This is a genomic window from Haloarchaeobius iranensis, from assembly GCF_900103505.1.
Taxonomy (GTDB): Archaea; Halobacteriota; Halobacteria; order Halobacteriales; family Natrialbaceae; genus Haloarchaeobius; species Haloarchaeobius iranensis.
On sequence record NZ_FNIA01000026.1, the window covers coordinates 1 to 40,443 of the forward strand.

General features: G+C 65.3%; 46 protein-coding genes, 1 tRNA gene and 3 pseudogenes. 35 read left to right on the forward strand and 15 right to left on the reverse strand.

Annotation, left to right across the window (positions count from 1 at the left end; translation table 11 throughout):
• Nucleotides 1-299, forward strand: a pseudogene (locus BLT27_RS16280) (IS6 family transposase); the annotation flags it as partial.
• Between the two features lie 46 nt (nt 300-345).
• On the opposite strand, the gene BLT27_RS16285 reads toward BLT27_RS16280, so the two are convergent.
• The 7 genes from BLT27_RS16285 to BLT27_RS16315 form a co-directional block, all read right to left on the reverse strand.
• On the reverse strand, nt 346-843 hold the full coding sequence (locus BLT27_RS16285) for a double winged helix-containing putative transcriptional regulator (protein ID WP_089735806.1): 498 nt from the start codon (nt 841-843) through the stop codon (nt 346-348).
• On the reverse strand, nt 840-1,772 hold the full coding sequence (gene mch / locus BLT27_RS16290; RefSeq protein WP_089735809.1) for a methenyltetrahydromethanopterin cyclohydrolase: 933 nt from the start codon (nt 1,770-1,772) through the stop codon (nt 840-842). The genes BLT27_RS16285 and mch overlap by 4 nt, the downstream gene beginning before the upstream one ends.
• Nucleotides 1,773-1,805: 33 nt before the next feature.
• Nucleotides 1,806-2,120 (reverse strand): MTH1187 family thiamine-binding protein, encoded by a 315-nt coding sequence (locus BLT27_RS16295; RefSeq protein WP_089735811.1) that lies wholly within the window; start codon nt 2,118-2,120, stop codon nt 1,806-1,808.
• On the reverse strand, nt 2,117-2,569 hold the full coding sequence (locus tag BLT27_RS16300; protein WP_089735814.1) for a universal stress protein: 453 nt from the start codon (nt 2,567-2,569) through the stop codon (nt 2,117-2,119). The genes BLT27_RS16295 and BLT27_RS16300 overlap by 4 nt, the downstream gene beginning before the upstream one ends.
• A 60-nt stretch (nt 2,570-2,629) precedes the next feature.
• Entirely contained in the window at nt 2,630-2,884 is a 255-nt protein-coding gene (locus tag BLT27_RS16305; RefSeq protein ID WP_089735816.1) for a hypothetical protein, read from the reverse strand.
• 37 nt (nt 2,885-2,921) lie between these two features.
• Entirely contained in the window at nt 2,922-3,461 is a 540-nt protein-coding gene (locus BLT27_RS16310; RefSeq protein WP_089735818.1) for a hypothetical protein, read from the reverse strand.
• Nucleotides 3,462-3,976: 515 nt separating this feature from the next.
• Nucleotides 3,977-4,047 (reverse strand) — tRNA-Gly (locus tag BLT27_RS16315).
• 285 nt (nt 4,048-4,332) lie between these two features.
• Between BLT27_RS16315 and BLT27_RS16320 the strand changes: the two genes are divergently transcribed.
• The 25 genes and pseudogenes from BLT27_RS16320 (at nt 4,333) to secY (ending at nt 18,780) form a co-directional block, all read left to right on the forward strand.
• On the forward strand, nt 4,333-5,187 hold the full coding sequence (locus BLT27_RS16320) for a putative RNA uridine N3 methyltransferase (RefSeq protein WP_089735820.1): 855 nt from the start codon (nt 4,333-4,335) through the stop codon (nt 5,185-5,187).
• A 4-nt stretch (nt 5,188-5,191) separates the two neighbouring features.
• Nucleotides 5,192-6,211, forward strand: coding sequence for a 50S ribosomal protein L3 (locus BLT27_RS16325; RefSeq protein WP_089735822.1), 1,020 nt, complete (start codon nt 5,192-5,194; stop codon nt 6,209-6,211).
• Between the two features lie 3 nt (nt 6,212-6,214).
• A complete protein-coding gene (rpl4p, locus tag BLT27_RS16330; RefSeq protein WP_089735824.1) occupies nt 6,215-6,967 on the forward strand; it encodes a 50S ribosomal protein L4 in 753 nt (250 codons plus the stop codon).
• Complete coding sequence (locus tag BLT27_RS16335; protein ID WP_089735825.1) at nt 6,964-7,218, forward strand: 50S ribosomal protein L23; 255 nt, start codon at nt 6,964-6,966, stop codon at nt 7,216-7,218. Before rpl4p ends, BLT27_RS16335 begins: the two co-directional genes overlap by 4 nt.
• 3 nt (nt 7,219-7,221) lie before the next feature.
• Nucleotides 7,222-7,944, forward strand: coding sequence for a 50S ribosomal protein L2 (locus tag BLT27_RS16340; protein ID WP_089735827.1), 723 nt, complete (start codon nt 7,222-7,224; stop codon nt 7,942-7,944).
• Nucleotides 7,941-8,366: a 30S ribosomal protein S19 gene (locus BLT27_RS16345; RefSeq protein WP_089735829.1), complete on the forward strand. Its 426-nt coding sequence runs from the start codon at nt 7,941-7,943 to the stop codon at nt 8,364-8,366. The genes BLT27_RS16340 and BLT27_RS16345 overlap by 4 nt, the downstream gene beginning before the upstream one ends.
• A gap of 10 nt (nt 8,367-8,376) precedes the next feature.
• Entirely contained in the window at nt 8,377-8,838 is a 462-nt protein-coding gene (locus tag BLT27_RS16350) for a 50S ribosomal protein L22 (protein ID WP_089735830.1), read from the forward strand.
• Nucleotides 8,838-9,758 (forward strand): 30S ribosomal protein S3, encoded by a 921-nt coding sequence (locus BLT27_RS16355; RefSeq protein ID WP_089735832.1) that lies wholly within the window; start codon nt 8,838-8,840, stop codon nt 9,756-9,758. The genes BLT27_RS16350 and BLT27_RS16355 overlap by 1 nt, the downstream gene beginning before the upstream one ends.
• 3 nt (nt 9,759-9,761) lie before the next feature.
• On the forward strand, nt 9,762-9,977 hold the full coding sequence (gene rpmC, locus BLT27_RS16360) for a 50S ribosomal protein L29 (RefSeq protein WP_089735834.1): 216 nt from the start codon (nt 9,762-9,764) through the stop codon (nt 9,975-9,977).
• A complete protein-coding gene (locus tag BLT27_RS16365; RefSeq protein WP_089735836.1) occupies nt 9,977-10,354 on the forward strand; it encodes a ribonuclease P protein component 1 in 378 nt (125 codons plus the stop codon). Before rpmC ends, BLT27_RS16365 begins: the two co-directional genes overlap by 1 nt.
• Nucleotides 10,345-10,671 (forward strand): annotated as a pseudogene (locus tag BLT27_RS16370) (30S ribosomal protein S17); the annotation flags it as partial. The gene BLT27_RS16365 and the pseudogene BLT27_RS16370, both read left to right, overlap by 10 nt.
• A gap of 23 nt (nt 10,672-10,694) precedes the next feature.
• A complete protein-coding gene (locus tag BLT27_RS16375) occupies nt 10,695-11,093 on the forward strand; it encodes a 50S ribosomal protein L14 (protein ID WP_089735840.1) in 399 nt (132 codons plus the stop codon).
• Nucleotides 11,090-11,446 carry a 50S ribosomal protein L24 gene (rplX, locus tag BLT27_RS16380; RefSeq protein WP_089735842.1) on the forward strand — a complete coding sequence of 119 codons (357 nt, stop codon included), beginning with the start codon at nt 11,090-11,092 and terminating at the stop codon, nt 11,444-11,446. The genes BLT27_RS16375 and rplX overlap by 4 nt, the downstream gene beginning before the upstream one ends.
• The gene (locus tag BLT27_RS16385) at nt 11,443-12,144 is read left to right on the forward strand and encodes a 30S ribosomal protein S4e (RefSeq protein ID WP_089735844.1); all 702 of its coding nucleotides are present in this window, start codon (nt 11,443-11,445) and stop codon (nt 12,142-12,144) included. Before rplX ends, BLT27_RS16385 begins: the two co-directional genes overlap by 4 nt.
• Nucleotides 12,144-12,662, forward strand: coding sequence for a 50S ribosomal protein L5 (locus BLT27_RS16390; protein WP_089735846.1), 519 nt, complete (start codon nt 12,144-12,146; stop codon nt 12,660-12,662). Before BLT27_RS16385 ends, BLT27_RS16390 begins: the two co-directional genes overlap by 1 nt.
• Nucleotides 12,659-12,835: a 30S ribosomal protein S14 gene (locus BLT27_RS16395; protein ID WP_089735848.1), complete on the forward strand. Its 177-nt coding sequence runs from the start codon at nt 12,659-12,661 to the stop codon at nt 12,833-12,835. Before BLT27_RS16390 ends, BLT27_RS16395 begins: the two co-directional genes overlap by 4 nt.
• A 2-nt stretch (nt 12,836-12,837) precedes the next feature.
• Nucleotides 12,838-13,230 (forward strand): 30S ribosomal protein S8, encoded by a 393-nt coding sequence (locus tag BLT27_RS16400; RefSeq protein ID WP_089735850.1) that lies wholly within the window; start codon nt 12,838-12,840, stop codon nt 13,228-13,230.
• Nucleotides 13,231-13,234: 4 nt separating this feature from the next.
• On the forward strand, nt 13,235-13,768 hold the full coding sequence (locus BLT27_RS16405; protein ID WP_089735852.1) for a 50S ribosomal protein L6: 534 nt from the start codon (nt 13,235-13,237) through the stop codon (nt 13,766-13,768).
• Nucleotides 13,769-13,771: 3 nt separating this feature from the next.
• On the forward strand, nt 13,772-14,473 hold the full coding sequence (locus BLT27_RS16410) for a 50S ribosomal protein L32e (RefSeq protein WP_089735854.1): 702 nt from the start codon (nt 13,772-13,774) through the stop codon (nt 14,471-14,473).
• Nucleotides 14,466-14,915: a 50S ribosomal protein L19e gene (locus tag BLT27_RS16415; RefSeq protein ID WP_089735856.1), complete on the forward strand. Its 450-nt coding sequence runs from the start codon at nt 14,466-14,468 to the stop codon at nt 14,913-14,915. Before BLT27_RS16410 ends, BLT27_RS16415 begins: the two co-directional genes overlap by 8 nt.
• Nucleotides 14,915-15,466, forward strand: a complete 552-nt coding sequence (locus tag BLT27_RS16420) for a 50S ribosomal protein L18 (protein WP_089735857.1) — start codon at nt 14,915-14,917, stop codon at nt 15,464-15,466. The genes BLT27_RS16415 and BLT27_RS16420 overlap by 1 nt, the downstream gene beginning before the upstream one ends.
• 1 nt (nt 15,467) lies before the next feature.
• The gene (locus tag BLT27_RS16425) at nt 15,468-16,112 is read left to right on the forward strand and encodes a 30S ribosomal protein S5 (RefSeq protein WP_089735859.1); all 645 of its coding nucleotides are present in this window, start codon (nt 15,468-15,470) and stop codon (nt 16,110-16,112) included.
• Entirely contained in the window at nt 16,112-16,576 is a 465-nt protein-coding gene (rpmD, locus tag BLT27_RS16430; protein ID WP_089735861.1) for a 50S ribosomal protein L30, read from the forward strand. The genes BLT27_RS16425 and rpmD overlap by 1 nt, the downstream gene beginning before the upstream one ends.
• Nucleotides 16,577-16,578: 2 nt before the next feature.
• Entirely contained in the window at nt 16,579-17,064 is a 486-nt protein-coding gene (locus BLT27_RS16435) for an uL15m family ribosomal protein (RefSeq protein ID WP_089735863.1), read from the forward strand.
• A gap of 228 nt (nt 17,065-17,292) precedes the next feature.
• Nucleotides 17,293-18,780: a preprotein translocase subunit SecY gene (gene secY / locus BLT27_RS16440; RefSeq protein WP_089735865.1), complete on the forward strand. Its 1,488-nt coding sequence runs from the start codon at nt 17,293-17,295 to the stop codon at nt 18,778-18,780.
• Between the two features lie 59 nt (nt 18,781-18,839).
• Here secY and BLT27_RS16445 read toward each other — a convergent pair whose 3' ends face one another.
• The 3 genes from BLT27_RS16445 to BLT27_RS16455 form a co-directional block, all read right to left on the reverse strand.
• Complete coding sequence (locus tag BLT27_RS16445) at nt 18,840-19,556, reverse strand: hypothetical protein (RefSeq protein ID WP_139172373.1); 717 nt, start codon at nt 19,554-19,556, stop codon at nt 18,840-18,842.
• 136 nt (nt 19,557-19,692) lie between these two features.
• Nucleotides 19,693-20,559, reverse strand: coding sequence for an alpha/beta fold hydrolase (locus tag BLT27_RS16450; protein ID WP_175526497.1), 867 nt, complete (start codon nt 20,557-20,559; stop codon nt 19,693-19,695).
• A 99-nt stretch (nt 20,560-20,658) separates the two neighbouring features.
• The gene (locus tag BLT27_RS16455; RefSeq protein ID WP_089735870.1) at nt 20,659-21,171 is read right to left on the reverse strand and encodes a metal-dependent hydrolase; all 513 of its coding nucleotides are present in this window, start codon (nt 21,169-21,171) and stop codon (nt 20,659-20,661) included.
• 286 nt (nt 21,172-21,457) lie between these two features.
• On the opposite strand from BLT27_RS16455, the gene BLT27_RS16460 reads away from it, so the two are divergent.
• From BLT27_RS16460 to BLT27_RS16480, 5 genes are all read left to right on the forward strand, one after another.
• On the forward strand, nt 21,458-21,733 hold the full coding sequence (locus tag BLT27_RS16460) for a DUF8044 family membrane protein (RefSeq protein ID WP_089735872.1): 276 nt from the start codon (nt 21,458-21,460) through the stop codon (nt 21,731-21,733).
• Nucleotides 21,734-22,786, forward strand: coding sequence for a DUF4350 domain-containing protein (locus tag BLT27_RS16465; RefSeq protein WP_089735874.1), 1,053 nt, complete (start codon nt 21,734-21,736; stop codon nt 22,784-22,786).
• The gene (locus BLT27_RS16470; protein WP_089735876.1) at nt 22,783-23,757 is read left to right on the forward strand and encodes an AAA family ATPase; all 975 of its coding nucleotides are present in this window, start codon (nt 22,783-22,785) and stop codon (nt 23,755-23,757) included. Before BLT27_RS16465 ends, BLT27_RS16470 begins: the two co-directional genes overlap by 4 nt.
• A 123-nt stretch (nt 23,758-23,880) precedes the next feature.
• Entirely contained in the window at nt 23,881-26,676 is a 2,796-nt protein-coding gene (locus tag BLT27_RS16475; protein ID WP_175526498.1) for an FtsX-like permease family protein, read from the forward strand.
• The gene (locus tag BLT27_RS16480; RefSeq protein WP_139172374.1) at nt 26,673-28,319 is read left to right on the forward strand and encodes a hypothetical protein; all 1,647 of its coding nucleotides are present in this window, start codon (nt 26,673-26,675) and stop codon (nt 28,317-28,319) included. The genes BLT27_RS16475 and BLT27_RS16480 overlap by 4 nt, the downstream gene beginning before the upstream one ends.
• Before the next feature lie 65 nt (nt 28,320-28,384).
• Here BLT27_RS16480 and BLT27_RS16485 read toward each other — a convergent pair whose 3' ends face one another.
• Nucleotides 28,385-29,608, reverse strand: coding sequence for a glycosyltransferase family 2 protein (locus tag BLT27_RS16485; RefSeq protein WP_089735882.1), 1,224 nt, complete (start codon nt 29,606-29,608; stop codon nt 28,385-28,387).
• A 425-nt stretch (nt 29,609-30,033) separates the two neighbouring features.
• The gene (locus BLT27_RS19315; protein WP_139172375.1) at nt 30,034-30,489 is read right to left on the reverse strand and encodes a hypothetical protein; all 456 of its coding nucleotides are present in this window, start codon (nt 30,487-30,489) and stop codon (nt 30,034-30,036) included.
• 144 nt (nt 30,490-30,633) lie between these two features.
• Between BLT27_RS19315 and BLT27_RS16490 the strand changes: the two genes are divergently transcribed.
• A complete protein-coding gene (locus tag BLT27_RS16490) occupies nt 30,634-31,131 on the forward strand; it encodes a hypothetical protein (protein ID WP_089735883.1) in 498 nt (165 codons plus the stop codon).
• Nucleotides 31,132-31,229: 98 nt separating this feature from the next.
• Here BLT27_RS16490 and BLT27_RS16495 read toward each other — a convergent pair whose 3' ends face one another.
• A complete protein-coding gene (locus BLT27_RS16495) occupies nt 31,230-32,345 on the reverse strand; it encodes a DUF1616 domain-containing protein (RefSeq protein WP_089735885.1) in 1,116 nt (371 codons plus the stop codon).
• A gap of 67 nt (nt 32,346-32,412) precedes the next feature.
• Nucleotides 32,413-34,554, reverse strand: a complete 2,142-nt coding sequence (locus BLT27_RS16500; RefSeq protein ID WP_175526499.1) for a DUF4129 domain-containing protein — start codon at nt 34,552-34,554, stop codon at nt 32,413-32,415.
• A gap of 134 nt (nt 34,555-34,688) precedes the next feature.
• On the opposite strand from BLT27_RS16500, the gene BLT27_RS16505 reads away from it, so the two are divergent.
• From BLT27_RS16505 to BLT27_RS16515, 3 genes are read left to right on the forward strand one after another with little or no spacing between them, the layout of a single operon-like run.
• On the forward strand, nt 34,689-36,107 hold the full coding sequence (locus BLT27_RS16505) for a DUF58 domain-containing protein (RefSeq protein ID WP_175526500.1): 1,419 nt from the start codon (nt 34,689-34,691) through the stop codon (nt 36,105-36,107).
• Nucleotides 36,104-36,544 carry a DUF8163 family membrane protein gene (locus BLT27_RS16510; protein ID WP_139172376.1) on the forward strand — a complete coding sequence of 147 codons (441 nt, stop codon included), beginning with the start codon at nt 36,104-36,106 and terminating at the stop codon, nt 36,542-36,544. Before BLT27_RS16505 ends, BLT27_RS16510 begins: the two co-directional genes overlap by 4 nt.
• Nucleotides 36,541-37,356 (forward strand): DUF7982 domain-containing protein, encoded by an 816-nt coding sequence (locus tag BLT27_RS16515; protein WP_089735893.1) that lies wholly within the window; start codon nt 36,541-36,543, stop codon nt 37,354-37,356. Before BLT27_RS16510 ends, BLT27_RS16515 begins: the two co-directional genes overlap by 4 nt.
• Nucleotides 37,357-38,526: 1,170 nt before the next feature.
• On the opposite strand, the pseudogene BLT27_RS16520 reads toward BLT27_RS16515, so the two are convergent.
• Nucleotides 38,527-40,443: pseudogene (locus BLT27_RS16520) on the reverse strand (hypothetical protein); the annotation flags it as partial.

The following is a 40,443-nucleotide window of genomic DNA, read 5'->3' on the forward strand; positions in this document are numbered from 1 at the left end:
TTGAACCGACACGGACGAACGTGCTCGCGCACGCGTTCTTCTCGGAGTTACGCGAGAAACACGACGTCGATGACGCCGTGTTTCTCGTCGACGGTGCGACGCCGCTGAAAGACGCTTGCAACCGTCACGGGCTCGATTTCCGCTACGAGAAACACGGAAATCGCAACAGCGTCGAACGTGTCTTTCGAGAGGTAAAACGCAGAACTAACGCTTTCTCGAACTGTTTCAGTCACGCCGAAGCTGAAACTGCTGACGAGTGGCTCAAATCATTCGCCTTCGCATGGAATCAGCTAATCTGAACGCGACCGAACTGGACGCGAACGTGCCCTCGGACCCGCCGTCGACTCAGCTGTCGGCGGCGGACACGTAGCCGTCGTCGACGCGGTCGGCCAGCCCGAGGCGGACCAGCCAGTCGAGTTCGTGCCCGACCGTCTCGGTCCAGACGTCGGTCCAGGTGGTCGGGTTCTTGTGGCGCTCCCACTCCGGGATGGCGTCGCGCACGCGCTCGAAGGTCGCTTCGGCGCTGAGCGGTTCGTCCGTGTCGCGGAGCGCATCGAGGACCGCGTCGACGCCGAAGACGCCGTCGCGGAACGCCTCACGGAGGAACTCGGGGTCGGGGTCGCGCCGGACGCGGCTGTAGCCGGACGGCCCGCGCTCGACGAGGCCCAGCCCGCGGAGGAACGTGAGCCAGGTGGCGGCCTCGTCGCGGGAGACCAGGTCGGTGCGTTCGAGGATGCGGGCACAGCAGTCGTCCTGGCTGTCGGGGACCAGCGGGACCGCACGCTGTGCGTCCGCGACGAACGCGAGGTCGTCGGGCGCGGCCGGGACGTGTTTGACCTTCACAGTCCGAACGATTCCGCCAGTACCGCCTCGTCCGTCTCGCCGTACACCGCGGTCGAGCCACCGACCACGTCGACGGTGACCTGCGCCGGCGCGAACACGCTCTCGTCGACCTCGTAGAAGTCCCAGCCGGCGTCGTCGAACACCTGCTCGAACGGCTCGCCGTACTCCTCACGCGCGGAGGACGGGATCTCGTCGAAGCGGTCGAACTCCTCGCGGACGGTGAGGTGGACCTGCCCGCCGTAGGCCAGCGCGTCGTTCGTCCGGGCCATGGCGGCCTCCTCCGAGCCGGCGATGGGAGCGACGGGTGCGGTGCCGGACGCCGAGACCACGTCCCGCGGGTCGTAGCCGAGCTCGGAGAGGCGGAACACCGCGAGCTCCGCGGCCCGGGCCGCGATGCTGACGCTGCCGGCGAGGCTGGCGGTTCGGAACCCCACGAGGAAGACGGAGGAGGGGTTCGTCTCGGTCATGTCGGCGACGTGCTCGGCGACGGCCTCGCCCGGGAGCGCGTCGGACTCGACGGTCAACACCGTCAGGTCGAAGGCGTCGTGGTAGCCGATCTTCCGGAACACGTCCTCGGTACCGACGAGTGCTCGGGCCGGGCCGCTACCCAGGCCCTCGAAGTCCTCGACGCCGACCTCCCAGCCGGCCTTCTGGGAGCACAGCAGCGCGAGGTCCGGGTGGTCGGTGGCGAGGTCGACGTACCGCAGCGGCGCGCCGGCGACCTCGTCCATGCGTGTCTGGACGGTCGCCATCCCCGCCGTCTGTATCTCGGTGAGCAGCGTGCCGGCCTCGATACCGCCGTCGAAGTCGACGCCGAAGTCGAGCACCGTCGCCTCGTTCTCCAGTTCGTACGCGCCGACGTCGAGTACCTCCGCGAAGTCGATGGCCTCGTCCACGAGCTCGATGGCCATCCGGTTGAGACTCTCCATGCTCGGCCGTTGTGCGCCTCCGCGTAAATGGTTTCAGTTCTCGCCGGAGCGCGCCTCGCGGCCGAGATGTTCCTCGACGGCGTCGACCTTCGCGTCGGCCGTCGTCTCGACCGCGCGCTTGTCGTCGATCTTGAGGAACGTCGAGACGCGGTCGCCGTCGACCGCCTCGTGGGCCGCCTGGGCGGCGGCGAAGACGGTCGCGGCGTCGTCGGCCTCGATGGTCGTCCCCATTGGCGTCGTCTCGTAGGAGACGTCGAACTCGTCGAGCGCCGCGACGGCCTCCGCCACCGCCGCGGCCATGCTCCCCTCGACGACGGGCGCGACCGAGAGGAAGGCGACGGTCGTCATTCCTCGTCGGTGAGGTGGACGGTGACCATACCGTCGAAGTTCAGCAGGATGCGCTGGGTGAGGTCACCGAACAGCGCCTTCCCGCTGGGCGAACGCCGTCGGCCCGCGATGAACAGGTGGTCGCACTCGTGGTCGTCGGCGATATCGAGGATCGTCTCCTCCTCGTGGCCCACCGCGGCGATGACGTCGTAGTCCACGTCGACGTCCGAGAGGGCGCGGCGACCGACCTCCGCGGCGAGCCGCTTCGCCTCGGTCTCGGCCTCGTCGAGCGAGTAGCCACCCGTCTTGCTCTCCAGTCGCGATGACATCCGCTCGTCGTACTCCTCGTCGGGCATCACGTGGAGCAGACGTAGCTCCGCCCCCGTTCCGGCTGCAACCTCGCCTGCTTCGTGTACGAGTTCGCGAGTCGTCGCCGATCTGTTCCGGATGACTACGAGTATTCGTTCCATGACTGACCTGTTCAGGTGGAGTTTAAAAATGATTGTCGGTGTCAGTCGACCACACCCACGTCAGTGGTACGCACGCTCCTCGTCGGATTCGAGGAGTCGGCGGAGGAGCCACTCCGCGCCCAGGCCGACGAGCATCACGGCGGACGCGACGAGGAGGTAGTAGACGACCAGCTCGACGACCACGGCGGCGGGGAGGATGACCAGCCCCAGCAGGAACGTCAGCGTCGCCAGCGCCGTCAGCGGGAGCACCAGCCAGTGCATGAGCACCGAGCGCTGTGCGAAGTCCCAGGCCGACGACAGTCCGGCTCGTGTCATAATTAATATTACATTTCTAGTGATAAAAGACTTGCCCTCAGAGCCGTCGCTCGACTGCACGGTACGTCGCCGCGAACGTCGTCGGGCCGCGGATGACCTCGCCCGCCAGCTGGAACGCGTTCAGCGTCACGTCCGTCTCAGCGCCGTCGAGGACGACCGCCCAGGTGCCGCCCTCCGGCTTCGTCCACTCGCCGTCGTGTGCCGACAGCAGCGTCTCGCCGAAGTAGCTCCCCAGTGCCAGCACCGTCGCCGTGTCGGCGTCGCTCGTCGCCGCGAGGTCGTCCGCGGCGGCGAGGGAGTCCAGCGAGCCGTCGAGGTCGGGATGTGCACCCGAAAGCGTCGCCGCCTGCTCGGCGAACGCCGCCGTCGGGTCCGGCGCCGGCTCGTCGTCGGTATCGGTGGCCTGCTGCCCGGGGGCCCCGGTGGTCGTTGCTCCCGTCTCGGTCGTCGCCCGTGACCCCGTCTCCTGCGGCCCCGCACTGGTCCTGTCCGGCCCCGCGTCGCTCGTGGCTTTCCCGTCCAGTGTTCCCGTTCCGCCACGGTCGAACAGGCCCGAGAGTCGCTCGATGAAACCCATCACTTTGATTCGACGGTTCGAGAGGTAAAAACTTGGGCCGCAGAGTGAATGTGGAACCGGCTGGTAGCGGCGCAGTATCGCGATTCGTTGGGTATCTGTGATGTCCGGGGACGTGTGGCTCCCGGTGCCGAACCGACCATGCAGCCGGGTTCTTCGGCCCCGGCAGTCTCGGTGTTGGGGCCCCCTTCGGGTGGAGTCACCTTCGGCCGGTGCCTGCATCGGCACGCGGTGCTCGTCGGGTGCGGCGGCGAGAGAACTGCGCTGGACGGGAGTCGGGTCACGGTCGCGCCACCCCGTTTCGCTCCCCGACTCGAATCCCACGGCGATTTCAGCGCGACCAGACTCGTCGCTTCGCTCCTCGTCGTCGGTCACACAGAAATGCGCTGGCCGGGATTTGAACCCTGCCAGACGCGCTCGCTCACTTCGTTCGCTGTGCGCGACTGGCAGGGTTCAAATCAGGGCGATTTTGGCATTTTGGCCGACTCGCTGCGCTCGTTGCCGTGAAATTACAAAAATGCGCTGGCTGGGATTTGAACCCAGGTTGTGACCATGGCAAGGTCACGTGATACCACTACACTACCAGCGCCCGTTCGCATTCTCAACAACTGCGGGAATAAATAAAAGGCTTCCGAATCGGTCGCCCTACGGCAGATAGAAACACACGACGGAGCCGGGACGTTTTATATTACTCTACCGCCTGCACGCGTATGGTAAAGTCCATACTGTCGGCGGCCGGGCGTCGTGTCAACGCGAAACACCCATCTTCGGGCGTGTGGAGCCGTCACAACCGAGAAAACAATCCGGCACCCTTTTATCCGATACCGGAATAACATCGGCACAGTCTAGTGACGAGGCGTCGAAGCGTCACGGCATGACAGTCAGCGTACTCGTGCCGTCGTCCCTCGTCCGGGAAGCCGAGGACAAACGCGAGGCTACTCGCAAACTCGGTTACGTCGCCCGCGCGGCGACGGTGTTCCGGACAGATCGCCTCGTCGTCTTCGACGACGAAGACGGCGAACGCAGATGGGGCGGCGGGTTCGTAAGCACGGTACTCGCCTACGCGGCAACGCCCCCGTACCTCCGAAAGGAAGCGTGGGGGCAGCGAGGCGAACTGGAGTACGCGGGCGTCCTGCCGCCGCTCCGCGCCACGTCACAGACCGGCTCCGAATCGAACGGTTCGGGGTCGTTAAGACAGGGAATCGTGACCGAGGTCGGACCTGACAGGCGCGTACGGGTCAATTGCGGCTTGCAACACCCGATCTCCCTCGTGACGCCCCCAGAAATGGGCGCACTCACGGAGGGGGAGCGCGTGACCGTCAGGGTCTCTTCGCGACGTCCGGTCCGTGCGAGACTGGTCGACGACCCCCTCCCGGGGCTGTCAGTCGAACGCATGGACCTGCAGGCGGCGCTCGGCCGTGAGGACGCCGGGTTCCGTATCGCGACCTCGCGCCACGGTGAATCGCTCACCGTGGGGCGACTCGCGAGCCTGGCCGGACGTGTCGAGGCCGATGGGGCGACCATCGCCTTCGGCGCGCCCGAGAGAGGGCTGCCTGCGATACTCGGATTCCCCGAGGCCGATGTACCGGCCGGCGGGGACGAGGACGCCACCGAACCCATCGGCGGGTTCGACCTTTGGCTCAACTCGATTCCGAACCAGGGCAGTGAGGTCGTTCGCACCGAAGAAGCGGTGTTCGCGACGCTCGGACTGCTCACGCTCACAGAGTGATACGATGCCACAACCAAGCAGACCACGCAAAGGTTCGCTCGGGTTCGGCCCGCGGAAGCGCGCCTCTTCGGAGGTTCCGCGCTTCTCGAGCTGGCCGGACGACGACGGACAGCCGACGCTGCAGGGATTCGCCGGCTACAAGGCCGGTATGACACACGTGGTGATGATCAACGACGAGTCCAACTCCCCCCGCGAAGGGATGGAGGAGACCGTCCCAGTCACCATCGTGGAGACACCGCCCATGCGGGCGGTTGCCCTGCGAGCGTACGAGGACACGCCGTACGGAAAGCGTCCGCTCACGGAGGTCTGGACCGACGAGTTCCACGACGAACTCGACCGCGTCCTGGACCTGCCGGAGGACGCAGACGACAACACCGACGAGCTCCACGAGGCGCTCGAAGCCGGTGACGTCGACGAGGTCCGGGCCATCACGCACACGGTCCCCTCCGACGTCTCCGGTGTGCCGAAGAAGAAGCCCGACGTGATGGAGACCCGCATCGGCGGGAGCTCCATCCAGGAACGGGTCGACTTCGGCCTCGAACTCGTCGAGGACGGCGGCGTCCACGAGATGAACGACACCTTCCGCGCCGGTGAGTACACCGACGTCTCCGGCGTCACGAAGGGCAAGGGCACCCAGGGCCCCGTCAAGCGCTGGGGCGTCCAGAAACGAAAGGGCAAACACGCCCGCCAGGGATGGCGCCGACGCATCGGTAACCTCGGCCCGTGGAACCCGAGCCGCGTTCGCTCGACGGTTCCCCAGCAGGGTCAGACCGGGTACCACCAGCGCACGGAGCTGAACAAGCGCCTCATCGACATCGGCGACGCGGAGGATGTCGACGACGTGAACGTCGACGGCGGCTTCGTCAACTACGGCGAGGTCAGCGGTCCGTTCACGCTCGTGAAGGGTTCGCTCCCGGGTCCGGACCAGCGTCTGCTGCGCTTCCGCCCGGCCATCCGACCGAACGACCAGCCGCGCCTCGACCCCGAGGTGCGGTTCGTCTCCACAGCATCGAACCAGGGATAAACCATGCAGGCAACCATCTACGACCTGGACGGCGAGGAGACAGGCACGCTCGACCTGCCGGAGGTCTTCGAGAGCCGGTACCGACCGGACCTCATCCGACGTGCCGTCAGCGCCGCCCAGGCCAACCGGAAGCAGGAGTACGGTGCCGACGAGTACGCCGGCATGCGTACCTCCGCTGAATCGTTCGGCTCCGGCCGCGGCATGGCACACGTGCCGCGGTCGAACGGCCAGGGTGCCCGCGTTCCCCAGGCGGTCGGGGGTCGCAAGGCACACCCGCCGAAGGCCGAGAAGAAGCAGGGCGAGGACGTCAACACCAAGGAGCGCAAGCAGGCGTTCCGCAGTGCGCTGGCCGCGACCGTCGACGCAGAGCGCGTCGCCGAGCGCGGACACGCGTTCGACGATGACCTCGCGCTGCCCGTCGTCGTCGCCGACGACTTCGAGGACCTGCTGAAGACTCAGGAGGTCGTCAGCTTCCTCGAGGGCATCGGCGCCCACGACGACGTCGAGCGCGCCGACGAGGGGCGCTCCATCCGTGCTGGCCGTGGGAAGACCCGTGGCCGCAAGTACAAGCAGCCGAAGTCGCTGCTCTTCGTCACCTCCAGCGAGGCCGGCCCGTCGAAGGCCGCACGTAACCTCGCCGGTGTCGACGTGGCGACCGCGTCGAACGTCAACGTCGAGGACCTCGCGCCCGGCGCGCACCCGGGCCGACTGACCGTGTTCACCGAGTCCGCCGTCGCAGAGGTGGCCGACCGATGAGCTCGATCATCAAGTTCCCCCTCGTGACGGAGAAGGCGATGAACGACATGGACTTCGAGAACAAGCTCCAGTTCGTCGTCACGATGGACGCGACCAAGCCGCAGATCCGCGACGCCGTCGAGTCGCAGTTCGATGTCGGCGTCGAGAAGGTCAACACGCAGAACACGATGAACGGCAACAAGAAGGCAGTCGTCCGCCTCTCCGAGGATGACGACGCCCAGGAAGTCGCCTCGCGAATCGGGGTGTTCTGACACATGGGACGCAGAATCCAGGGTCAGCGCCGTGGCCGCGGTGGGCCGACGTTCCGTGCCCCCAGCCACCGATACAAGGCTGACCTCAAGCACAAGCAGACGGAGGACTCGGACGTCGTCAGCGGCACCATCGTCGACATCGAGCACGACCCCGCCCGGTCCGCACCGGTCGTGGCGGTCGAGTTCGAGGACGGCGACCGACGCCTCGTGCTCGCGCCCGAGGGCGTCACCGTCGGCGACGAACTGCAGGTCGGTGTCTCCGCCGAGATCGCACCCGGCAACACGCTCCCGCTCGCCGAGATCCCCGAGGGGGTCCCGGTGTGCAACATCGAGCGCCAGCCCGGTGACGGCGGCAAGTTCGCCCGTGCGTCGGGCACCAGCGCCGACCTCGTCACCCACGACCGGAAAGCGACGGTCGTCCAGCTGCCCAGCGGCGAGATGAAGCGCCTCGACCCGCAGTGCCGCGCCACCATCGGCGTGGTCGCTGGCGGTGGGCGCACGGAGAAGCCGTTCGTGAAGGCAGGCAACAAGTACCACAAGATGAAAGCGCGCGGCACCAAGTGGCCGAACGTCCGCGGCGTGGCGATGAACGCCGTCGACCACCCGTTCGGTGGCGGTGGCCGCCAGCATCCCGGCCGACCGAAGTCCGTCTCGCGGGACGCACCGCCGGGACGGAAGGTCGGTGACATCGCCTCCCGGAAGACCGGTCGAGGTGGCAAAGAATGAGTTCCGAGTACCGAACCGGCCGTGAGGGTGAGGAGTTCACCTACCGCGGTCACACGCTCGACGAGTTGCAGGAGATGAGCATCGACGAAGTCGCGGAACTGCTCCCCGCTCGCCAGCGGCGAAGTATCGAGCGCGGCCTCTCCGTGGAGAAGGAGAAACTCCTCGAGAAGGCTCGCGACAAGACCGAGGAGGAGACGGCCAACGACCCGATCCGGACGCACCTGCGCGACGTGCCGGTGCTCCCGGAGTTCGTCGGCCTGACGTTCGCCGTCTACACCGGCCAGGCGTTCGAGCGCGTCAAGGTAGAACCCGAGATGATTGGGCACTACCTCGGCGAGTTCCAGCTCACACGCTCGTCCGTCACGCACGGACAGGCCGGCATCGGCGCGACCCGCTCCTCGAAGTTCGTGCCACTGAAGTGAGGTGAACAGAATGGGAATCAACTACAGCGTCGACGCGGACCCGGACACGACGGCCAAGGCCATGCTCCGGGAGCGTCACATGAGCCACAAGCACAGCAAGGCCGTCGCTCGCGCCATCAAAGGCAAGACCGTCGGCGAGGCCCGAGAGTATCTCGAGGCCGTCGTCGAGGGCGAGCGTTCGGTCCCGTTCAAGCAGCACAACAGCGGCGTCGGTCACCGCAGCGACATCGACGGCTGGGACGCGGGTCGCTACCCGGAGAAGGTCTCCAAGGCCTTCATCGACCTGCTCGGTAACGTCGTGAACAACGCGGACCAGCAGGGCTTCGACGGCGAGACGATGGAGATCGTCCACGTCGCCGCCCACAAGGTCGGCGAGTCGCCCGGCCGAAAGCCCCGCGCGATGGGGCGTGCCTCGGCGTGGAACACGCCGCAGGTCGACGTCGAACTCATCGTCGAGGAGGTCGAGAACTAATGGCAGACGAACACCAGTTCATCGAAGACGGACTGCAGAAGTCCCAGATTGACGAGTTCTTCGCCGAAGAGCTCGGTCGCGCGGGCTACGGCGGCATGGAGGTCGCCAAGACCCCGATGGGCACACAGATCGTGCTCAAGGCCGAGAAGCCCGGAATGGTCATCGGCAAGGGCGGCGAGAACATCCGGAAGGTCACCACCACGCTCGAGGAGCGCTTCGACCTGGACGACCCGCAGATCGACGTGCAGGAGGTCGACGAACCCGACCTCAACGCACGCATCGTCGCGGACCGTCTCGCGAACGCCCTCGAACGCGGCTGGTACTTCCGCAAGGCAGGCCACACCACCCTCGAGCGCATCATGGACGCCGGCGCACTCGGTGCCGAGATCGTCCTCTCGGGGAAGGTCACTGGCGCTCGCTCGCGCGTCGAGAAGTTCAACGACGGCTACATCAAGCACAACGGCGAGCCCGCCGAGACCATCGTCGACGAGGGTCAGGGCGTCGCCGTGATGAAGCTCGGTACCATCGGCGTGACGGTGAAGATCATCCCGCCGGAGGCCGAGCTGCCGGACGACTTCGAGATCTACGACGACGCGGACGTCGAGGAGCTCGCACCGGAGGCCGTCGAGGCCAACGAGTCCGTCGAGGAGCTGCTCGAGGAGCCCGAGGAGGGCGAGCTCGAGGAGCTGCAGGCCGAGGCCGCCGAGGCCGAGGCGGAGGACGAGGACAGCGAGGTCGAGGAGGAAGTCGTCGAGGAGGTCGTCGAAGAGACGCCCGACGAGTTCGACGACGAGGAGGTCGAGGTTCCCAGCGACGACGACGTCGCCGAGGAGCTCGACGAGCTCGACGAGGCTGTCGAGGAAGAGGCCGCCGCGATGGTCGAGGAGATGGACGCCGCGGACGACGAGGAGGAGGAGTAACCGATGGCGATCCTTCGACCCAGCGAGATCCGCGACCTCACCGCGCGTGAGCGCGAGGAAGAGCTCGACGAACTCGAGACGGAACTGCTGAACGCGAAGGCCGTGCAGGCCGCCGGTGGCGCCCCGGAGAACCCGGGCCGCATCGGCGAGCTCCGCAAGACCATCGCGCGCATCAAGACGATTCAGCAGGAAGAAGGCGACTTCGAGGACGACGAATAATGGCGCTGACACCCGAGACACTCCCCAGGCACGAACTCAACGGCCACTGGGTGACCGTGGTCGACGCGACGAACCCCGACCTCGTCGGGATAGCCGGGCGTGTCGTCGTCGAGACGACGAACACGCTCCACGTCGACCCGGCACCGGCCGGTTCGGCCGAGGGAGACACTCGGGTGCGCCAGGTGCCCAAACGCGGTACGACGTTCGAGTTTCGGCTCACAGATGAAACCGCCGACCCCGCGAAGGGGTCGGGGACCGCTTCCGAACCGGACCACCCTACCGGCGAGGACGCGGCCCACGTTACGGTGGATGGAGCCAGACTGCTCTCACGACCCGCACTGCGCACCGAAACGACAGGTGATTCGAAATGGCGATAGGACTTGACGTAACCAAACCTCCGGAACCTGAAGACCCGGAGACATACGACTACGAGAAGTGTCCGTTCTACGGTGACCTCTCCGTTCGAGGGCAGACCCTCGAAGGCGAGGTCGTCTCGACGGACATGGAGAAGACCGTGGTCGTCGAGCGGGAGTACGACGTTCACGTACCGAAATACGACCGGTACATGAAGCGTCGGTCGCGCGTTCCGGCACACGTGCCGGGCGTGCTCGAGCCCGAAGTCGGCGATACGGTCCGAATAGCAGAGTGCCGACCACTGTCGAAGACGAAATCGCACGTGGTCGTCGAGATAACCGATTCCGAAGGAGGTGACGCCTGATGGAGGCTCTGAAGGCCGACGTCACGCAGGGCCTCGAGAAGGGGTCGCTGATTCACTGTTCCGACAACAGCGGTGCCCGGCAGCTGAAGATCATCTCGGTCTCCGGCTACCACGGCACCAAGAATCGGCACCCCAAAGCTGGCATCGGCGACAAGGTGACCGTCTCGGTGACCAAGGGGACGCCCGAAGAGCGTCGCCAGGTCAAGGAGGCAGTCATCATCCGCCAGCGCAAGCCCATCCGCCGTCCCGACGGCACGCGCGTGAAGTTCGAGGACAACGCGGCCGTCCTCGTCAACGAGAACGAGGAACCGCAGGGCTCGGAGATCAAGGGCCCCATCGCGCGTGAGGTCGCAGAGCGCTTCGGAAGCGTCGCATCCACGGCTACGATGATAGTATGACACGACAACCACGCAAACAGCGCAACCAGACCGAGCACGCGCCCCTGCACCAGAAGGGCAAGCAGCTCAACGCGACGCTGTCGGCGGACCTCCGCGAGGAGTACGACAAGCGTCGTGCCCGCATCAACGCGGGCGACACGGTCGAGGTCATGCGCGGCGACTTCGCGGGCGAAGAGGGCGAGGTCCTCAACGTCGACGTGAAGGCCGGCACGATCTCGGTGGAGGAGGTCACGCTCGAGACCGCCGACGGCGAGGAAGTGCCGCGGCGGCTGGAGCCGTCGAACGTCCGTCTCACGGAGCTGGACCTCGAGGACGAGGTGCGGGAAGCACGTCTGGAAGGTGATGACGAATGACCAAGCACCAGAAGCGACTCTCCGTTCCGAACTCCTGGCCGGTCGAGCGAAAGACGAACACGTTCACGGTGAAGGCCGACTCCGGCCCGCACGGCGAGGCCGGCGTTCCGCTGGTCATCCTCCTGCGGGACGTGCTCGGCTACGTCGACTCGAAGAAGGAGGCCCGCTACGCGCTCAACCAGGACACCGTCCTGGTCAACGGCGTCGCGGTCTCCGACGAACAGCGCCCCATCGGCATGTTCGACATCGTCGCGTTCACCGAGCGTGACGAGTACTACCGCGTCTTCCCCGACGAGGGTGGTCGGCTCTCGCTGACCCCCATCGACGAGGCCGACGCGGGCTCGAAGCTGGGCAAGATCGTCGGCAAGCGCCAGGTCACTGGCGGCGAGACGCAGCTCACGCTGCACGACGGTCAGACCCTCCAGCTCGAGGACGCAGCCGACTACGGCGGGAACGACTCGCTCGTCGTCTCCAACGAGGGGACCGAGATCGTCGCGCACTTCCCGTACGAGGAGGGCGCGCTCGTCACGGCCGTCGCCGGCAGCCACGCCGGCGAGGTCGGCGAGATCGAGGACATCGACGTCACGCCTGGGTCGGGCTCGAACACGGTCACCGTCACGCAGGACGACGGCCAGTTCGAGACCATCGAGGAGTACGTCGTCGTCATCGACGAGAACTTCGTCGGAGGTGACGACTGATGTCGGAAGCCGAGTTCCACGAGATGCGTGAGCCCACCATCGAGAAGGTCGTCGTCCACATGGGCGTCGGCGAGGGTGGCCGCGAGCTCGCGAACGCGGAGGACATCATCGAGGCGGTCACGGGTCAGGAGTCCGTCCGGACCAAGGCCAAGTCGACGATGCCGGACTTCGGCATCCGTCAGGGCGACCCCATCGGCACGAAGGTCACACTTCGCGGCGAGGACGCCCACGAGTTCCTCGAGACAGCACTGGCGCTCGCCGACGTCGCCGAGAGCCAGTTCGACGAGACCGGCAACTTCAGCTTCGGCATCGAGGAGCACACGGACTTCCCGTCCCAGGAGTACGACCCGAACGTCGGGATCTTCGGGCTGGACGTCACGGTCAACCTCGTCCGGCCGGGCTACCGCGTCACCAAGCGCGACAAGCGGTCCCAGCAGATCCCGTCGAAACACCGCCTCGACGCGGAGGACGCAGTGACCTTCGTCGAGGCCAACTTCGACGTCGAGGTGACACGATGAGCGAAAGCGAAGAACGAGACACCGGCGAGCACGCCGCAAAGCGAACCGGTCAGATGGAGGAGTGCCAGCGCTGTGGCCGCAAGCAGGGCCTCGTAGGCAAGTACGATATCTGGCTGTGTCGGCAGTGCTTCCGAGAGATTGCCCGCGACATGGGCTTCAACAAGTACCGATAACAATGACAGGTAACGACCCATTCAGCAACGCGCTCTCCGGCATCGACAACGCCGAGGGCGTCGGGCATCTCACGCACACGGTATCGCCCGCCTCGAACGAGATCGGGAGCGTGCTCGAGGTCTTCTACGACCGCGGGTACATCGACGGCTTCGAGTTCGTCGACGACGGCAAGTCCGGTCACTTCGAGGTCGAACTGAAAGGTGCGATAAACGAATGCGGCCCCGTCAAACCGCGCTACTCCGTCGCGTCCGACGAGTTCGAGACGTGGGAGAAGCGGTTCCTGCCGGCACGCGACTACGGTGCGCTCATCGTGACGACCAGCCAGGGCGTCATGAGCCACTACGAGGCGCGCGAGCAGGGAGTCGGTGGCCAGGTTATCGCATACGTGTACTAAGACAATGCGAGTAGAACTGGACATTCCGGACGACGTAACAGCCGAGATGGACCATCTCGACCTCACGGTCGAGGGTCCGAACGGGTCGGTCACACGCCGACTCTGGTTCCCCGACATCACCGTGAGCGTCGAGGGCGACCAGGTCGTCGTCGAGTCCGACGCATCCGACGCGAAGACGAACGCAACCGTCGGCACCTTCGAGAGTCACATCACCAACATGTTCCACGGTGTGACCGACGGATGGGAGTACGAGATGGAGGTCTTCTACTCCCACTTCCCGATGAAGGTGCAGGCCGACGGCGGCGAAGTCGTCATCGAGAACTTCCTCGGCGAGAAGGCACCGCGACGAACGAACATCCACGGCGACACCGACGTGCAGGTCGACGGCGAGGAGCTGACCCTCTCCGGCCCTGACAAGGAAGCCGTCGGACAGACCGCCGCCGACATCGAGCAGTTGACCCGCGTCAGCGGGAAGGACACTCGCGTGTTCCAGGACGGCGTCTACATCACGAAGAAACCCGCCAAGGGAGGTGCCTAACGCATGGCAGACGACCCACAGGAACTCGAAGACATCAGCGGTGTCGGCGAGTCCAAGGCCGAGGCGCTCCGCGCCGCCGGCTACGAGACCGTCGAGGACGTGAAGGCCGCGTCGCAGTCCGATCTCTCGGACGTCGAGGGCATCGGCAACGCGCTCGCCGCCCGTATCAAGGCCGACGTCGGTGACCTCGAAGTCAGCGAGGACACCGAGGCCGAGATCGAGGGCGACGAGGAGGACGAGGCCGAGGAGGACGTGGAGACCGAACTCCAGCCCCGCGGCCTCGCCGACAAGACGCCCGAGCTCTCCGACGAGCACCAGCGGCTGCTCGACCAGCGACGGACGGTCGGCAAGCCCGCCTTCAGGCGGCAGGACTACCACAAGAAGAAGCGCACGCCAGAGGCGTGGCGGCGCCCCACCGGCGGCCTCTCGAAGCAGCGACGCGGTGTCAAGGGCAAGGGCCCGAAGGTCGAGGCCGGCTTCCGGACCCCGAAGGCGGTGCGCGGCAAGCACCCCTCGGGCTTCGAGGAGGTCTACGTGCACAACGTGGACGACCTCGAGGGTGTCGACGGCGACACGGAAGCGGTCCGCATCGCCTCCAAGGTCGGCGCTCGCAAGCGCGAGCGCATCGAGGAGCGTGCGGAGGAGAACGGCATTCGCGTGCTGAACCCGACCTACGTCGAAGTCGAGGTGGATTCGGATGACTGATCTGTCCGCCCAGAAGCGACTGGCCGCAGACGTCCTCGACGTCGGGCAGAACCGCGTCTGGTTCGACCCGGACGCGCAGTCCGACATCTCGGAGGCGATCACCCGAGAGGACATCCGCGAGCTGGTCGACGACGGAACGATTCGCGCGGAGGAGAAGCGCGGCAACTCCAAGGGTCGCTCCCGCGAGCGGAAGGCCAAGCGCGCCTACGGCCACCAGAAGGGCCCGGGCAAGCGCCGCGGCAAGAAGGGGGGGCGGTCCGACCCGAAGAAGGACTGGCAGAACCGCATCAGAGCGCAGCGAAAGAAGCTCCACGAACTCCGTGCTGAGGGCGAGATCGACCGCACCCAGTACCGCGAGCTCTACAACAAGGCCCGCGGTGGCGAGTTCCGGAGCGTCCAGTACCTGCTGAACTACATCGAAAACAACTACGGTGACCAATAATGGCGACAGGACCACGATATAAGGTTCCGATGCGTCGTCGCCGCGAGGTCCGGACGGACTACCATCAGAGGTTGCGCCTGCTGAAATCCGGCAAGCCACGGCTCGTCGCTCGAAAGAGCAACAAGCACGCCACGGCGCAGCTGATAGTCCCCGGTACCCAGGGCGACGAGACACTCGCGAGTGCGACCTCGGAGGACCTGGCGGACTTCGGCTGGGAGGCGCCCACGGGCAACCTGCCCGCGGCGTACCTGACCGGACTCCTCGCAGGCAAGCGCGCACTCGACGCAGGCGTCGAGGAAGCGGTACTCGACATCGGCCTCAACACGGCGACACCCGGTTCGAAGGTGTTCGCGGTGCAGGAGGGCGCTATCGACGCCGGCCTCGACATCCCGCACAACGACGACGTACTGGCCGAGTGGCCACGGAACCGCGGCGAGCACATCGCCGAGTACGCTGAGCAACTCGACGAGCCGCTCTACAGCGGTGACTTCGACGCAACAGACCTTCCCGAGCACTTCGACGAAGTGCGCGAGACCCTGATGGAGCGATAACATGAGCGGCAACAACTACAACGACGGCTGGGAACCCGTCACACGGCTCGGTAAGAAGGTACAGGAGGGCGAGATCGACACGATGGAAGCCGCCCTCAACTCCGGGCTCCCGCTGAAGGAGCCGGAGGTAACTGACCAGCTCCTGCCGGGGCTGGAGGACGAGGTGCTGGACATCAACATGGTCCAGCGGATGACCGACTCCGGTCGGCGGGTGAAGTTCCGCTGTGTCGTCGCCATCGGCAACCGCGACGGCTACGTCGGCTACGCCGAGGGGCGTGACGACCAGGTCGGGGCCGCCATCCAGAAGGCGATCGGCATCGCCAAGCTGAACATCATCGACGTGCCCCGTGGCTCGGGCTCCTGGGAGGACCGGAGCACGAAGCCGCACTCGCTGACCCACCGCACGTCGGGCAAGGCCGGCTCGGTCGAGGTCGAACTCATCCCCGCCCCGCTCGGGCTGGGGCTCGCGGCGTCCGACACCGTCCGCAAGGTGCTGGAGCTCGCGGGCATCGAGGACGCCTGGACCAAGAGCTACGGCAACACGCGCACCACGGTCAACTTCGCGAAGGCGACGTTCAACGCGCTGGAGAACGCCTCGCAGTCCCGTCGCGCGCGCCTCCAGTCCGCAGAGGAGGTGGCCGAGTGATGCAGGCCGTCATCCAGGTTCGCGGCGAGGTCGACATGTCCGGCGACATCCAGGATACGCTGGAGATGCTCAACCTGCACCGCGTGAATCACGCCACGCTGGTCCCGGAGACGGAGAGCTACCGTGGCATGCTCACGAAGGTCAACGACTACGTCGCGATGGGCGAGCCCAGCCAGGAGAGCCTGGCGACCGTGCTCGCAACGCGTGGCGAGGTCGAGGCCACCGGCGAGGCACTCACGGACGAGTGGGTCGCCGAGGAGACGGAGTACGGCAGCATCGACGAGCTCGCCGAGGCGCTGCTGGCCGAGGAGACGACCCTCAAAGCCGAGGGTGTCTCGCCGGTCCTGCGCCTGCACCCCCCGCGGAAGGGCCACGACGGCATCAAGCACCCGACGAAGGAGGGTGGCGAGCTCGGCAAGCACACGACCGAGGAGGTCGACAAGCTCCTCGAGGCAATGCGATAACAATGACGAGCAAGAAACGACGCCAGCGCGGCTCTCGCACGCACGGCGGCGGCACCCACAAGAACCGGCGTGGGGCCGGCCACCGTGGCGGCCGCGGCCGTGCTGGCCGCGACAAGCACGAGTTCCACAACTACGAACCGCTCGGCAAGCACGGCTTCAAGCGCCCGCAGGACGTCCAGGACGACGTCGTCGAGATCAACGTCCAGAAGCTCGACGAGGACGCGGTCCTCTACGCGGCAGAGGACCTCGCCGAGCAGGACGGGGACACGTACGTCATCGACGCCCGCGACGTGGTCGACGATGGCTACGACGCCGACGTGGTGAAGGTGCTGGGCGGCGGCCAGGTCCGCAACGAGCTGGCCGTCACCGCCGACGCCTTCAGCGCGAGCGCCCGCGGCCTCATCGAGGAGGCCGGTGGCGAGGCCGTCCTCTCCGAGCGCGCAGAGAGCGCCGAGGAGGACGACGCCGACGACGCGGCCGAGGAGTAACCCGTCGACGCCGTCCGACGCTTTCTTTCGCGTACTCGAACGACGAGTGGCATCGCTGTCGGTGGACTGCCCGCCGTCGTTCGGTGCCGGTCCCGGAGCGCAGTTCGGTCCAACCGGCGGCTTCGCGAATCACGAGTTCTCGCGGCCGCTAGCGCCAGGTGAAATCCTGTCACGCCGACGCCTGCAAAGCGAAGTACATACAAGCATCCACCCGGTTTGTCCCGGTATATGGGTTGGAAAGAAGCCGCCGAACCGGTCCTTACCAGGATGCCATCGGTCCAACGACCGGATGGTCACGTCCCGTTCAAGCGGAAGCTGGGCTGGACCGGCGGCATACTGGTGCTGTACTTCTTCCTCACGACGATCACTGTCTACGGAACACAGCCTGTGGGAACCGGCGGAGGCGACGCGTTCGGACAGTTCCGGTCGATTCTGGCCGGTGCGAACCGTTCGATACTGCACCTCGGCATCGGGCCGATAGTCACCGCGAGCATCGTCCTGCAGCTGCTCGGCGGCGCGAACCTCCTCGGGCTCGACACGGACGACCCCCGTGACCAGATCCTCTACCAGGGCCTCCAGAAGGTGCTGGTGCTGGTGATGACGGTACTCACCGCCGTCCCCATGGTGTTCCTCTCGTCGGGTATCCTCCCGATCGCACCTGGTGCCCAGGAGACCCTGGCTGGCTTCGTCGGCGTCGGTAACGGCTCGATGGCCACCCGGTGGCTCATCTTCGCCCAGATATTCATCGGCGGCGTCCTCATCCTGTTCATGGACGAGATCGTGAGCAAGTGGGGCGTCGGCTCCGGTATCGGGCTGTTCATCATCGCGGGTGTGAGCCAGCGACTCGTCACCGGTTTCATCGCCGTGTTCCGCGACTGGTTCGGCATCGTGACCGGCAGCACGGGCGTCAACGTGTTCACGCAGGCCGGGTTCCAGGACCTGCTGTTCAACCAGGGCCACATCATCGCCCTGATTACCACGCTCCTCATCTTCGCCATCGTCGTCTACGCGGAGAGCGTGCGCGTGGAGATACCCCTGAGCCACGCACGGGTCAAGGGCGCGCGGGGTCGCTTCCCGGTGAAGCTCATCTACGCGAGCGTCCTGCCGATGATCCTCGTCCGCGCGCTGCAGGCGAACATCCAGTTCCTCGGCCGTGGGCTCAGCAGCCTCGGGAGCGCTCCCGCCTGGCTCGTCGAGTACAACGGCAGCGGGCAGGCCATTGGTGGCCTGTTCTACTATCTTGCTCCAGTCCAGCGTCCCAGTGACTGGATCTGGTGGGGCGACCAGACAGGGACAGCAGCTACTGTCGCCGCACAAGAGGGCGTCATCCACGTCATCCTCCGTGTCGGGGTCGACCTCACCTTCATGATCGCCGGCGGTGCCATCTTCGCCATCTTCTGGGTGGAGACGACCGACATGGGCCCGAAGTCGACCGCGAAACAGATCCAGAACTCCGGGATGCAGATCCCCGGCTTCCGCCAGAACGTCGGCGTCATCGAGAAGGTCATGGAGCGCTACATCCCGCAGGTGACCGTCATCGGTGGCGCGCTCGTCGGCCTGCTCGCCGTCATGGCGAACATGCTCGGTACCGTCGGGAGCGTCACCGGCACGGGCCTGCTGCTCACGGTCTCCATCACGTACAAGCTGTACGAGGAGATCGCCGAGGAGCAGCTCATGGAGATGCACCCGATGATGCGCCAGATGTTCGGCAACTAGGCGGCTCCGTCACTTCGATTCGTCATCTCTCGTGTTGACCGCTCTCGTCCAGCGCCAGCTCAGTCGCCGAACGAGCGCGCGAGCCGGAACAGCGGCTCGATGTCGGCTCGCGTGTAGTCCGTCAACAGGCGTTCGAGTTCCGCGAACTCGCGGGTGTCCGTGCGTCCCTCGACGAGCTGGGCGACGTACGCTTCGCCCAGCACCGCCCCGATGTGGACGTCCGTCACCGTCGCGCCGTCAATGGCCGGGTGGTTCCCGACCGGCCCGATATCGTAGTCGGCGTAGTGGGTGGGCGCGACGTGGATCCCCTCCCAACGGCAGACGTCCTCGAGGGCGACCGTGGTGCGCCAGGACTCGAGGCGGTCGGCGTAGGCGTCGACCGCGAGCGGGTTCAGGTCGACGTGGCGGTCGAACAGCGCGTCGATTCGGCCGGTCGCCTCGGGCCACGTCCCGTGTTCGACGGCCCGCTGGGCCCAGCCGCCGAGGTGTATGGCGTCGAACCGGTTACCGTTGTGGGTGAGCACCCCGTCGGCCTCGCGCCCCCGGCACCAGTCGTCGACCCGCCTGAGGAGGTCCGCGGTGGCCTCGACGTTCCAGCCGCCGTCGCGAAAGAGGACGGCCGTCTCCACGGGCGCGTCTGGCGCGGGCTGGTGTCCGAGCCCGACCGCGACGAGCTCGAAGTACTCCGTCTCCCTGAAGTCCGAGCCCTCCGGCGACCGGTTCGGGCTCGCGGTCTCGATATCGACGGCGAGGAGACTGTCGGGGATGGTGCGCATCGCTGTCTTCGTTTGCCGGCCGTCGATATGAACGTGTGGTCGGGGGCGAGTCCAGCGAGTCGTCGCTCGGGACAGGAGACGGCCACGATGCCCGAGGAGGCTTCGAGCATGACGTTCGTGATCTGCAGCCGTTGTCTCAGCCGTCGGCAGCCGGCGCTCCCACGTCCTGCTCGCTCGTCACGTCGGCGAGGAACTCCCGCACCGTCTCGGTGAACACGTCCGGCCGGTCCAGCATCACGCCGTGGCTGGCACCCACAATCTCCTCGACGCGCACGTCGGTCGGGGCTCGCTCCAACTGCTTTGCTTTGCTCGCGATGGCGCCACCGGTACGTTCGCCGTAGGCGTACAGGACGGGAACGTGGAAGTCGGTCGGGCTCGTCCCAACGTACGCCAGCGCAGCGTCCATACACGTTTCCTGGGCCTCCGAGGAGAACGCTTCCCCGGCGTCCTCGGCGTATTCGCTCGTGGTCATTCCGAGCTCCGGTACCTCCTTCTCGGGGCCTTCCTCCATCCCGCCGACTCGCTTGGCGAGGAACTCTAGCACCCGTTCGACCCGGGCTTCGCCGACGACGTCCGCCGCGCGGTCGAACACCGGCTGGAGTCGGAACATGACCCGCTCGACGGTCGTTTCGCCGACGGCAGTCCGCGCGTCGGCGAACACGATGCCACTGACCGCGTCCGGGTACTGAATGGCGTACTCGGCAGCGATGAGCCCACCGTACGAGTGCGCACAGAGCACCGGCTGCTCTATACCGAGCTCGTCGACGAGCGCGTGGAGGTCACCGGCGAGCTGTGAAATCGAGCGCACGGACGCACCAGACCCGGTGGTCTCTCCGTGCCCACGGTAGTCGTAAGCCACTACCTGGTACTCGTCCTCGAGAGCCGTGAGTTGCGGTCGCCACGAGCGGTGATCCCAGCCAAGCCCGTGGATGAACACCACGGGTGGACCCTCGCCGTGGTGCTCGTAGTACGTCTCGACCTCTCCCGTTTCAACATATGGCACAACAGTGTGTGAGCGAATCCCGCTCACTTTAGTGTTGTCTTACTATACATTCTGTTTCAGATATTACACCGGTGGTGTTTATGATTCGGGATACTCCCGTCACGCCGACCGGATGCGAACACCGTACTCGGTCCAGACGGCAACCGCGAGTGCGACCCCGACGAGTAGGAACTCCAGCCAGAGCCACGCCGTCAGATTCAGGTTGGCGAAGTGCGCGCTGAACGACGAGTCCAGTTCGTACGGCGGGGGAGCCAGGAGTGGCCAGGCCAGAAACGTCAGGTACTCGAACTCCAGCCCGACCAGCGACTGTACCGAATCGGCAAAGAGGTGACTCGCGTAGCCGATGCCGAACCCGATAGTGTACGTCCGCCGGTCGCTTCGTCCGGTGGCCCACCACGCGACCCCGAAAACGACGGCGAGTGCGAAAACCGAATGGGCGAGGCTACGGCCCGAGGGGAGGACTGCGACGGTCCATGCGAGTGGTTTGTCGACGAGGTCGGGGAACTGCGTCCCGAAGAGAAGTGCGACGAAGGCGGGTCCGTGTCCGTCGTCGACGGGCATGCTCGCTCGGCCGAGCAGGTATCCGAGAGCTGCATGTCCCCATGGCCACATGGTGTATCCTTGGCTCTGGCCTGCAATTAGGGGTGTCGACTCGAGGCGACCGGAATTTTACCCTTGCCTGATATAGCATGTAATAAATATAATGGCCGATGACCCGTTGTACAATTCGGGGACGAGTATGGAAGAAACAGCATACTGTGAGGCATGTGAAGGTGAGCGAAAGGTAGTCAAGACGGTGGGGTGGCAGGCAGACGTCTGTGCAGACTGTGGGAACGAGATAGAGGGCTGAAACGGGCAGACGACAGGCTCTTGTCGGTTCCGTATAGAGCCTACGCTAATGACGACGGCGCGCCGACAGCGGTTCGTCTCCGCCACCATGGGCTGGTTCCTCGGGAGTGCACTGGTGCTTGCACTCCTCGACTCGTTGGAGTACGAGCTGTTCTTCGTGACGGCGCTCATCGGCTTTCTCGTGGTCGTCGAGCTGACGGCGCCGCTGAACCTCACGCCAGCGTGGCGTGCCCGCCTGAAGTGGCTCATCGGGCTCGGACTGCTGGTCTTCGCGTACGTCGTGGTGCGTCGCATTCTGGCCATTCTGCCGCCCGGGGTGCTATGAATGCGGATCGAACTCCCACAGTACGTCCTGCTGTTTATCGTTGGCCTGTTCGTCGTGAGCCTGCTCTGGGCCGGGAGTACGTCCACGGCGGCCTTCGGCGGGTACAACCCGGCATGGGACGGCTCGCGCGATGCGCGCGTGCTCGCCGACGAAGGCGCGGAGGTGACGGTCCTGCAGGAGACGAGCGGTTACGACTCGCTCCCGGGGGAGAACACGACGGCGGTCGTGCTGTCGCCTTCGGAGTCCTACGACGCGAGCTCGCGTGCACGATTTCGGTCGTTCGTCGAGCGAGGTGGGACCCTCGTCGTTGCGGGCGACTTCGACGGGGGGACGAACGAACTGCTCGCTGCGGTCGGTGCCGAAAGCCGGGTCGACGGACGCGTTCTCCGAGACGAACGGTTCCACGGTGCGTCCCCGGCGCTTCCCGTCGCGACGAACATCTCGGAGAGTCAGTACACTGAGTCGGTCGGCCGCGTCGCGCTCAACTACCCCTCGGTCGTCGACCCCGGGCCGAACGCGACGACAATCGTCGCGAGCTCGAACTACAGCTATCTCGATACGAACGGGAACGACGCGCTGGACGACAGCGAACAGCTGGCGTCATATCCGGTCGTGACGACCGAATCAGTCGGTGCGGGGACGGTGATAGCCGTCTCTGATCCGAGTCTGTTCATCAATACGATGCTCGAGAAGGGGGACAACAGAGCGTTCGCGACGAACCTCTTCGCAGGCGAGACGGTCGCCTTCGATTACTCGCACTCCGCGGGGCTGCCGCCGTTGACAGCGCTCGTCCTCGACCTTCGCAGCTCGGCATTTGCACAGTTCGCGCTGGGGGCGCTCGTGGTTGCTCTCGGAGCCTTGGCGATACGCGAAGATGGCGTGCTCGCAGCGCTGGGCCAGCGTCTCGGGCGCTCCGGCGCGGACTCGACACTGACCCAGCGAGAGGTGCTGACGTTCCTCCGCGACCGGCATCCCGAGTGGGAAGAGGCGCGCGTCGAGCGTCTCGCACAAAGTATTAACCTCCCCTCCCGAAACGAGGGAGATGAACAATGAACCCGGCCGAGGCGTACGAGGCTCTCCGTGATGAGATCGGGACCGTTCTGGTCGGTAACGACGACCTCATCGAACACTTTGCTGTCGCGCTCCTCACGCGAGGCCACGTGCTCCTCGAGGGCGTTCCTGGCGTCGCGAAGACGACAGCGGGCCACGCGTTCGCACGAGCTGTCGGCCTGGACTACAACCGCATCCAGATGACGCCAGACGTCCTGCCGGCTGACGTCACGGGCACGCACATCTATCGCGAGGGCACCGGCTCGTTCGAACTCCAGCGCGGTCCCGTGTTCTCGAACGTCCTCCTCGTCGACGAGATCAACCGTGCGACCCCCAAGACGCAGTCCGCACTCCTCGAGGCGATGCAGGAGGAACGCGTCACCATCGAGGGTGAGACGCTCCCGCTGCCGACGCCCTTCATGACCATCGCGACGCAGAACCCCATCGAGATGGAGGGTACGTTCGAACTCCCGGAAGCGCAACGGGACCGCTTCCAGTTCAAGCTCGTCGTCGAGACGCCGAGCCGGGAGGACGAGCGACGAATCATCGACCGGTTCGACGGCGAGTCGACGCTCGACGCGGAGAGCATCGAGCCGGTCCTCTCACCGTCTACGATCGGCGACCTCAGAGAGCAGGTCGAAGCCGTTCACGTGTCCGACCCGGTGAAGGAGTACATCATCGATGTGGTCCGCGCGGTTCGGGAGGACGAGAACGTCGACGTGGGCGCGTCGCCGCGTGCGGCGCTTGCACTCCTGCACGCCGGAAAAGCCCGAGCAGCCATTCACGGGCGGGAGTACGTCATCCCGGACGACGTCAAGGCGCTTGCGCTCCTGACGCTCCGGCATCGGGTCGTGTTGAACACGGAGGCCGACCTCGGTGGCGTGACATCCAAGTCGGTGATCGAGGCGACGCTCGAGTCGGTCGCACCGCCCGACGTCGCCGACGCCAGCGTCGCGCAACCGGCGGGGGAGTGACCGAACTCCGCTCCGATGTCGTATCGTCGCTCTCTACTGCTGCGCTGGACACGACGTGACCACCTGACGGTCCTCACGGTCGCGGTCTCGATTGCGTTCTTTACGAGCACCGTACTCCTCGTGATGGCGATCTCGGCACAGACGACGGCAATTGCGGCCGAGTTCGACTCCCCGGGAGCCGTCGAGCGCGTCGACGGGGGAGCGGACACGGAGGATGGTGTGTACCTGCCAGCGGGACGCATCGGAGATGATGGTGAGGCAGCGACCGTCGTCGGCGTGACCCCCGCTGATGCCGCTCGTGTCCGCTCCACGACCGGCGTTCAGTTGCCGGGCCCACCGGAGACTGGATTGTCACGCGGGAGCATCGACGCGGCGACGGAAATCGAGATAGCGGGGAGCAGTCCCACCGCGACGATTCCCGTCTCGGTTCGTGCGAATCAACGGACACTCGTCCCGCCGGACTGGTACGTCGGCAACGAGTCGGCCGTTCGCACGTTCGGGGGGACTGGTGGCTACGTCCTCTATAGCGGTGACGGGTCCGGACGGACGTCGGCGACACCCCTTCGCGGTGCGCTGCCGTTCTTCATCACGGCGACGGCCGGACTCCGCCAGCTGTTGCTCGCGACGGCCGTCGGTGTGGGCGTCTTGACCGGTGGCATCGTCTACAGCGTCACACGGATGACGGTCCGTGACAGGGTACAGGCGATTCGCGTGATACGGGCGACGGGTGGGACGAAACGGCGCGTCGTCGGCGACTTCATGGCCAGGTCGGCACTGCTCGTCGGCGTCGGCATCGCGCTGGGCTACGCAGTCGGGCTCATCGGGTCGAACGCTGCCGTCAATATCGCCATCTATGCAGGGCTTCCGACCTCGCTGACCGTGAGTGCGACCGGCGTTGCGGCGTCGATACTCCTCGGTGGCTATGCGATCGTCTTCGCGATTGCGGTCGTCGCGGGTGGACTCGCAACGCGGCCCGTCCTCCGGGCCGAACCCGCCCATATCGGAGGAGATGACCACGCGGGTGGTCGCGGTGGCCGCCTCGCACCGACGCTGCTCGACTGGCGCGTCGTCTGGCCCGCGGCGAGCGCGCTGACGGTGTTTGTGGCCGCTGTACTGCTGCTCGCCGCCGCTGGTGGTGCGCTCGGGCCGCTCGTATCTGGCTCGGGACAGACCGTCTCCGAGCCAACTGCCGTCCACCCTGTCGCGAGCTCGGTCCCGGCGTCGTACGCCGGCGTCTTCGAGTCCGCTGGTGTCCAGGCGAGTCCGGAGATCCTCGCGTTCAGCGTCCTCGATGACCGTGCTGTCCTCGTGAGGGGAGCAGAGTACGATCGGTTCGCGCCGGTCAGCGATGCGACGATGGTCGAAGGACAGGAGCCGACGGGTCGGGACGAGGCTGTCGTCGGGGCTGACCTCGCCGCGTCACTCGGAATCGACGTGGGTGATACGGTGACCGTCGGCGGGAGCACCACACCCGCGTTCACGACGGTGAAGATTGTGGGCAGGTACGAGGCGAGCGGCTACCACGACGACCAACTGCTCGTCTCGCTCCCCACTGCACGCCACCTCACGAACAAGCAACCGGGAGACGTGCACTTCGTCCGGCTCGACGAAGCAATCGGGGGCGAGGACAGCACTCGTGTCGTCGATGTCACGTCACCGTCGCGAGTTGCCGTAGGGGGTCCCGTAGCGGTCAACGTGACGGTGCTGAACCCGACCAGCACCGAGCAGACGGTGACGGTGCCTGCTCGGCTCGGCTCCACAGAGACGACGCTCTCGGCAACTGTTGGCCCGTCGAGTGAGGCGACCCTGACCTGGCGACCACAGGCTCAGCGCACTGGGGAGACCCAACTCCGAGCCGGGGACGAGAGCCGGACAGTCACGGTACTCCCACAGGACGCCGTCACGGTTAGTGGGCTCCCTGAACGAGTCCCCCCGAACGCAACCCTGCAGGTCCACGTCCAGACCCTTGAGGGAGGGCCGGCGAACGCGACTCTCACGGTCGACGAGCGGTCGACGCGAACCGGAGCGGATGGCGTGGCGTTGCTCTCGTTCTCCCGGGAGGGAACGCGGACACTCACCGTACAGCGAGGCTCGTACGAATCACAGGTCGACGTCGTCGTGAGCGAGAACGCGACGCGAGCGCTCACGTATCGCTGGGAGTCGTCGTCCTCGATCACGCCACTGACACAGGCGAGACCGACACTCGTGGTCGATAATCCGTGGAACCGGACCGTCACCGAGACCGTGACAAGCAGTGGCCCAGGCGAGGTCCGCTCTGTTTCGGTAGCGCTCGCTCCCGGTGCCAGTCGTCGGATCGGGCTCGATTTCGGCCGGCTCTCCCCCGGGCAGTACGAACTCGCTGCGGAGGCTCATGGTGAACTGGTCGCGACACAGTCGCTCACGGTCCGAGGCGACCGGCGTTTGGCGTCCGCGATCGCTGCTCGCTCTGGAAGCGCGAGCGGCGGGACCGGCATCGGGACCGCGATCGCCACCGTCTTCGGCAACGTGCAGGTCATCTTCGCCGTGGTGCTCGGGTTCGCCGCCGCGATGTCCATCGCTGGAACGAGTGCGGCCTTCGCGTACGACGTGGATAGAAATGCCTACGCGATCGGCCTCTACCGGACGGTCGGGGCCACGCGAGCACAGGTACTCCGGATACTAGTTGCTGACGCGCTTCGTATCGGTATCGGTGCGACAGGGCTCGCGATGATCTTCGGGTCGGTCAGCGTCCTCGGCGTTCACGAGACTGGGATTCTCAGGCTGTTCGGTGTGAGCATCGCGCCGCAGTTCACCCTGCAGTGGGTTGGCCTGACGCTCGGTGCCTGTCTCGTGCTGACTGTCGTTGGGACGGTCTTGGCGGCTGTTCCGGCGCTTCGTGCCGAGCCACGGACGCTCCTCGACCGAGGTGATGGGTCGTGAACCGTCGGCAGGTAGTGCTCTGTCTGGTCGCTGCATTGCTGGTCGGTCTCGCCCTTCGAACCTGGCCGCTGTGGCACTCACCCCTCCCGTTCAACCCTGACGGGATCGTCTACGCTCGACTCGTGAACGGGACTGTCGCGAGCGGCCAGTTCCCACTCGCGGAGATGGCAACCGACGAACTCGCTTTCACCGCGCTCCTGACGACGGTCTCACACGTGACTGGAATGGAATCACTGTCTCACTCCCAGGGAGTTCTCGCCATCATCGGGACCGTCCCCGTGCTGTTCCTGGCTACTGTCACGGCCCGCGTGAGCAGGCAGGCTGGGATTGGCGCCACGGGAACGCGATACGCGGCCTGTCTCGCGGCGTGGACCCTCGCTATCGAGGGGCTCTACCTGCACCGGTCGATGCCGGTCGACGAGCAGACTGTCGGTCTGTTGCTGGTTCCGCTCGGACTCGTTTCGGTCGTCTACACGGCCGAGCGAGACAGACGGTGGTGGTGGGTTTCGGCTGTGACTCTCGGGGTGCTTCCGGCCGTTCACAACCTCGATGCGTTCGTCATGGCGCTCGCACTTTCGCTTCTCATCGGCATCGCGCTCAGACGCGATCGGCTCGGTTCCCCGAAGCTGTACCTTTCAATCAGCGCTTGTTACTGGCTGTGGTTCGTCGGGTACACACTTCTTGCCGATACACTGACCGCGGCGTCCGTGATCCAGCAGTCCCGCATCAGTGCCGTTCCCGACCTCGTCCTGGCATGGTTACTCCTGATTGCAGTCACGTTCGCCTGGTACGTCGGCCAGCGGGCCCACCTCAAACGGACACTGCTCGCCCTCGTACTCACCGGCTGGTTCGTCATCTTGGCGCTGAACGCGGTCACGCCTATCTTTCCCGGGCTTCCACAGACCAATCCCACCGTCCTCTACGGTATCGCTCCACTGGTCGTGCTCGTCGGGCTCTTCGCGGTCGGTGTCCCGCGGACGCTCGATGGTGACACAGGGACGACGCTGGTCGCGCTCGTTGGAGCAGTCACGGTCGTCGTCGGCATATCACTGACCGCGGCGCTCACTGCGGAGTACCTCAACACGCTCTATCGCGTGCAGACGTTCGCACACTTCCCCGTCGTCGCCATCGCCAGCACAGGAGCTGCACTGGCCGTTGGCCGCCAGGCAGGCGCTATCTCGGCCGGGACCAGTTCACGGTCGGTCGCCGGTGCACTTGCCTGTCTGGTCCTCGCTGCGAGCGTGGCGAGCGTCCCGGTCGCGTACGGCGGCCTCGACGTGCTCTCGTACAAGGGTGTGACGACACCAGCCGAGCTTCGGAGCTCGGGATTCGTGGTTGACCGCGTCGATGACTCGTGGACGGGTGACGACCATTTGGTACGAATCACCCCTTACCACGGCTCGGCAGACGGGCGTGTAGAGCCGACCTACGCCTATCTCACCGGGAGTCCGCCCCCCGGCTGTCCGATGCTCGTTCAACGATCTTGGACGACTGTGGGTGGGCAACTGTATCCACGTGACCCAGCAGCTGTTTCGGAGACACGGTTCGTCCAGTTGCGAGTTGAGCGCAACCTCGTCTATGCATCTGGTGTCGATGACAGAGTTTTCCTTTCGGTTCCCCGAGGCCGTAGCAGCGGCTGTTAGGAGCATCCGAATCCGTGACGAACGCGAGTCAAACCGGCCAGCGGTCGTGACGTGATTCGGACCGGTCAGCTCCGGTCCGCGAGCGTGCTCATGAAGAACGAGCCGAACAGTGTCTGCAGTCCGAGGACGATGAGCGTGAACGCGGCAACGTCGGCCAGCAGAGACGGTAGGGTGCCGTAGCCAGCGGTCACCCACTGGAAGACCGTGTAACCGGCGTAGCCGACACCGACGGTGAACATTCCCAACCCGAGGCCGGCACCACGCTCGAGACTGATGCCGTCGCGTAACCGTTGCGAGACGGGGTCACGTGGCTCCTGGATCGGGTTCGCGGCGATCGACGAGAACACCCCGAAACTCCCGATCTGATACCCGACGATCGTCAGGAGGCTCCCGGCGATCATCGTCCGGATTCCGAAGTTCGCCTGCCCGATAGTGACGCCGCTTCCGGCGAGGCCCATCAGGAAGAGTCCGACGAGCCCCATCAGCAGACCGGGAACGGAGAACAGATAGCCGGGGGCGTTGACCAGCATGAAGCGGACGTGCCGCCAGCCGTCACGGAAGCTCTCGAGTTTTTCTTCTCCCTGGCGCTCGTGGTAGACGATCGGTTGCTCGCCGATTGTGAGATCTCGAGCACCTGCTTCCATGATCATCTCGCTGGCGAACTCCATCCCGTCGGTCTCGAGCCCCATCTCTTCGTAGGCCTCACGGGTGAACACTCGAAAGCCGGAGTGGGCGTCCGAGACACCGGCACTGTAGAACACGTTCAGGAACTTCGTGAGAAGTGGATTTCCGATGTACTGATGCAGAGTGGGCATCGCACCGTCCCTGATTTCGCCCTCCAGACGGCTGCCCATCATCATGTCGACGTCGCCGTTCTTGACCGGTTCAAGCAGGCGCGGTATCTGCTCGAAGTCGTACGTGGTGTCGGCATCGCCCATGACGATGTATTCGCCACGCGTCCGTTCGAACGCGTAGCGATAGGCGTAGCCGTAGCCCTCACCGTCGGGTTCGACGACGATTGCACCGTGCTCACGCGCGAGTTCGGGCGTTCTGTCTGTGGAATCGTCGCTCACGAGGATTTCGCCGGCAAGACCGACCTCGGTGAGCCCGGTCTTGATGCGTTCGATGCACTCGACGATACCCTCCTCTTCGTTCATCGTCGGCATCACGACGCTGATTACCGGCTCCTGTTCGCTTTCTGCACCAAGCAGCAGCTCGTACTCCTCCCCCTGTTCAATCTCTATGTCAGAATCGTTTTGTTTACTGTCGAATTCAGCTTTTGTAGACATTTATCGACCTCGTTCACTCTTTCCGGGATGTAATCGGTGATTGACCACAGTTCACACAGACGTATTGTTCGCTTACTGTCTGCACGACCGGCGCATTGCACGAGATACATTTCAGACGTGATTCACGGACTTGACGCGGATACCGGCTCCCCATTACAAGTACCCATACTCCAATCCTACTAATATGTTGTTGCTATCGATTTATCACCGAAATTGAGCCATTAATATACAAGGTCAGACGGTTGGTCTGTTAGTGTATTATCGTCCGCCGTGGTGATGTCCATACGACCCAGAGGACTGACATTACGCATATAACCTACCGTTACCTCATTATACCTATCAAATTGTGTATTATATTATGTGCATTGAATACTCCTGCCCCGGAACTGGCGGTCGGAATAAAGTACCCGACAACGACAGCGGTGTTAGAGGAGATTAGTATCCGCTATCAGACTCTCCGTCAATGCTTGAATCGAGGCCAGCAGTGTAACCAGTTCTGAGTCACTCCCGCTGTTCTGAACCCCCGCGAAGATGAAGTTCCGCCGTCTGACCGCGTGGCTGAAGTTGAAGAAGGAGCCACGGTCTGTGATTTGTGACGCGAGTTGTTCGGTCTCGTCTTCGGATTGAAAGCGATATACCGCAACTGCATAGCCGGCATCTCCGTCCGGTGTGTACGTACCAGCAATCCCCGCTTCGGCACCGACACCGGCGCCGACCTCGCGAGTGTTGGTCCGTTCCCAGTTCTCCGGTGGTTCAGGAAGTAACTCTGCCGGCGACGCATCCGCGTCTGGTGGAGACGGCTTCCCGCTCTCGCCTGTACAACCTGCAAGGCCGGTAAGGATCGCGATGCCCCCCGTGGAAACGAACGTGCGACGGTTCACAAAGGTTGATAGATTAACAGTTATAAAAAAGCAAGGGAACCATCATCTCCTTCTTCAGTCCATCGAATGTATCCGCCGGTACGTGATGGGGCGGAGCCGATCGGCGGCAACTCATAAGTATATTGATCAAGAAATAGCCACGCAATGGCCTGGCTGCATCCAATCACGATAATCGGTATCCTCGCAGGTGTACTCGCCGCTTTGACGATGGGGAGCCTCTACACCAGTCGGTTTCCGTCCGAAGAGCTTCCGTCGGCGACCTTTCTGGCCAGGTTATTCGGTGGTGAGGCGGACCAGTACGAAGCCGGGGGTGTCGTGTTGTTCGTGGCGTACGGAGGCCTGGTCGGCGGGCTGTATCCGTGGCTGTTCCATGGCTTGCTCGGACTGTCGGGCAAGTGGATTGCCAGCTTGCCCTACACCATGCTGACCGCATTGGCGTTCGGCATCGTTCTGACCGGTCCGTGGACGGTACTCCGGGTGGTCGGCCTCGTCGACCCCCCGTACCGTCCGGTCGATGGGTTCGACGACGAACAGGCGGACAGATACATCACGATGGCTGGCCTACACCTGGTGTACGGACTGATTCTCGGGTTCCTCGTCGGGCTCTCCCGCCCGTTCTGGTATCCGATTATAGGGCTGTGACGAGTGTCGTAGGGCACCGTGGGAGACTCGTCTCCGAAAGGGAGAACCAGTCAGCAGGGGCTTCGGCCGTGACGGACATTGCTCCCAGCCCCCGAGTCTCAAACGGGCACTTGCGGCCTTCCGTCCTGTCCGCCGGTGTCCGCGGGTGAAGGAATCGAGACCGACTCGTTAGTAGCCGAGACGTTGACCCAGAGATGGAGCTCGCGGTAGGCGTTGTCCACAGTCGGATTTGCTGGAGGTGACCCTCGATACAGGAGGAAAACGACCCGCAGGTTCTCCCCGGTGAACGTGGGCTGAATCGGGACGTTCCGCGTCGCGTTCTCACCCCGAGGGACAGTCGTCGTGTATCGCTCGAGTTCGGTCTCTTCGAGCACTGAGATGTTGGTTCTGTTGTCGACGAGCTCGACCCGTTGGAGCGACGTCACCACGGTGTACTCCGTCTGTTCACCTTCGTGATTCCCGATGCCGACGACGACCGGGCGCTGTTCGCCGACGGTGTAGTTCGTCGGGTAGTCGTCGGCGACGAGGTCGCCGCTCTCGTTCTCGGTGAGAACGTAGAACTCGGAGAACTGCTCGCCCTCTTTCGGCACGGCGACCGCGTAGCCCACACTGGCGGTCGCGAGGAGGATAGACGCGACGAGGAGGACGTTCAGTACGGCGTCACCACGGCTATCTGGTTCGAGGAACTCGTCGCGACCGGCCGCGTACCACTCACGATACGGCACCTCGAAGCGGTCTTCCGTCGGCAGTTGCTGTCGACGCTGGGCAGCGACGGCGATGCAGACGAGCGTGAACGCGTCCAGGCTGACGACGATCGGGACGAGCCGGATTCCGAAGGGCGTGAAGTTCAGCACGAGCCCGATGAGCGGAACGAGTGCGATGCTGAGGCCGAACGAGAGTGCGACGCGTTCGATGCCGTCGATGCCGCTACGGGACGTTTCGGGGTCGTCGACATCGTACTCCTCGGTACTGTCATCCTCGGCGGTTGCCGGCGACGACCCGTCCTCCGGGAACAGTGCAGTGATGAACGCGTAGCCCGGAACGAACAGGACGAACGGGAGTCCGAGCACCACCCTGAGTGGCGTCTCGTTGACCACTGGGAGAAACACTGCGAGGGTAGTGAGGACGACCAGGACAGCGGTCGCTGCGAGGTCGGCAGGGAGCGTCCGTACTGGTCGCGGGATTGCCAGCCACCAGTCGGGTACGTCCCCCATTGGAGGATGCTATCTCTGTCCGATAATTAAGTGGTTCGGTTGTTGCACCGGCCGAGACGGTGGGCACTCAGTCGTCGCCTGGGTCGGAGGCTGGCCCGCTCTGGATAGTCTTCGCGACACGGACCGCCGCCTTGTAGGCGGTCGCCGCACTGGATTCGTCGACCGGTTCCTCGGCGAAGGCCGCGTGCTCGTACACCTCGACGACCTGCTGGAGGTCGTCCGCGACAGACGGGAACTCGTCGACCACCGCGCGGTAGAACTCCCAGTGGGTCGCGTTCTCGGAGAGGTCTCCCAGCGTGGACACGACGTCACGCAGCGTGCCATACGACGCGCGGACGAGCGAGGCGGCGCTCTGGTCCCTGGCAGACTCGATGCGGTCCGCGACCGAAGGAATCTCGCCGTCGTCGGACGACCCCGTTGCGGTCTCGGTCGGTGTTGCATCCCCCGTTGCGGTGCTCCCCCGCCGACGGTTGCGGAGGACGACGACGCCAGCCCCAAGCAGCAGGACAGCGCCACCCAGGAGCGGGACGAGGGTACCGAGCGGCACGCCGAAGAGACCTGTGGCTGGGCCCGAACTGCCCCCGTCGCCACCCGAACCCGAGCCACCGGCCTCCGCACCGGAGCCGTCGCCCCCCGTCGCGAGGTCAGCCCGGGTCCGCGCCGAGCTGTTGGCCAGGTTGGTGCCCCGGCCGTCAAACAAGACCTGGACTGCGACGCCGTCCGTGACTGCCGGCCGGTCGATGGTCGTCGCGAAGTCGCCGGCCGCACTCGTCCGGGCCGTCGTCACGAACTCGCCGCCGACGTAGACCCGGACCTGTTGGTCGGGGAGCGACACGCCGCCGGCCGTCGTGAGCTGCCCCGAGACGCTGAGCGCGTCGTCCGACCCCGACGCCTCGACACGTAGGTCCGTCGGCGTCTCCGTGACGGAGAGCGTCGTTGTGGTTGCGTTCCGTTCGATGGCCTGGTCGGGCTGTCCGGCACGAACCACGACATCGACCTCGCCGGTCGGGACCGATGCCGGGAGTGCCGCCGTCGTCACGAACGACCCGTCCGGTGCGGTGCGCGTCGACGCCAGTCGTCGGCCGTCGACCAGCAGATCGACCGGACCCCCACCGACGGGCGTGCCGTTCACCGAGACCTGGCCTGCGACGCGGACCTCGTCCCCGAACCCGGCTTCTTGGCTCCGGTCGGAGAGCGTCACCGTGGGGCTCTCCGCCAGCACCGTCACGTCGACCGACGCGTTCGAGCCCAGGTACAGCGACGTGGACTCCGGGACGTAGGTCACGTTCAGCCGCGTGTCGCCGACCGGAACGGTCACTGGCCGGTAGGGCAGCGAGACTGAGCCGTTCGGCCCGACTGCGACGGTTCGACTCGTCCCCGCGACGGTGAACTGCACTTCAGACGGGAGTGTTTCGTTCCCCGCGACCCGGAGCTCGCCGCGCAGTTCGACCGGTCGCGTGAACGACGTCCTCGTCCGGTTCGGTCGGACGACGAGTGTCGTCCGGACGAGTTCTGCCCCTCTGATTTCAGCGGCTTGCGACGTGGTGTTCCCGGTCACACCGTCGAACCGTTGGATGGTCCCCGAGAAGTCCTGTCCGGTCTGGTTGCCAAGCCGCCGGTAGTTGTCAGTGAGATTTCGGTTCTGCCCGCGCAACCTCTCGGCGAGGGTGTCCAGCTCTCGCGCCAACTCGCGGGCTCGCGCTTCGTTGCCGTTCGCCTTCGCCGTCTGGTACTCCTCGTAGGTCTCCTCGTAGGCTTCCGCGGTCTCGGCGAACGCACGCTGTGTCTCCCGGGTCTCGGTCAGCGTGTCGGCCGTCTCGTCGTCGACCTGCGCGTCCGTCTCGCCAGCCACGTCGACGTACTGGGCGAGCAACCCATCGTACTCGTCGCCGACGAGTGAGCGCCCGCGTTCGTACTGTCCCTGACTGATCTGGACGCTGCTGTCCCGCAATGATGCGGCCATCCGACCCGACAGCCAGCTCTTTATGGCGCCGAGATCGCCATCTTCGCCGACCGTATCCGGATCTCGGTGCTGGACCGTCGTGTTGTTCCCGGTGTCGTCATCCGGGCCCTCCTGCAGCGGTGTCAGCGGAGTGGACGAAGCTGCCGCGGTCGCGTCGGAGATCGGCCCATCGGCTCCCACCACACCCACCACCGGCACCGCGAGGAGGAGCACACAGAGCGCGAGTGCCCGGGCAGGAGCTGTCATGCTTGTCTGAGGGTGGGTACGTCCCCGGTAAACGTCTTTCGGCATCGACAGGTTCGGTGGAACGCTATCGCATCCTCCGATGCGCTCACACGTGAAAGCCAAAGGGTTGAATGTGGTCCACTGGGTCGGGTGAGATGATGCAGCCGACTCGGCGGTGTCTCGCAGTCCTCGGGGTCGGGAGTACCCTCGCCGCGCTGGCGGTGCTTCTGCAGTCGACGCTCTACCTCTACGGCGCGCTCGGCGTCGGAGCGTGGGTCGTCGCCGAAGCGGTCTCGTTCGCCCGGACCGTCAGGACCGTGGTCCGTGAGACCGAGACGACACAGACGCTCTCCGAGCCGACGACGAGCGTCGAGCGGCCGCTGGAGTCCCGAGTGACGATCGCCGATGGCGGCGTTATCCACGGTGTGACCGGCGTCGAACTGTCCCCGCCACTGGTCGCCACACACGTTGAGGGAGCCGAGCGCATCGACGTTACCCAGCCCAGCGCCACGTACAGCGTCGCCGGCGTCTACGAGTTCGACGTCGCCGGGACGTTCGAGTTCGGGCCCGCGACCGTCTCCCTCGCGAGCGCCCAGGGGCTGTTCACCGAGCGCGCGCCGGTCGGAAACGCCGTGTCCTGTACCGTGGACCCGAGCACGCCGACCGACATCGCGGTCGGGCAGGGAGGAAACCGTATCAGCCTCGGCGTGGGCGAACACGACGCGGAGATCGGTGGCAGCGGATTCACGCTCGGCGAGCCCCGGCAGTACGTGACCGGGGACCCGCAGGGACTCATCGACTGGAAGACGACCGCCCGGCAGGGAGAGCCCTACGTCCGTGAGTACGAGGCAGCAGGCGAGCTCGAGACGCTGCTCTTCGTCGACCACCGGCACAGCACGGCCGTGGGTCCGGAGGGACGGCGCGCGGGCGACTATCTCAGGTCCGTCGCCCGCTGGCTCGTCGACTACGCTCGGGACCGTGACGACCCGCTCGGGTTCTCGGCGATCGGAGAGGAGGGCCCGACGGTGTACAGTCCGCCCAGCTCCGGGACCGCACAGTACCGCCGTATCGCCACCCAGATTTACGACCTCTCGCCCACCGATGCGGGTGAACGCTCGACGCAACGACCGTTCACCGAACTCGACGCCAGCAGCCTCGACGGAGACGATGTGTTCGACCGCGTCCTCTCGTCGTTCGCCGAGCAACGACCCGGCTACGTCGAGCAGGTCACCGAGGACCCCTTGTTCGACACCGTCCGGTCCACTGTCGCGCGGACGCGCGGCGATCCGTGGGTTGTCCTGGTGACGACGGACGCGAACCAGGCGGAACTGACCGAGACCGTCCGCGCCAGTCGCAAGCGGGCGGCACACGTCACCGTCTTCGTCGCGCCGCAGGTCCTGTTCGAGGAGGGAGCACTCGCCGATCTCGAGGCAGCCTACGAGCAGTACACGGCGTTCGAGGAGTTCCGCCGTCGCCTCGTCAGCGAGCACGTCGACGTCTTCGAGGTCGCGCCAGGTGAGCGACTCGACGCCGTCCTCGCCAGTTCCGGGACGGGCAGGGAGGTGCGCCGATGAACACGCCACCACTGGTCCCGACAGTCGCACTCGGTGTGGCCAGCCTCGGGTTCGCACTCGCTGGCCCTACGGGGCTGCTCGTCGGACTCGGCGTGCTCGCGCTGTCTCTCGTGCTTCCCTGGCCGCTCCCGTTCGCGCTGGGACAGGTCGGCGCTGCCGTCGTGTTCACCGAGCCATCACTTGCAACGCCGTTCCTCGTCGTCCAGGGCGGCCTCTGGTTCGCACTCCTGCTCTCGCAAGCTGTCACCACGGAACGCACGGGGACGCACGGGCTCGTCGTCGCTGCGGCAGTCACGGGTGGGTTGCTCGCCGGAATCCACTACCTGGCCGCAGGCTCGCTCCTGGGTGCCACTGGTGTCGTCGCCGTCGTGATTGCAGCAGTTCTTTATGGGGTTCACCGATACGAACGAGTAACCGCAGGGCTGGTCACGCGATGAGTGAATCACAGGCGGTGGAGACGCCATCAGGGGACGAAGACGCGGCCCGCGAGGCGGAGCTGTCGCTACTCCGCACCGAGAACGAGCGCCTCCGACGGGAACTCGAACGGAGCACGCGGACGACGTACCGTCGCACCGCGCTCGCGCTTCTCGTCGTCGGGCTGGCGAGTGCGCTCGCTGGCCTTGTGCTCCCCGCTGCACGGACCGTGCTCGTCGTCGTCGGGTCGATCGGCGTCTTCAGCGGCATCCTCACCTGGTACCTCACCCCTGAACGCGTGCTCTCCGCCTCGGTGGTGGCATCGGCGTACGATGCCCACGCCGAGACGCTCACCGCCCTCCAGTCCGAACTCGGGCTTCGAGCGGCCCACGTCTACCTTCCCGACGAGGAACGCGTCGGTGGTGCAGCCCTCTTTCTCCCCCGTCACGCCGACTACGATGTCCCCGAGGCAACCGACCGACTGTTCGTGACGACGGGGACTGAAACCGCACGTGGCGTCGTCATCCAGCCGACGGCTGCCATCCTCGCTCGGTCGCTCGACCAGTCACTCGGTGGCGACCTTGGTCCCGGGCGGCTCCCCACCGTCCTCTCCGACGCCATCGTCGAGCAGTTCGAGCTCGTGACCGACGCGACGGCGGAACGCGAAGGTGACACGCTCACCATCGAGGTCGATGGCCTCGCCATCGACGGTCTCGAGCGCCCCGACCACCCGGTCGTTTCCCTGTGTGCGGTGGCCACCACACAGGCAGTCGATGGGGCGGTGCAGGTCGAGAGCGTGAGCGAGTCGGACGGTCGAGTGACGATTACGTGGTGACGGTCGGGAGTCCGAATGTGGTCCCGGCCGTCGAGCAGCCCGTTCCGTGTCCTGAACCGCCAGCATAGTAGTGTATTTCCAGCCCAGTACGATGGTCACGAGTTCACTCCACACGTCACGGTTCTCGTCTGCCAAATCGGAGTGATTCAATCGGCCGTAAGCTGGGACAACCGTGAGAGGCTGGAATATTCCAATCCGATCCGCTGGGGTCCCGTGAGTTCTTTCCAGCGACACAGTCGAACTCCAGCGGCTGATTGGCAGACTCGCAGTGTTGCTGTGCGGAATCGGCTGTACACTTTCGCTCTGAGGTTCGTCCTCGCCACTTGCGTGGCCCTTGCAGAGAGATTTGTCTGAATCCATCTCCACAATTGGGCTGAAGCGGTTTGCGGACCGCAGCGTGCTCTAACGATTCGCTAAACTCCTAGAGTTTGTTCCACAATCGGCCTGAACATCCGCAAGTAGCGCTGTACTGTCGTTTGTGAACTTGTTGTGGAGGGTTTATCGAGCGCGGTGTCGATGTGCGAGGGAGTTCCCAATTTCGTCGAAACCGGGTGACAGGGAGCGCAATGGATGGATTCTATGGTTGGTTGACGGGCGTGAACTGTCGTAGCGAGTGGGCTATTCGAGATGTCCGAGTTTCCACAACCGGTCGCTGTCTTGCGGTTTTGTCTGAGACGCGAGTTCGGGGGGAGGACTACAGGCTTCATACGAGCGTTCGATGCTGCTGTTTCGATGGTTTTCGGCCGTCTCATGGTTCATTAGCTGCTATCTGGGGTCCAAGGAATCGCCCTCTGATTGGGGTTCCTCCGGTTCCACACTCACCGTCATCACAGCGAGAGCGTGCTTCTTGCGGGTGTTGAGGCCGATTGTGGAATGATGCAGACCGAACTAGCGAGGCTATCGGAGGTTGTCAGTGCGTTTCACGGCACTACTCCGATCGTGGAAGATCAGTCGCCGTGGCGGACACGTTGTTACTGGCTGCTCGATGGGTGACCACACAGCTGGGTAGCGAGAGAGAGTCGCGAGCGTGCCAGCAGTGATGGGCACCGTTGCGAGCGGTGGTGGAGCATGTGTTCTGTCTGGGCGACCAGCGTTCGTCACCAGGGCAGTAGTGTGAGGGGTGCGCAATCATGTGGTCGGGGGTGGTCGCACCAGCGCCGCGTCAGTGATTCACCGGGACGGCTCTTCGAGCAGGGTATCGCGCACGTACGTGAGGGGGTAGATGGCAGTGAGTCCGGGGGTGTCGATACTGAACTGCCGTGGGGGCGTCGACGAGCTGTAGGACTTCTCGACGCGGGGCTCACCCTCGGGCGGGTCGTTCAGGACGGAGAGGAGTTCGTGGCACGCACGTCGGACGGGAACGACCCAGATGGCTTCATCGACGCCGGACTCAGCCATCTTGTCGTAGTCCTCTGGGACAGCACGCTGCACATCGTGATTCAGGTGTTCGGCTTCTGCAGCGACGAGGATCTCACCGTCTTCGTCGACGCCAGCCAGGTCGAGGCGTCGGCCTTCGTCGATATCGTGGTACGGGATGATCTCGACGACGGGTGACTCGGGGTCCGCGGCGAACGCTTGTTCGAGGTACTGTCGAGTCGTTTCGATCATGAGGACGTGCAGACTCGACTCCTCGAGGTCGCCCGCACCGTGACCGTAGTCGACGCCCTGTCGGTAGCTCTCGCCGATTACGGTCCGTCCCTCGGGCGAGACGGTGAACAATCGGTGTGGGTGGTCCCCATCGTGCCGGACCAGGTCGGTGTCGATGAGATCCTGCACGTCGCCACTGTCGATACCAACGTACTCCTGCAACCGGATCATCGAGTCATAGAGGAGGTCGTATTCCAGGGTATCGTACCGCAACTGCTGGGCGTTGTACACCGCCTGCATGAAAAACAGCTGCTCCGTGGACCACTCCGAGACGGCGCGCTCCTCCGGCGTGAGCTTCAGGTTGAGGTTGCAGACCGGGATGTCGTCCCTGTCGACCTTGTCGAGCGACGAACAGCACGAGATAGCGCGCTCCATCCCCGTGATATCAGGGTCGTAGCGGTTCTGGCACTCTGTGCAGCGGAGCGCGTGGATCGACTCCTCGTAGTCGACGGTCGACGGCATGCGCTGTGTGTACGGGAGTGCGGAGTCGACGCGCACGCTCTCGTCGACGGACGCCGTGTCTTCAGCGTCGTCTGTGGACTCTTCAGTGTCGGCCGTCCGGACACTCGGCGAGCCCAGGACGAGCCCCGCGGTCTCCAGCGTCCGCTCGTGGACGTCGAGCTTCGCGTCCTGGAACGCCCACTCCTCGGACCGGCTCGGCGTGGGGTCGTGGGCAGGGTGCCCCGCGGGCGGCGCGACAGACTCGACGGTGAACGGTCGCGGTTCCGGCTGCCCGTACGCCGCAGGGAGCTTCACGAGCCACTGGCCGCGCTGGAGCGCCCGAAGTCGGTTTCCGACGTCTCTCGCGTCCATGTCGTCCGTGGCCAACCGGGCGGCCAGTTCCCGATCTCGCGGGACGTTGCCCGCGACCACTGTGGAGACGTTGTTCAGGAGCTCGTCGTAGATCCGTCTGTCCGCTTTGAGCTGGGCGGGGAACTGCATCGCGAGCGTGACCGCACAGCCGAAACTCCGTGCCTGCGCGAGCAGCTCCTGCAGGAGGTCTGAGTCGGCGACGCTCGCGGCCTCCTCGATGTAGAGGTTCGCCAGGGGTGGGTCGCCGTCGCTCCTGTTCAGTCGACGCCTGAGCGCCGTCCAGAGGTTCGAGAGGACGAGCAGCGTGAGCACGCGCTGGGCGGCCGGACGCAGCGATCCAGTATCGAGGATGACGACGACGTTCTCGTCGAGGTAGTCGACGAGGTCGAAGTGCGGGTCGCCCTCTTCGGGAACGTGGTCGAATATCGCGGCGAGTCGCTGGTCGATGGGGATCTTCTCGATGCGGTTCGCGACCCCCTGCATGATCTCGTCGAACGACCGGGCGCTGTTCGCCGTCACGCCGGCGAGCATCTTCTCCAAATCCGGGTCGGAGACTGCGGGCGCCGTCTGTCGCTCGTGAAGCTGCCGGAGCGCAGCATGGAGGTCCCGGTGGGAGAACGCATCGTC

Coding starts and splice junctions, on each gene's coding strand:
- mch (WP_089735809.1), bottom strand. CDS start 1,772: ATGGAGAGTCTCAACCGGATGGCCATCGAGCTCGTGGACGAGGCCATC.
- BLT27_RS16295 (WP_089735811.1), bottom strand. CDS start 2,120: ATGACGACCGTCGCCTTCCTCTCGGTCGCGCCCGTCGTCGAGGGGAGC.
- BLT27_RS16300 (WP_089735814.1), bottom strand. CDS start 2,569: ATGGAACGAATACTCGTAGTCATCCGGAACAGATCGGCGACGACTCGC.
- BLT27_RS16305 (WP_089735816.1), bottom strand. CDS start 2,884: ATGACACGAGCCGGACTGTCGTCGGCCTGGGACTTCGCACAGCGCTCG.
- BLT27_RS16310 (WP_089735818.1), bottom strand. CDS start 3,461: ATGGGTTTCATCGAGCGACTCTCGGGCCTGTTCGACCGTGGCGGAACG.
- BLT27_RS16320 (WP_089735820.1), top strand. CDS start 4,333: ATGACAGTCAGCGTACTCGTGCCGTCGTCCCTCGTCCGGGAAGCCGAG.
- BLT27_RS16325 (WP_089735822.1), top strand. CDS start 5,192: ATGCCACAACCAAGCAGACCACGCAAAGGTTCGCTCGGGTTCGGCCCG.
- rpl4p (WP_089735824.1), top strand. CDS start 6,215: ATGCAGGCAACCATCTACGACCTGGACGGCGAGGAGACAGGCACGCTC.
- BLT27_RS16335 (WP_089735825.1), top strand. CDS start 6,964: ATGAGCTCGATCATCAAGTTCCCCCTCGTGACGGAGAAGGCGATGAAC.
- BLT27_RS16340 (WP_089735827.1), top strand. CDS start 7,222: ATGGGACGCAGAATCCAGGGTCAGCGCCGTGGCCGCGGTGGGCCGACG.
- BLT27_RS16345 (WP_089735829.1), top strand. CDS start 7,941: ATGAGTTCCGAGTACCGAACCGGCCGTGAGGGTGAGGAGTTCACCTAC.
- BLT27_RS16350 (WP_089735830.1), top strand. CDS start 8,377: ATGGGAATCAACTACAGCGTCGACGCGGACCCGGACACGACGGCCAAG.
- BLT27_RS16355 (WP_089735832.1), top strand. CDS start 8,838: ATGGCAGACGAACACCAGTTCATCGAAGACGGACTGCAGAAGTCCCAG.
- rpmC (WP_089735834.1), top strand. CDS start 9,762: ATGGCGATCCTTCGACCCAGCGAGATCCGCGACCTCACCGCGCGTGAG.
- BLT27_RS16365 (WP_089735836.1), top strand. CDS start 9,977: ATGGCGCTGACACCCGAGACACTCCCCAGGCACGAACTCAACGGCCAC.
- BLT27_RS16375 (WP_089735840.1), top strand. CDS start 10,695: ATGGAGGCTCTGAAGGCCGACGTCACGCAGGGCCTCGAGAAGGGGTCG.
- rplX (WP_089735842.1), top strand. CDS start 11,090: ATGACACGACAACCACGCAAACAGCGCAACCAGACCGAGCACGCGCCC.
- BLT27_RS16385 (WP_089735844.1), top strand. CDS start 11,443: ATGACCAAGCACCAGAAGCGACTCTCCGTTCCGAACTCCTGGCCGGTC.
- BLT27_RS16390 (WP_089735846.1), top strand. CDS start 12,144: ATGTCGGAAGCCGAGTTCCACGAGATGCGTGAGCCCACCATCGAGAAG.
- BLT27_RS16395 (WP_089735848.1), top strand. CDS start 12,659: ATGAGCGAAAGCGAAGAACGAGACACCGGCGAGCACGCCGCAAAGCGA.
- BLT27_RS16400 (WP_089735850.1), top strand. CDS start 12,838: ATGACAGGTAACGACCCATTCAGCAACGCGCTCTCCGGCATCGACAAC.
- BLT27_RS16405 (WP_089735852.1), top strand. CDS start 13,235: ATGCGAGTAGAACTGGACATTCCGGACGACGTAACAGCCGAGATGGAC.
- BLT27_RS16410 (WP_089735854.1), top strand. CDS start 13,772: ATGGCAGACGACCCACAGGAACTCGAAGACATCAGCGGTGTCGGCGAG.
- BLT27_RS16415 (WP_089735856.1), top strand. CDS start 14,466: ATGACTGATCTGTCCGCCCAGAAGCGACTGGCCGCAGACGTCCTCGAC.
- BLT27_RS16420 (WP_089735857.1), top strand. CDS start 14,915: ATGGCGACAGGACCACGATATAAGGTTCCGATGCGTCGTCGCCGCGAG.
- BLT27_RS16425 (WP_089735859.1), top strand. CDS start 15,468: ATGAGCGGCAACAACTACAACGACGGCTGGGAACCCGTCACACGGCTC.
- rpmD (WP_089735861.1), top strand. CDS start 16,112: ATGCAGGCCGTCATCCAGGTTCGCGGCGAGGTCGACATGTCCGGCGAC.
- BLT27_RS16435 (WP_089735863.1), top strand. CDS start 16,579: ATGACGAGCAAGAAACGACGCCAGCGCGGCTCTCGCACGCACGGCGGC.
- secY (WP_089735865.1), top strand. CDS start 17,293: ATGGGTTGGAAAGAAGCCGCCGAACCGGTCCTTACCAGGATGCCATCG.
- BLT27_RS16445 (WP_139172373.1), bottom strand. CDS start 19,556: ATGCGCACCATCCCCGACAGTCTCCTCGCCGTCGATATCGAGACCGCG.
- BLT27_RS16455 (WP_089735870.1), bottom strand. CDS start 21,171: ATGTGGCCATGGGGACATGCAGCTCTCGGATACCTGCTCGGCCGAGCG.
- BLT27_RS16460 (WP_089735872.1), top strand. CDS start 21,458: ATGACGACGGCGCGCCGACAGCGGTTCGTCTCCGCCACCATGGGCTGG.
- BLT27_RS16465 (WP_089735874.1), top strand. CDS start 21,734: ATGCGGATCGAACTCCCACAGTACGTCCTGCTGTTTATCGTTGGCCTG.
- BLT27_RS16470 (WP_089735876.1), top strand. CDS start 22,783: ATGAACCCGGCCGAGGCGTACGAGGCTCTCCGTGATGAGATCGGGACC.
- BLT27_RS16475 (WP_175526498.1), top strand. CDS start 23,881: ATGGCGATCTCGGCACAGACGACGGCAATTGCGGCCGAGTTCGACTCC.
- BLT27_RS16485 (WP_089735882.1), bottom strand. CDS start 29,608: ATGTCTACAAAAGCTGAATTCGACAGTAAACAAAACGATTCTGACATA.
- BLT27_RS16490 (WP_089735883.1), top strand. CDS start 30,634: ATGGCCTGGCTGCATCCAATCACGATAATCGGTATCCTCGCAGGTGTA.
- BLT27_RS16495 (WP_089735885.1), bottom strand. CDS start 32,345: ATGGGGGACGTACCCGACTGGTGGCTGGCAATCCCGCGACCAGTACGG.
- BLT27_RS16500 (WP_175526499.1), bottom strand. CDS start 34,554: ATGACAGCTCCTGCCCGGGCACTCGCGCTCTGTGTGCTCCTCCTCGCG.
- BLT27_RS16505 (WP_175526500.1), top strand. CDS start 34,689: ATGATGCAGCCGACTCGGCGGTGTCTCGCAGTCCTCGGGGTCGGGAGT.
- BLT27_RS16510 (WP_139172376.1), top strand. CDS start 36,104: ATGAACACGCCACCACTGGTCCCGACAGTCGCACTCGGTGTGGCCAGC.
- BLT27_RS16515 (WP_089735893.1), top strand. CDS start 36,541: ATGAGTGAATCACAGGCGGTGGAGACGCCATCAGGGGACGAAGACGCG.